Source organism: Gemmiger formicilis, assembly GCF_016900095.1.
Lineage (GTDB): Bacteria > Bacillota > Clostridia > Oscillospirales > Ruminococcaceae > Gemmiger > Gemmiger formicilis_A.
This window is the reverse complement of record NZ_JACJJP010000009.1, coordinates 1-57671: the sequence shown is the minus strand read 5'-3', so window position 1 is coordinate 57671 and position 57671 is coordinate 1. Positions and strand designations below refer to the sequence as shown.

Below are 57671 nucleotides of genomic sequence, written 5' to 3'. Positions count from 1 at the left end.
TTGTGAATACACCCCGGACACTCCTTGCCTGGGTCGGTGCAGCCGTACACAAAGTGGGCACGTTCAGCCTCCATCACTTTGTGCTTCTTTTTGCTCATAGCACGGCGGACGTTATCCGCCTGGCCAAAGCTGAACCCGGCCAGTTCCCGGCAGATCTGCATGACCTGTTCCTGGTACACGATGCATCCGTTGGTGACGTCCAGAATGTGGGCAAGCTGGGGCGTGCGATAGCTGATCTTGTCCGGCTCGCGGCGGTTGCGCAGATAGGTGGGGATGGAATCCATGGGGCCGGGACGATACAAAGAAATCAAAGCAATGATATCTTCCAGGTCTTTTGGCTTCAGGCCGGTGAGCACCTGTTTCATGCCGGTGGATTCCAGCTGGAACACCCCTTCGGTCTCACCGTTGGTGAGCATGGCGTAGGTGGCTTGGTCATCGTAATCGATAGATTCGTGGGTGAAAGAAGGATTCCGCCGTTGGACAGCCACCTCCGTATCATGAATCACGGTCAGGGTACGCAGTCCCAGAAAGTCCATTTTCAGCAGGCCTAGACGTTCAATCTCGGTCATGTTGAACTGGGTTACAGGCAGACCGTCATTGGTGGATAGCGGAACATATTCGGTGGCGGCTTCCCGGGTAATGACAACACCGGCAGCGTGGGTGGAGGCGTGGCGGGGCATGCCTTCCACTTTCAGGGAAGTGTCGATCAGCTCATGCACCTGGGAATCGGCTTCATACAGATTCTTCAGGTCCGGCGAGACTTCCAGTGCATGCTGCAAGGTCATCTTCAGTTCCATGGGAATAAGCTTGGCCACCCGGTCCACATCCTGGTAGGACATGCCCATGACCCGGCCCACATCCCGCACGGCAGCCCGGGCCGCCATGGTGCCGAAGGTGACAATCTGGGCCACATGATCCCGGCCGTACTTTTCATTGACGTAATCAATGACTTCCTGCCGGCGTTCGTAGCAGAAGTCCACGTCAAAATCCGGCATGGAAACGCGCTCCGGGTTCAGGAAGCGCTCGAAAATGAGATTGTAACGAATGGGGTCAATGTCGGTGATTCCCACGCAGTACGCGGCCAGGCTGCCAGCACCGGAGCCACGGCCGGGCCCCACCGGAATGCCTTTGTTTTTGGCATAGTTGATGAAATCGAAAACGATGAGGTAGTAGTTGGTATACCCCATCTTGGAAATGACGCCGATTTCGTAGGAAAGACGATCCCGCAGTTCCTGGGTGACATGGCCGGGATACCGTCGTTCCAGTCCGTCCCAACACAGCTTTTCAAAGTAGTCCTGGTTTTCCATGCCGTCCGGAGCCTTGAAATAGGGCAGCTTGGTTTCACCGTAGTGAAAATCAAAATGACACTGTTCCGCAATCCGGTTCGTGTTTTCACAGGCTTCCGGTACCATGGCGAACAGATCATACATCTCGTCGGTGCTCTTGACATAGAATTCGTCGGTCTGGAATTCCATGCGGTCGGCGTCGGCAATGGTTTTGCCTGTCTGGATGCACAGCAGAATACTCTGCATCTTGGAGTCTTCCCTCGTCAGATAGTGAGCGTCGTTGGTAGCTACCAGAGGAATGCCGGTTTCCCGGGACAAGCGGATCAGCTGCGGAAGAACGATGTTGTCTTCCTCCAGTCCGTGGTCCTGCAGCTCAATATAATAGTTGCCTTCTCCGAACAGATCCCGGTAATACAGCGCCACTTGTTTGGCCCGCTCATAATCCCCGGCCAGAATGGCCTGGGGCACCTCCCCTGCCAGGCAGGCCGACAGGCAGATCAAACCTTCGTGATGCTGTTCCAGAAGATCCTTGTCCACGCGAGGCTTGGAATAAAAGCCTTCCAGAAATCCGGCGCTGACCAACTTAATCAGATTCTTATAACCGGTTTCGTCCTTGCACAGCAGAACCAGGTGGTTGTTGCCGTCAATGCGGTTTACCTTGTCAAAACGGGTGCGGGTTGCCACATAGACTTCGCAGCCGATGATGGGGCGGATACCGGCAGCGATGGCGGCATCATAAAATTGTACGCATCCATACATAACGCCGTGGTCGGTGATGGCCACGGCGGTCTGGCCCAGCTCTTTCACGCGGTCGAACAGTTTGTCAATCCGACATGCGCCGTCAAGCAGGCTGTATTCGGTATGAAGATGCAGGTGGGTAAACTGACGTTTTGGTTGCTCAGGCATGTTGTTCCTTTCCTTCGGATGCAGGCGCCCCGCTCAGGCGTTGGGCAGCCTGCTGGATCCGCTTGAAGCGGTGGGACAATCCGGCCTTGCTGACCGGGGGATCAAATTTTTCCGCCAGCCGTGCCAGCGGCAAATCCGGGTACTGCATCCGCAGCTTGGCGGTTGTGCGCAGGGGTTCCGGCAACGTTTCCAAAGCGCCGGCATCCTCCAGTGTCCGGATGGCCATCTGGACCTGCACCGCAGCCTGGACACTTTTTCCAAGGTTTGCTGTTTCGCAGTTGGACAGGCGGTTGGTTTTGTTGCGCATTTCATTGTACATGCGCTGTTCCATGATCCGCATGGCCGCATTACCGGCCCCCATAAAAGTCAACAGGTCTTCGATATGATCGCCGGCCTTGATGTATACCGTGTTAGCACCCTTGCGCAAGGCACGATGGGGATGAAATTCATGCTCCGCCAGAATGGCTTCCAGTTGTTGAGAGAGCTGGTATCTGGTGGACAGAAACTCGATATTGTATCCTTTTTCAGGGTCTGTTGCGGTACCGCAGCACAGAAAGGCCGTTGCCACAAAGTGGGATACGCACTGCTGACATTTGAAACATCCGGGCTTGATGCGCAGGGCCGTTTCGCGGCCGGTATGGCCGAACAGGGTCAGCATTTTCCGGACCTCATCCGGGTCTTTGACGCTGAATTCATACACAACCGATCCGGCGGTGCGTTCCTTGCGCAGAATCTGTCCGCTGATGCCACAGCGGGCATACATTTTCTGGGCAAAGGTGGCCACACCTTCCGTTTCGGTCTGGAGAACGATGCCACGGTCGTCAAAATACTTGCCAAAGCAGGCGACCGCATACGCTGCAGCCGTACAGCAACAAGGCCGAGTGACCTTGCGGCGCAGAATCTCCGCCTTGACATCCTGAGAAAAGCTCATCTTGCAGATGCCTCTTTCTGGTTACATAGTACGTTTTGCATCCCGATGCAAAACAGTCGGCGTATAGCCGATGGAGGTGCAATACTCAGCCAGCTTGCGTGCAAAGGTAATCGACCGATGTTTGCCGCCCGTGCACCCCACGGCCACCACCAGCTGGCTCTTTCCTTCCTTGACATACAGCGGAAGGGAGTACTCCAGCATGCTTTCATAGCGGCGCAGCAGCTCCTGAGATTCGGGCGCCGCCATCACATAATCGACCACAGCCTGGTCCAGGCCGGTCAGCTCCTTGAGCTCCGGTACATAAAAGGGGTTGGGCAGGCAACGCACATCCAGCACAATGTCCGCTTCCTGGGGCAAGCCGTATTTGAACCCGAATGACATGATGCTCAAAGACATGGAGCACTGCCCACGGTTCAGGAACAGTCCACAGATGCGCTCTTTGGTCTGTGCGGCGGAATACTGGGTGGTATCGATCACATATTTGGCACGGTCACGAAGGGGCTGCAGAATGGCACGTTCCCGACGGATAGCTTCGTCAATGGTCATCTGTCCGTTGGCGGTCATAGGATGGGCACGCCGGGTTTCCTTGTACCGGCGGCGGATGACGGCATCGGCGGCATCCAGAAAAAGAATGTCGTAGGCCATCTGTTTATCATCCAGCGCCGCCAGCGCTGTCTTGACTTCCTTCACCGTGCGCAACCCGCGAATATCCATGACAACGGCCACACGATTCAGCTGGTTTTCCCCCTGCAAAGCAAAGTCCACGATGCGGGGCAAAAGCCCGGCCGGAATATTGTCAATGCAAAAGTATCCAATGTCTTCCAACGCATTGGCCGCCATGGACTTGCCGGCACCGGAAAGTCCGGTTACAACCAGAAAATTCATCCAGTCCCTCACTTTCGCGCTGCCTAGCCGATGTCAGCGCACAACCCGGATTTCACGTTCCAGAACGTGCCCGGTCTTTTCCTTTACAATTTCACGGATTTTATCCGTCAGTTCCACAACATCGGCGCAGGTGGCACCGCCTGTGTTGACAACAAAGCCGCAATGCTTGCAGCTGACGGCGGCGCCGCCCACCGAAAAGCCCCGCAGACCGCATTGCTCAATCAACTGCCCGGCAAAGCATCCCGCCGGACGTTTGAAGGTGCTGCCGGCGGAAGGCATGTCAAGAGGCTGCTTTTCCCGCCGTCTGGCCATGAAATCCTGCATGTGTGCCTGAATCTCTTCCCGGTTGCCGGGTTCCAGAACGAACTCCGCTTCCAGAATACACCAATTTCGTTGTTCAAAGATACTGGTGCGATAACCAAGAGCCAATTCCTTCACAGGCAGTGTCTGCAATTTCAGGTTTTCGTCCAGAAAAGTCACTTTGGAAAGAACGTCCTTCATCTCGCCGCCGTAAGCGCCGGCGTTCATATAGACGGCCCCGCCCACTGTACCGGGAATTCCGAATGCAAATTCCAGCCCGGTGAGACCCAGTTCCAAAGCGCGGTTACAGACCGAAACCAGCAGAGTTCCGGCCCCCGCAGTGAGCCTGGTTTTACCATCCGGCAACGTCTGCGCTGTGCTGCGGGTCTTCAGGTCAGTCAGACAGATGACGGCGCCGTCATAGCCTTCATCGGCAAATAATGTGTTGGAACCGTTGCCCAGCAGATAGGTGCGAACGCCGAAAGAATGGCAGAGTTCCAAGGTCCGGGCCAGCTCCACCACGGTGCGCGGCTTGCAGAACACGCAGGCCGGTCCGCCGATGCGGAAGGTGGTATGGCGATCCAACGGTTCGTTATGAATACAGGGCAACGCCTCAGCGCCCATCGCGTCCAGCAGATTGGCAATCGGCTCTTGTATCATGCTTGCCCCTCCCCTATGATACGTTTTGTGTATGTAAGATTCAGATGGAATCCGCCAAGGCGGCGGCACCGATCACACCGGCGTCATTGCGCAGCACGCAGGCATTGATCACCGGGTTGCGCCCGGTGGTAATGTTGTGGGTTTCCCGTTCCACGTACTCCCGGACAGGAGCCAGCAGAACTTCACCCTGGTTGGACACGCCGCCGCCGATGCAGATCACTTCCGGCTGGAACGTGTTGACCACGTTGGCTACGCCGCAGGCGACATATTCCAGCCAGGTCTCCACCACACGCTTGCCGCAGGCATCGCCCGCAGCCATGGCGTCAAAGGAGGTCTTGGCGTTTACGTGGTCCAGATCTCCGGCAATCTTCCACATCAGAGTATCCGGATCCTTCTTCATGGCCTCCTTGGTGTCCTCGCTCAGCGCCCGGGCAGAGGCGTACCGCTCCCAGCAGCCGCGGCGGCCGCAATTGCAGGGACGACCGTCCTTGACAATGACAGTATGGCCCATCTCACCGGCGGCAAAATTGAACCCACGCAGGATTTTTCCGCCCAGGATGATGCCGCTGCCGATGCCGGTACCCAAGGTTACAATTACAGCGTCCCGGTATCCCTTGGCGCCGCCGGCCAGGTATTCGCCGAAAGCGGCGGCGTTTGCATCATTTTCCACGTAGACTTTGCAGCCCAGCAGCTTTTCCATGTCCGGGCCCAGGTTCCAGTCGTAGTAGCCGAAGTTGGTATTGTACCCTACAAAACCGGTGGTAAAATTCACGCTGCCGGGGGTACCGATTCCCACATAAGCCACCTGATCAAAGCCTACCTTTGCCTGCTTGGCAACCGCGCGGCACAAATCTGCCAGCGCGTGCTCCAGATCGTCGGCCGGACGCGGAAGACTGGTCGCCCAGGTCAGCTTGGAAACAATCTCGTATTTCTCATTGACGAGACCGGCGGTCATGGTTGTGCCGCCCAGGTCAATTCCGATGGTATACTGGCTCATAGTAAAATGCCTCCTATTTCTTGTGCACACCCACGGTGGTGTCGCACCAATTCCGCAACCAGATTTTCCGCAGAAGCGTTTACGATCAGTTCCTGCGGGAAGCGAAGTTCCTCTACCAGAGCAAACAGACCAGCCATGTTTTCCCGTAACTGCCGGATGCTGTGCGCATCGGTGTCCAGGGAAACCCGGCAGCCATTCTTCAGACATGCCTTCAGCAGTTCCCGCATATTGGGAATGCCGTCCTTACGCACCTGGAACGAGTTTCCGTTCAGTTCCACCACCTTGTTGTTCCGGGCAAATGCCTTGGTTACAAGATCATAATCGTAGCGGTAATGCTGCTGCTCCGAATGTCCGATGCAGTCCACATAGGGATTTTCCGCCACCGCAAGCCAAAGCCGGTTGGCCTCTTTCTCGGTCAGAAGTCCCGGAATGCAGGGGCTGTGGATGGAGGCGACCACCCAGTCCAGGCCCGACAAAATCCGGTCCGGTAAATCCAGATTTCCTTTGGTATCCATGACATTGGCTTCCGCCCCATACAGCATGACCACATTCCCGATGGTGCGCGGCATGGTGTTCCAGTTGCCAAAGTGCCAGATATGCGGTGCGTCCGGCATAGCCGGTGCGTGGTCGGTCAAAGCCAGGGCGCGGTAACCGAGGTCTTGTGCGGCATCGGCCATCTCCAGTGCGGTATGAAAAGCGTGGGATGCACACAGGGTATGGGTATGCAGATCAGCAATTACTTGCATGCGGACAGGTTCCTCACTTCGTTATCGTTGTAAATCAAAATCCGGTAATATCGTTTTGCAGGCCCAGGCTGTTCAGCAGATCCTGCGCAGCGTTGTAGCCCATCTCTTTCTGACGATTGTTGATGGCAGCCGTTTCCAGAATGACGGCCAGATTTCGACCGGGCATCACCGGAATCAACATGCTGGGCACATTGACACCCAGGATGTCGTAACTGTCATGTTCCAGACCGGTACGGTCGTAGTTCTTGGTCCGTTCCCAGGGTTCCAGCTCCACCACCATTTCTACTTCCACGCTGTTTTTGACGGCACCGGCGCCAAACAGGCGAGCCACATTGATGATACCAATGCCGCGCAGCTCAATGAAGTGGCGGATGTTTTCGGGAGCCATGCCCATGATTTTGCGGCTGGATACCTTGCGCAGTTCCACAGCGTCGTCCGCAATCAGACGATGACCGCGTTTGACAAGTTCAATGGCGGTTTCGCTTTTGCCCACACCGGAATCACCCAGAATCAGGATGCCTTCGCCGTACACTTCCACCAACACACCGTGGCGGGTGATGCGCGGCGCCAGTTCGGTATTCAAGGTGGTGATCAGGGTAATCATCAGTACCGAGGTCATCTCTTCCGAGAGAAGCAGCGGCACCCCGTATTGCTTGGCAAACTCAAACATTTCGGGCGGTGGTGTCATGCCGCGGGATACAATGACCGCCGGCGGCACAAAGGAGAAAAGTTTTTCCAGGTGGGTACGGCGGATGGCGGGATCCAGCTCTTCCAGATAGGACAGCTCCGTCAGACCAATGATCTGGATGCGTGTGTTGTCAAAATACTGATAATACCCGGCAAGCATAATACCGGGGCGGTAGACCTCTGCGGAATAGACCTTGATTTCCTTCAGGTCTTTGGGGGTGTAGGCGATTGCCAGGTTGGACTCTTCCGCCAGTTTGGCCAGAGTTACAGAAAATTGCGCCACAGGTGTTCTCCCCTTTCAAAACGATATGCGGCAACGCCGGAGGCTTTGCCATATTTACTAAATATTATACCGTACACGCCGGCCTTTGTACAGAGACACGGCGAGCAAAACCAGCAAATTTTCAGCCATGTACAAGATGGGAAAATCCGGTGCGTACCTTGCCATCCAGCCAATGCAAGACGGAAGCTGCCATCGCCGTGAACACCAGATAGGCGAAAAACAACAGAGCCGTGTCACGGCGGGTCAAAGCGCCCAGATCAAAGCCTTCCACAAGGCGCAGTATAATGACATGGTGCACCAAAAAAACGGCGTAGGAATATTTGCCCAGCAGCGCGCACAGCCGCCGCACAGGGCCGAACCCGATGCAATCGGCCACAAAAATGAGCACCACAAAAACCACAGCCCCAAAAAGAGCGCATACGATTTTTGTGTCCCATCCCCCCAAAAGTGTCTGGCTGCCCAGCAAAACGGTCGCCGCCGCTGCCAGCAGAATCTGCCGTTTCCGTGTCATGGTCACCAACAACATGCCAAAGAAGAATTCCGGCAGGTGGATGGCCACCAGCCTTGCATCCCACCCCATAAGATGGACGGAAACACCGAAGGCACAGGTCAGCAGAAAGGTCACCCACGGATGCTTGCGGCACCCCCACAAAAGCAGCGGGAAAAGTAGATACAGAAACAGGATACTGCCCAGGAACCATTCGCCCACACAGGCGAAATCCTGACCGACCCAACCGGCGGCCACAGCAAAGTTGTCCAAACCGAGAATGGTGAGAATCAGAGTGACGGTTCGGGCGCCGGCGTAGTATCCGGGCCGGGAAACAAAGCGGATGGAAAAGCAGATGGCCCAGGCCAGCCAGAACATGGGGTAAACAGCCCGGCATCGTTTTTTGTAAAACCCAATCGGGTCAAAGCGTTCCGGAGCCGTGTAGCACAAAGAAGCGCCGGAAACGATGAAAAACAAGGTGGAGCCGAAATCTCCCAGATAAATTCCAAAAGGCAAGGTGCTGGTAAACAGCTTGTGCGGCAAGGTGAAATATCCGGTGACCGAGGCATTGAAATGAATGATCAGGATGCTGATCAACGCCACCGTACGAATCAGATCCAGATAAAAAAGCCGCGGTTTTTTCATTCGTCACCCTCCTTGCGGCATGTCAATCGGTGTTTGATTCGCCGGGCAAGCAGTTTACCTGCTCCGGCCACCGTCTGTACCGGCCAAAAGCCGGCCTCGTATACATCTTTGCGAGCGATTGCCTGTTCCGGACTTTCCGCTGTGGCGGAAAAGTAGCCGTTCTTTTGGGCCAGCAATGGCAAAAGCCAGAAGTCGGCCTTGCGGGAAATCGGCGGTATGCCGTCGGGAAAAGCAGCCCCGCGCAGCAGGAGCCAACCACCGTTCGGTAACGGCAGGGGCAGGTCTTCCGCCAGAGGTATGCCAAGCTGCAATGTTTGTAGTTTTTCTTTCAGGTATGGCAGATTCCGCTGCCATTGCTTGCGCTTTGCTCTTGCCATATCCGGATACAGCGGCAAGGCAGGGCCCAGGACACCCAGTCCGGCATGTTCTTCAAACAATGCCAACGCTGCAGCTGCTGTTCCCGGGTCCCAAGCAAGATTCCTTTCGTACCAAGCCGCTGCTCCCTCTGCGGTCACAGGGAGAGAAATGCTGTAAAGCGTATCGGACCGAAGCTGAACACCCTGGGCCAATTCCGGTGTTGTCAAGGGAGTGATCGGAGTGGAAGTCACACCGTTTGCCGGGGCAAACAGATAATGCCAATGCAGGTTCTGCGCCATGTATGCCAAAGGCTGCACAGGCAGCAAGTCAGCAATCAGTGCATCTACCGGAAAATCGCTTTCCTGCTGCAGATAGGCATAAAGCTCCGCAGCGGCACGCCCGTCCGTCCGGCGCAGCTCATCCGCATAGGGGGTAAAGAAACTGCGCCGCTTGAAGAAAGGACAGTTTTCCCGCACAATCAATTCCCGCGGGCATGCCATGATGGGATTGACAAAAATACCGCGCCAGGCATCTCCGTCCACGAAAGTATCCCAGCGGTAGCCAAGCTTGGCAAAGTGCGCGGTGAAGCGGCTTTCGTGAAAGCGGATGGAGTCCTCGTAGCTGCCCGGCAGAGGGATTTTCTGCCAGTACGCCCAGAAGTCGGCGTACATCCGCCGACGTACGGCAATAAAGTGTGACTGAATGTGTTCCGGAACCTCACCGCGTTTGCCGAAACGTCGGCTGCGCATGGCGTAGTGACGGCTCAATCCCCAGAAATCCAGATCCTTGCGGGCGTCCATCCGTTCAAACATCTGTGCCAGCGGCCGGACAGGACCGGCCAGTGTATAATTCATCAGAATGACTTCGTCAAAGTCGTCCATTGCCTGGCGTCCGACATGCTGCAGGGCAGCCTTGTAGGCGCCCACGTCCAGACCGGTGTTTTCCCGCTCCAGATAGCGAATCTGATTTTCTTCCAGCCATTGCCGACTTTGGGCCTGGAGAGTTCCGTTTGTCACAAACAAAAAGGCTCGCGCCTGTTTCCGCATGGCACGTACCGCAAAACGGCAGGCCGAGTCGGCCTGCCCGTTCGGGTCATAGTGGAAATAGATCACGAGTCGGTTGTTCATAGTCAAAATGAATTACTCTTCGTAAGGAGCCCCATGAGGACCAAACACGGCACGTTTGGCGTGCATCATGCCCCAATAGACATTATTCGGAAGCCGGTCCCGCAGCCAGTTGCGGGTACGGCGCCGGCGGCTGTTGGAATAAGGACCATAGAAACGGAACATGCCAAAATGCCGCTTGTGCGAAAAAGCGATGGCAGATTGCGCCGCGCTGCCGAAGGTGGTGCAGTTGAAAACACGCGCCAGCGGCCGGATCAGACCGGAGGCATATGCCTGCATGGCATCGCAGCGGGAAACGGCAAATTCCGTGCTCATCACCTCGGCGGGATAGTATCCAGCTCCCTGGGCAACAAAGGGATACACACGCTCAATGGCATGGCTGATGGTGCCGTCCTGCGGCAACGGTTCCGGCGGAAAATCGTCATGCTTCCAGCCATGATCGAACAGAGGGGCCAGCGCAGCCGGGCGGAACCAGAATACGCTGCCGAAAGGCGCCAGAGGTGCTTTCTCCCCCGAGATGGGCACATTCAGTCCCAATGTCTTGAGCAGCTGCTTGGTGTTGTCAAAGTTCGGGCCCCAGCCGTTGGAACACATGTTCATGAAATACAGACCATGGGTCGGGAAAGGAGGGCACAGAATGCCAAGGCGGGGATCCTTCTCGAACTCGCACAGAATGTTCAGCACATGATCGGCATTTTTACAGATATTCTCGTTGCAGACATACCCAAAGCTGGCACCCACGCTGCCCGGTTTGGTCTGGATGGCTTTTTTGTCATGCATAAAGCAGGCATAGTCGTACCCCTTCAGATGAGGGGCCAGATCGCACAGGAAGGCAGCAACGTCGCGGCCGCGATTCTCCACAACCAGAACCGTTACACTGTTCAGCGGCAATCCGGAGAATGCCTGCTCGATCTGCCGCTTCTTTTCTTCGCTGTCCGTGGAAATATAAACATCGGTCTCCGGCGGCATATTTCTGGCAAAATCCATACTTTGCGGCAACATGTCCATAAAGTACAGATGCATAGCCAGCGCAATCCGGCGGCTTTTGCGGACCTTCTCGGCGCAGGATGCATCCTGCGCCGTCGGCATGATCAAACGGGTCAGGCCCAAATTCCGGGTGAAGTCGAAGGGATGCATGGTGCGGATCATGTTGGACCAGATCAGTTCCAAAGGATAGGAGGTGTGGTCCCGCAGATAGGCATACAATTCCCGCACGGGCTCCCCTGCCGTATCGTTCAGATACGCTTCATAATCATGCATAAAGCTGCGTCGTTTGAACAGCGGGCATTTTTTGTCTCGCAGCAGCCTGGCCGGACATACCAGCAGGGGGTAATCGGTAAAGGTTTTCAGGTCATCGGTGTTGACATACACGTCCCACTCGTACCCTTTATCCGCAAACATTTTGGTAAAGACCGATTCGTACCGCTGCACTGAGTCAGTATAGCCGGTGATCATGGGCATTTCGTCCCAATATTTCTGCAAATCGACAGACTGGATGAACTTTTTGCGGTAGACAATAAAATGGGACTGGATGTGTACAGGCAGATAATCGTAGATATGCTTGCCTTTGAAAGGATTGCCTTCCGCACCATGATGGATGGTCAGACCCCAGAAATCCAGCTCCGGCTTTTCCGCCATAGCGTCAAACATTTCCTGAAGCGGACGGACAGGCCCCATTAAGGTAGAGTTGGTCATGACAACCTCGTCAAACTCACTCAGGCGCTGCCAGCCATACTGATCCAGGGCGGTTTTATAGGCCCACACATCCAGCCCTTTATTCTCCCGGACGATGATGTTGTCGGTAAAACGTTCGAACGCCTTGCGCCCCTGTTCGCTGAGTTTGCCGTTACAGACGACGACCAGTTCGCTTAGATTTTTGACAAGATCATTCAGGTAGTACACGATAAAATCGTCCACATACCCTTGCTTCTCAAAGAAAAAGAAGATTCCCAGTCGTTTCATGGAGTATCCTTTCGATTTTGGTTTAACCGTTCAGGCCGGCATCCCGCATAATCTGTTCAATTTCGGTGGGATCGCCCCACACGCCGGGGCTGTCGTACGGGCGGTCCGGGAAGGCACCATAGTCCAGTTTGATTTTATAGTTCTTGTCCTTCAGGAATTGCTCAACCCGTTGTGCCAGAGAAACAGGCTTGCCGGTGCAGACATTGATGATCCCGTCAAAAGTTTCCTGAACGCTGGCAGCCACAATCATGCGGGCCAGTTCATCCACATCGATAAAATCGTACAGGTTCTTGCCGCTGGTGAAGGGGAAGGTCTTTTTTCCATCCAGTTCCGCCTGGGAGATCTTGGCAAAAATGGAACTGCCGTGGGCCTCGTCACCGGTAATATAGTAGGCCCGCAGCCAATGCAGGCGGCAGGGGCAGTTGGCCAGAGAGAGCATCAGACTCTGGCGAAGCGCATTTTTGGCAATGCCATACTGGCTTTGCGGGTTACAGGGGGTGTCCGCTTTGATGGGGCCTTCCCAGTAACCGACTTCGTGCATGGTGCCCATCACCGAAAGAGACGGAAGCCCTCCGGCGGCCATGTTGTTCAGAAATACCACATGGTTGGACAGGTCCTCCATGTGGCTGGGCGCGTTATGACGGAACCCATCGCGCCACGCCATATGGATGCAGACATCGGGACTGCCCATGGCACGGTAAATATTTTTATCTCCGCTGAAAAGGGGAACATCGCAGAATTCCGCACGCTCGTCTATTCCCTTGAAGGAAAAGTCGGCGGCAATCACCTCATATCCCATATCAAGAGCCGTTTTGACAACATGGCGGCCGATGTATCCGGCAGCGCCGGTCACAAGAATCTTTTTCATTTTAACAGTTTTTCCTCCTTGTTCGGAAGATGGGCATAGAGAGCCTGCAGATGAGTGGTATACAGGAATAACGCTATTGCTTGCTTTTTATTGTGCCTTGCAGCACGCAAAAAGTCAAGACCACCGTTACAACCGGTTGTGTTCCGGTAAGCCTGGCGCAAACGATCCCATGCCGAGCGGCAAATGTCCTGTCCGGCATGACTGTCCCGCAGCTGGTGCATCAGGAAGGTGACGAACTCCGCTTTCCGCACAGCCCACACATCCCGAAAATCGCAAGACGTACAGCGGGCCTGCGCTGCGGTATATTCCGCCTGTACCCAGATGGAAACCGTCTGAATGCGCCCCTGAACGGCCTTTGCGGTAGCAGCTGAGGTACTGTCCCCTCGCTCATAATGCCGATAAAAGGGAAAGGGCGTATAGACAGCCGCGGAATCTTTGGCGTAAACGCAAGCGTTGAACAAAAAGTCTTCCAGACCGAACCGGCACCGTTCATCAAACCGGATATCCACCAGCAGGTCCCGTTTGTAAAAAGCATTCCACACAAACTGTGGGCCCGCATTGGTCAAAAAGGTCAGATACGCCTTTCCATCTTTTCCGGCGGGCAGCCGGCAAGCGGTGCCGGGGGCGTGGGGCAGCTGTACCATCTGACCGGAATCTGTCTCCCGCAGAAGTTCGTACCCGCCGCGCACGAAGTCCGCGCCGGTGTCCTTCACCAGCTGTTTGGCCGTCTGCAAAGCGTCCGGCAGGTACAGGTCGTCATCGTCGCAAAAGCCGATGTATTCGCCACAGGCTTCCGCCAGGCCACGATTGCGCGCGGCACAAATCCCGCCGTTTTCCTGAGAGAAGACACGGATACGGGTATCCCTTGCGGCCAGCTGACGGCACAAATCGGCGCTTGTGTCTTGCGAACCGTCATCCACCAGAAGCAATTCAAAATCCGGCTCCGATTGGTTCAGAATGCTTTCCACCGCGGATGTGAGGGTTTCGGCGGCATTGTATACCGGGATAATGATGCTGAACAATGGCCGCTGCATCAAAGTCCCCCTTCACGTTTTCTTTTCAGCATCTCATACAGCCATGCATAGGGCAGCGGTATACGAAATGCCCGTTTCAAAAAGGCGTTCTTCCATCTGGATTTACCGAAATCCCGCACAAAAGCCCGCGGATTCTTTATATAGATTCCCCATGGCTGCGGAGCTGCCAAAGACCAGGTTCCGCCGTCCTCCACCGTCAGATCTCCCAGCAGCTGAATATCACGCAGCTGTGGGGTGCGGACCAGGGACAGATATGCCTGAAGCGGCATATCCGGCCCGGGGGCAAGCGTGCCCCAGGAACCGTTCTTCCAGTCGTGGGCAAATTCCAGCGCGGCCTGTTGCAATTCCAGTATTCCTTGCTGGGGCAAGGCGTCTTCCAAAGAAGGGATCACCGTATTCGCCGGACGTTCATAGCCGACGGTTGCCCCGCACGGTTCGGAGATCAGCCGTTCCAACAGCGGCTGCCCTACCCAATACCACAAAGGAGCCGGATTGCCGTCGAACAAAAAAGCCCTAGCCCGGGTCTGCGGCAGCGACTGATTCAGACGCTCGTCGCATGCTAGATAAGCCCCCTGCATTTCGGCACCGCACAGGCTTTCCAAAATCCGTTGGGTCGTTCCGCCGCTGCCAATATCCACCAGAACAGGCGGCTTTTCTTTCAGCTGATTCTGCCGCAGGTACCGCCGCACCAGATCAGCCTGGTGGCGCACACCGGCACCGGCGGTGGCTTTTCCCAGCGCTGCCAGTTCCAGCAGATGCTCTTTCGTCTCCGCCGAAAGGGGCCGTGACCGAAGATCAATCCGTTGGTTGAGATCGGCACCGTGCAGACTGGCAGAGGTATCAAATCCACAGTAAACAAGAATCTGGCCCACCGTCAGTTCCTGGCGCGGCAGAGCATCTGCCAGAAGGGCCAGTCCCCCTTCGTTCATGGGGCGCTGCAATAATGCAGGACACAGACTGCGGCGGGAAACGCGCAGGTACTCCGCCTCACAGCCGTACAGTTCCCGATAAATGCGCCGCACAAGATACATGTCCCGTGCCAGGAACATCAGGCGATCGCCGCCGTACGTTTCACGCAGCCATATCGCAAAGGAAGTCAGCAAAGGACCGATCGCCGAATAGCCCAGAGATTGCCATGGATTTCCCTCAGGATGGCGGTTGCGGATAAATGCCTGAAGAGCCCCCTGCACGGGTGTTTCAGGCCGTGCAAAGTAGAGCAGAGGCTTCGGCTCGGGAATCAGATAACCGCGAATTCCGGCCAGCGCCGCGCCGACGATGTCCACACGACGATCATTGCCCACAAACAGGACCTGGGAAGCTTCCAGACCTGTTTCCTGCAAAAACACCCGGAACAGTTTCCCGCTCCGTTTTTGTACCCCATAGGAAGAGGAGACAAAGACCCCATCCAGAAAATCAAAGCCGCAGCGCCGCAGCATGGCCTCCACTTGCGGCTGTGACAGATACATATCGGAAACGGCATAGATCGCTTTTCCCTGGGCATGCAGCTTTTGGGCGGCGGAAAGAAGTGCACGGTTGGGCATGACCACCTTCTGTTCAGCATCGATCTCGGGCTGCGGGTCCAGGCCGGACAGAGGCTCCTGCGCATAAATCTCCGGCAAGGTCACTTCTCGTCCGGGTGTTCGTGCCAGTTTTTCGGCTTCCAGCCGCTTTTCGGCAAAACCGGCCGGAACACGGCCGGTTTTTTCCATCAGGACAAACAAATCGGACGGAGCCGCAACATCACGGAACAAAAGTGTGTCAAACACATCAAAAGCCACCGCCCGGTAAGAACCGGCAACTTTGATTAATTTTTGCTCCAACTGCTGCATGATACTCCGTCCCGTATGTGCATGTTTAATTATCAATCCCTTGTACCGGCGGATTGAATCGGATACCGGCAAAAAATCCTTTCCAGATGATTGACAGGCGTTGCAGCCGTTTGCCGGAAGGGCTGACAAGAACCTGCGCACTGTGCCAGGCAAATTTGGTGAGAAGCCACAGCCAGCCGATTATCCCCTCCCTGCGATACAGGTATACATCGTTGCGGTAAAAATAACGATAACGCTCCCACCGGGCAGGCACATCCGCGGCAATGTTGACCACGGTGGAATTTTTCATGGCGTGAACGACACGACTGGAGGAAACTGTGTAGCAAGGCATCTGCCGGGAAATCCGTCTGGTATACTCCCAGTCATCCGACCAGATAAAGAATTCTGCAATGGGCAGGCCCACCTTCCGCACGGTTTCGGCCGGCATAAACAGGGAGACGAAGCTGGCCATGACGCTGGGCACCAAGTCCTGTTCGTACCCGTCAATATCCCGGTAAGGCGTTTTCCGTTGCCGGTTCATGGGCTGGTCTTCCCCTGCCGGAGTCAGTGCCCGGGAGGAAAGCCAGCCGTAAATTCCCTTTAGGTCTTTGTCCACACGCAGAAAAGCCTGCAAGGCATCCGGTTCCGGCAATGTGTCGTCATCCATCAGCCACAGATATTCATACCCGGCCGCCATTGCAGCACGGACACCGAACGCAAAACCGCCGGCACCGCCCAGATTGCGGCCAGTGTTGCAGTAATGCAGTCCCGGCAATTCCAAGGCTTGTACTGCCTGTCCTGTCCCGTCGGTACTGGCATTGTCAATGACCAGAATATCCGGTTTTGCGGTGTTCTGCGCCTGCAGCGCCATCAGGCACCGGCACAAAAGTTCCTTGCGGTTGTAGGTCACCACAACCGCAGCAATCTTCCCCTGCCCCATGGCTCAGTCCTTTTTCGGGAAGAGTTTGCGCATCAGGAACGCCGTACCTTTGCGCAGCCAACGCTGGCTTTCCATGTGCAGGACTTCCAGTTCTTCGTAAGAGATGTTGTTGGTGATCAGCCAGGCATCCAGCAAGCGTTCACTGACAAAACCGAACACACGCTTGTCGTTGGTGGAGTAGTTGGAAATATCCAGCTCCTTCTCCAGTTCAAACAAAATGTCGAACAACCAGGAACAGTAATGCCCCAGCAATTCCCTCTTCATAATAAACATATTGAAGTGGTGACCGTGGGTTTTGGACATGTACATGTCGTAAGCCGGCAGGTATTCGGGGCATTTGCGCTCAATGATAGACCGTGTGACTTCCAGGTCTTTCTTATGATGTGCATGGATATATTGGGTGTAGTTGGTCTCGATGTAATAATGTCGTTCCCGCGGCAGAATGACATTGGTAGTGGCCAGGATGGTGTTCAGTTCGTCATGGCCGATGACACGACGCTTTTTGGAGGCAAACCGGTTGTGACGGCTGGAAAAATACCGGCGATAATGGACAATGCCGATATAATCGGCGTCCAGATTCTTCCAAGCCCAGTACAGGCCGGTCAATTCGCAGAAATTCCAGTTTTTGTCCGAAATATTTTCGCCGGTATCGTCGCCGATATAGCCGATATCCGGATGAATGGCATGCCCCATCTGTACCGGCAGATACATGGGATCGTCCGGTATCCAGTACGGCTTATGCGTCGCAATGATAATTTTCGTTTCCAAAGTGTTCCCCGCTTACGGTACGCGCCGGCGGGTACACCGCGGCGTTGTTTTATTCTGCACGCGCCCGACGGGCGCACTAAGGTTATTTTTAATAAGTATACCGCGTTTTTGGCAGAAAGCAAGTTACAGATATGTAAAACCCCCGGCAACCGGAAGCGTGCATCAGGCTTCGGAAGCTTCTTCGGCTTCCAGCTTTTCCTGTTCCTCCGCCAACTTTTCCCACTCGTCAAAGAGCTCCTGCTGATGAAAACGGGTATCATCGAGTTCATCGCATTTGTCACGAAGAAGCAGATGATCCTTCAACACTTCCGGGTCGTTGATCTCATTTTCCAACTCAACGATGCGGGCACCCAGATCCTCGATCTTGTTTTCCAACTCTTTGATCCGGTTCCGCAGCTCGGCACGGCGGCGACGCTGTTCCTTTCCGTAACCGGCACGCGACGGACGTTCATCCTTGCCGGGATTCTTGACCGGTTCCGTGCTGGTGGACGCCGCATGCAACGCAGCAAAATCACGGTAAAAGACGGCTTTTCCATTCTGGAGATACAGGATGGGGCAACCCAAAGTCTGCATCAGATAGCGGTCATGGGTGACCAGAAGCAGCGTGCCCGTATAAGCTGCCAGCGCGTTGGTCAGACTCTCCCGCATATAGATATCCAGATGGTTGGTGGGTTCGTCCAGGAACATCAGGTTCGGCCGTTCCAGCGAAAGTTCGGCAAAACGCAGCCTGGCAAGTTCGCCGCCGGACAAGGTGGCGCAATCCTTGAAGACTTCCTCCCCGCGATACCCGAAACGGGCCAGGTGACTGCGGACTTCCAGCTCGGTGAAACGCGGATACTGATTCCAGATGGCATCGATCACCCGGCCGGCACGGCGCGCCTGCTGCTGGGTAAAGATGCCCGCCTTGGCGCCGGACCCGAGGCGGACCATACCGCCGGAAGGTCGCCGTTTGCCGTCAAGAACCTGCAGAAGCGTGGACTTGCCGGCACCGTTGGGACCGGCAATCACCAGCTTGTCCCCGCGATGGACGGTGTAGTCGAGAGGTTCCAGGAGGGTGCGGTCACCGATGCGGACGGTAAGACCTTTCATGATCACCAGTTCATCATACGGCTCGATATCATATTCGAACCGGAAGTTCAGTTCCCGGCCCTGACGCTGCGGGGCATCCACAATTTCCAGCTTTTCCAATTGCTTGCGCCGGCTTTGCGCCATTTTGGTGGTGGAGGCGCGCACCAGGTTGCGGTCAATGTAGTCCTGCAATTTGGCAGCCTTTTCCACAGCGGCGTCGTGCATTTTCTGCTGCCGTTCGTCCGCCGCTTCCCGCTGGGGCAGATAGGCGGAATAGTTGCCCTTGTACGTCAGAATGGTTTTGCCCGCAAGCTCCCAGATCCGTGTGCATACGGCATCCAGAAAATACCGGTCATGGCTGACCACTAGAACCGCCCCACGATAGGTTTTGAGATAGCTTTCCAGCCATTCCATGGTTTCCAGATCCAGATGGTTGGTAGGTTCGTCCAGAATCAGGATGTCGGGCCGTTCCAGAAGCAGGCGGGCCAGACGCAGGCGAGTCTGCTCTCCGCCCGAAAGTACGCCGGCCTTCTTCGTCCATGTATCAGCGGGAAAGCCCATGCCGTTGAGCACCTTTTTGATCTGCGTATCCATGTTATACGCATCCATGGCATCAATCACGGCTGTACAGTGGGAAATCTGCGCTTCCAATTCCGGGCCGTGATCCTGGGACAACTGCTTTTGCAGATATTCCAGCTGCTCCATGGCTTCCAGCGCCGGTGTAAATGCCAGCTTCATGGTTTCGTAAATGTCTTTTTCCGGGGCAAGATGGCCGGACTGTTCCAGATAGCCGCAGGTAACGCCGCTGGCAAAAACGGCCTCCCCCGTGTCAGGCTGGCTTTCCTGGCACAAAATGCGGAAAAGCGTTGTTTTTCCTGTCCCGTTCGCGCCGATGATTCCGATGCGGTCACCTTTTTCGACGCCTGCGGTAATTCCGGCCAGAACCTCATGTTCCCCAAAGCTCTTTCCAAGGTTCTGCAATTCGATCAGCATAATGCTTTCAACCTTTCATCCTTCGTTATTCCCGCCTTGACGCAAGGGGGCGGCGGTACCGAAAGATGCCGCTGCCCCACAGAGCAGCGGCATCAGTATCCCGTTACTGGTCATTCATGTGTCGGCGATTGCGCACACCAATATTATCCAGCTCTTCCGGTTCCATCACAATTTGGTACAATGCCTCATACGAACCGATGGTGTATTTCGGTTCAATTCCGGTTGTGTTCTCGGCGCCGGTAAAATTGACCCAACAGGTATCCAGTCCGGCGTTTTTACCGCCCCGGATGTCAGCCAGCAGATCATCCCCCACCACCAAAACGCGGGAACGGTTCGTGATGCCCAAGTCCCGCAGGGCGGCTTCGTAGATTTTGGGGTTCGGCTTGGTGGCGCCGATCTTTTCCGAGATATACACCCCGTCTATGAAAGTCTCCAGTCCGGAAGCCCCGATCCGGGATTTCTGTACCTTATACGCACCGTTGGAAACGATGGCAAGGGTTGCTACCTCTGCCAGCTCGTGCAGGGCAGACAGTGCACCGGGCAGCAGATCGGCGTGATTGGACAACTGATCTTCGTAATAGTCGTTCATCTCCCGGCCTTTTCCGTTGTCCGGAAGCCCCATAGCTTTGAGATACTGACCGAATCGAATGGAGAAGAGCTTATTTTTGGACAGCTCCCCCTTGGCAAGGCGATCCCACAGCTGGCGGTTCACTGAATGATACGTGTCCAGGGCTGCTTCGTCATAAGGCAGCTCATAATGCATGAGGGTATCTGTCATCGCCTGCCGCTCGGCGGCGTCAAAATCCAGCAATGTATTGTCGGCATCCAACAGCAAACAAGTATAATAAGCCATAAAATTGCTCCTGTAAATATTCCTGTGTCAGGACGGGAAGATCAGCATAAGGGAAAAATCCCGTTTTCATCTTCCTCAAAAGGAAAAATCAATCGTCGTCATCCTGATCGACGGAAGGTGTGGCGGTGGGGGCGGGCGTCTGCTTTGCCTCGGTCACGGTCAGTTTGAACTCGGCCGTTTTGCCGTTGTTGGTGGCGCAAATGGTATACTCACCCACACCGGTGGCGGTAAACTGTACCGAATTGCCGGTAGCGGACCAATCGGGCTTTTGCGGGCAGGACCAGGTGATGTCCCCCACCTGATTTTCAACGGTGGCGGTCAGCGTTGTGGAGCTGCCTGCCGGCATGCTGGAAACACCGGTGACCGAGACCCTTGTAGGCGCCTCCTCCACCGTAACGGTAATTTCCTGAGAGGCATAAACCCCATCTACCTCAATGCCGGCTTTGATGGTGTAAGTGCCTGTGGCCGTGGGGCTGAACGCATAACTGTATCCATTGCGCACCAAATCCCCGTTGACAGCCCACTGTACATTATCCGCGCTGGCGGCTGCATCATTCACGATCAGGGTGGCGTGGAAGGTGATGCTGTCCCCCACGTGCATGGTCTGGTTGCCCTCGTCAATGGTCAAGGTGGCGGTGGTCTTTTTATTGAACATGGCGGTGACCGAGATATCCTGGGTGACCTTTTTGACCCACTTGGTGTTCTTGATGCCGTCACTCCAGCCAAAGAAGGTATACCCGTCGGCGGGAACAGCTTCCACAGTAATGGTTTCGCCGTCTTCCACCTCGAATTCCAGCTTGGTCACACCGGTCTGGTTGTTGCCGTTGAGGGTGCCTTTTCCGTCTTCAATTTCAAAGACGACCTTGTGGACGGAAGGCGTTGCCGTCGGGGTGGCAGTAGCGGTGCTTCCGGCGCTCTGGGAGGCGGATTCGGCGCGGTTGGGAATATCGCTGGCATCAGGGCGACGGTCTTCCGCGTCATAGGCATGGGAGACCACATAGTTGACCAGTTCCTTGGCACCGTTGGTGGTGAAGGATTCCCCACTGATGAAATTGCTGTCGGCAAAACCGGTGTCATCTTTCAGCACTTCGGCACTGTTCAGGAACTTATAGCCGGCTTCGTTGCACATATTGGCCAGCGCCTGGTTGTACTGGTCAATCAGCAGCTGGTTGGCCGCGGCATTCTGCGAATCCTGCGCAACCGGCGGAATGGAATTCACAATAATATCGCAGTAGGAATAGGCGGTGGAAAAGCCTTCCAGCATATGCTGGTAATCCTGGACGAAAGCATCAACCGACAACCCGGACCCCAGATCATTGTTGCCCAGTGTGACCACAATGCGGCGGGGCTTCATCTTGGCAAGGGCCTGCGGGATGGTGTAGGAGTTGGAATCGTTTTCAAAGTAAATGCAGTATTCCTGAAGTGCTTTGCTCACCGCAAGCCCATCTTTGCCCAGATACTGGTTCAGGGTGATCTGGCCGGAATCCTTCAGGGATTTGGTATATTCGTCGCCCACGTAGGCGATGGTGGAAGCGTAGGAAGCGTCAGAAGACGTCGATTCTTTCAGTACGGCATCCAGAGAGGTATCCACCGGATACAGGCTGCTGTCGTAATTTGCGCTTTCTTTGTTGCCCTTTCCGGCACCCAGCATGCCGGGAACAATCCATGCACACACAAAAGTGAGAATAACAGCCAGAACGCACAGCACCAGCACAAGGCAGGCGCGACGCTGTGTGGGGCTGAAAGAAGCCCCGCGGAAACCATTGCGGCTCATATTGAAAGATACCTCCGTTTCTATGTTGCGGTGAAATCTTTTTATGTGTTATGTGCGGAGAATAAAATCTGTCAGCGCGGCACAATCCAGGGCCAGTGTGACCGGGTTCCAGGCAGCCAGTTCTTCCCGGCTTCCGTACCCGTACAAGACCCCTGCTGCATCAATTCCGCAAGAGGATGCGCCTTCCATGTCATCACGGCGATCCCCCACCATCAGGACCCGCTTGCCCTGAAGCCGGGGGTCTTGAAGAACAGAATGGATGACCGCTGTTTTGGTGTCGATGCTTTTATCCAGGCTTGCGCCGCCGATGCGGAAAAAGTAACTGCCCAGATTCTGCTCCTGCAGAATCGGCGTAACCACGGCTGTGGGTTTGGAGGTAGCCGTTGCCATCAAGATGCCGGCAGCCTGCAGGGTGTTCAGCATCTCCACAACGCCGGGAAACGGCGTGCACATGTGCATGCCCCGCTGCGCATAGCGTGTTCTGTACAGTGTAACGGCCTTTTCCACGTCTGCTTCACTCCGGAAATGCTCGGCAAAACTTTGGCGAAGGGGCGGCCCCAGATACCGGCTCAGATCGATCTTGTCCGGATCGATGCCCATCGCCCGAAAAGCGTAGGCAAAGGTATCACAGATGCCGGGCCGGGAATGAAGAAGCGTGCCGTCCACATCAAACAACACGGCATCGTACATAAGCATCTTCGTTCCTCCCGACATCTGGTTTTCACCGGGCATAAACCGGCACAGTAACAGTGATGTATATTATAACACAGAAAGCCGCTTTTGAAAATCACTTCTTCAAAATTTGATATTCTTTTGAGAAATATGCCGCCAAAAGAAAAAAGACGTCAGACAGGACAGCTGACGTCTTTAGGGTATGTACAGAAATCAGGAAAGCAACATACGATCATTGGCGCCGTCCCCGCTGAGCTGCTCGAAGCGAGCCAACAGGTCAGACACCTGCAAAGCCTTTTTCTCTTCTCCGCGCACATCATAGATGATGCGGCCTTCATGCATCATGATCAGGCGGTTGCCGTATTTGATGGCGTCCCGCATATTGTGCGTGATCATCAGGGTGGTCAGGTGATTCTGCTGTACGATTTTTTCCGACAGTTCCAACACCTTGGCCGCCGTTTTGGGGTCCAGAGCAGCGGTATGTTCATCCAGCAGGAGCAGGCGGGGATTTTTCAGAGTTGCCATAAGCAAGGTGATGGCCTGCCGCTGACCGCCGGACAGAAGCCCCACCTTGCTGGTCATGCGGTCTTCCAGACCAAGTCCCAGAATCTTCAGTCGCTCCCGATACATTTCCCTCTCCTGCTTGGTGATACCGGCCTTGAGGGTACGGGCGTCGCCGCGCCGAGCCGCTAGAGCAAGGTTCTCCTCAATCTCCATGGTTCCGGCGGTGCCCATCATAGGATCCTGAAAAACGCGTCCGATATACTTGGCGCGTTTGTGTTCGGGCAGGCGGGTAATGTCCTTGCCGTCGATCAGAATTTTGCCCATATCGATGGGCCACACACCGGCCACCGCATTTAGCATGGTGGACTTACCGGCGCCGTTGCCCCCGATTACTGTCACAAAATCGCCGTCTTCCAGGGTGAGAGACAGTCCGTTCAGTGCCACCTTTTCGTTGACGGTACCGACATTGAAAGTCTTATAGATATTTTTCAGCTCAAGCACGGTCGGCGCCTCCTTTGTGAACGTTCACGCGGGTGAAATACTTGGCCTTCCAGTAAGGCACAGCCAGGAAAACCGCCACCACGATGGCGCTGAGCATTTTGAGCAGGTCGGTGTCGATACGGAACCAGATGCATACCTGCATCACCAGATAATAGACAATGCTGCCGATGGCCACGCTGAGCAGTTTGAGGGCAAAGTTGCGGAAAATCTTGCTGAACAGCGTTTCCCCGATCACGACGGCTGCCAGACCGATAACGATGGCGCCACGTCCCATGGAAACGTCGGCAAATCCCTGGTATTGGCAGAGCAGCGCACCGGAAAATGCCACAAGCCCGTTGGAGAGCATCAGGCCCAAAACAGTGGTGAAGCTGGTGTTGATGCCCTGGGCCCGGGCCATATTGCCGTTGCAGCCGGTGGCACGCACGGAACAACCCAGTTCCGTGCCGAAGAACCAGTACAGGATGGCAATGAGCAGTACCACAATCAGGGCAACAATCACGATGGTATTCTGCCAGATCGGCACACCTTTGACAAAGCGAAGAGAGATCAGAAGGTCATACTTATCCACATTGATGGCCTGGTTGGCCTTTCCCATGACCTTCAGGTTGACGGTATACAGAGAAAGCTGGGTGAGAATACCGGCCAGGATGGCGGGAATTCCCATCAGGGTATGGAACAGACCGGTGACCAGCCCGGCAAGGATCCCGGCCGCAAAGGCCAGTGCCATGGCGGCCCAGACATTCATGCCTGCCAGCATACACATAATGCAGACAGCGCCGCCCAGACCGAGAGTACCGTCGACCGTCAGGTCGGCAACATCCAGAATCCGGAAGGTGATGTATACGCCAATAGCCATGATGGCCCAGATCAGCCCTTGCGAAAAGGCGCCGGGCATGGCATTGAACAGTGTTGAGATTTCCACAGAAACAATCCTCTCTACAAATAAAATTGATGAACCGCATTCACGGCAAAAAGCCACGAAAACAGGTTTCCCCTTCCGTGGCTTTCTGCCGCTTCTCAGTGCAGAACGCTGAATTCGTTATTTCTCGATTGCGACATAATCGTCAGGAATCGTGATGCCAAGAGCCTCGGCATTGGCCGGGTTGTACTTCTTGGTGAACTGCGGCGCATATTCAATGGGCATTTCTTCCACTTTGCTCTCGCCGGTCAGAATCTTGACCGCCATCTTGCCGGTGGCTACGCCCAGGTCATAGTAGCTGATGGACAGGGTTGCCACACCGCAACCGGCGCAGATGCCCTCTTCACCGGCCACAACAGGAACCTTGCCGTAGCAGATATTGTTGATCAACTCGGTGTTGTTGGCGGCGGTGTTGTCGGTGGGCACGTAGATTACATCGCTGGCATCGGCCGCACTCTGGCAAACAGTGGACAGGTCATTGGAATCACTGAAGGCGTAGTATTCGCAGGTATAGCCCATGGCTTCCAGATCCGCCTTGACGGTATCCACCTGATACTGGCTGTTGGCTTCGGCGCTGCAGTACAGCAGACCTACGGTCTTTGCATCCGGGAACAGTTCCTGGATCATAGCCGCCTGCTCATCCAGAGGAGCAAGGTCGCTGGTGCCGGAAATGTTGGTTCCCACCAGACCGTCAAAGTCATCAATGCCCAAGGCTACGCCGTACTCGGTGACAGAAGTACCCAACACGGGAATCGTGTCGGTACCGGCCTGGGCCGCCTGCAAGGCGGGCGTGGCGTTGGCCAGGATCAGGTCCACGTCAGAGGCCACAAAGCCTGTGATGATGGTAGCACATGTATTGGTATCGTTCTGGGCGTTCTGCTCATCGAAGGTGACGGCATCTTCCCCGAGAGCCTCCACAATGGCATCTTTGAAGCCCTGAGTGGCGGCATCCAAGGCATCATGCTGGACAAGCTGGCAGATACCGATGGTGTACTTGGCACCTTCCGCCGCGGTTTCACTGCTCTGGGATTCTGTCGTACCGGATGCAGACGCAGCCGAAGAACTTTCCTGGGTGCCGCCGGAAGTACAACCGGCCAGAGCCAGCACCATGCACCCTGCCGTAATGAGGGAAACAATACGCTTTTTCATCTTTCTTCCTCCTGATAACCTCGCTGTCGCAAAAGATTCACGCACAGCTCTTTTGCGATTTAATGTTTTAAAGTATAGCACAGCTTTTAAGCTCTGGCAAGATGCAAATTCACAAACAGACCGCTTTTCAGAAAGAAAAAATAGTCAAAATGCACATATTTTAGCCGTCAGGAAGAAGAAAATGGTGTTGCAACCCCTTTATTCCGTATCCTGGGCGGGGGCGTGCGTCAGTAAAATCCGGTAGGTTGCATCCATTCCCAACGCTCCCAGGGGTGCTGTGATCAGAATGGCAACGACGGCCACCGTCAATACGATTTGTCCGCAGGGCAACCCCAAAGACAAGGGAACCGAGCCGATGGCTGCCTGCACGGTGGCTTTGGGCAGATAGGCAATCATGCAGAACAGTCGTTCTTTGCCGGACAACCGGGTTCCAAACATGCACAGAAAAACGCCCAGGGAGCGAAACACGAGGGCCAGAGCAATCATGGCTACAGCGGCAAGACCCGCCTGCAGGGTATACCGGATGTCCACAGCCGCCCCCACCAGCACAAAGAGAATCACTTCCGCAGCCAGCCACAATTTGCCGAATTTTTCGGACAAGCGTCTGGAAACGGAAGGTGTGGATTTTAATTTGAGTGTGCAGGCCATTGCCACCACAGCGATCAGGCCGGACAGCGGGACAATCCCCTTCAGCCAGTTCTCCACGGCTACCAACAGGAAGGACAACCCCAGCACAATAATCACTTTCATACTGTTGCGCACATACTGGCGACGGGCGTAGGCGGTTTCAAAAAACAGGCTCAGCCCCCATCCGACAACCGCGCCAAGAAGCACGCCCAGGACGATGGATATGGGAATCTGGGCGAAGTCCTGCCAGTGGGCGCTGCCGCCCTGGGCCATGCCCACAAAAGTGGAAAACAGCACGATCACATAAATATCATCGCAGGAGGCCCCCGCCATGATCATCTGCGGAATGCCTTTTTCCGTGCCCCAACGCTGTTCCATCAGATTCACCATGCGGGGCACCACCACGGCCGGCGACACCGCAGCCAGCACAGCTCCCATGACGGCTGCTTCGATCCGGTTGATGCCCAGCAAAGTAGGGGCAAACAGTACAAAAGCCAGGAGTTCACAAGTGGCAGGAACGCAGGACATCATGACTGCCGGACGCCCTACCTTTTTCAAGTCGGACAGGTTGAGAGACAGTCCGGCCTTGAGCAGAATGATGATGAGAGCCATCTGGCGCAGATCGGACGAAGCCTGCAAAATAATGGGATCCAACAGGTTCAGCACATAAGGTCCCAGCAAAACGCCGGTGAGCAACATACCAATAATGCGGGGTAGATGGAGAATGCGGCATAGGGCTGCCGCCGACAGACCCACCAGAAAAATGAAAGCCAGTGATGTAAGCATGGTTTTCCTCCTAAATAAACGAAAATAAAAAAGCCGATGACTTCTGCGACAAAAGAAATCACAGAAGTCATCAGCCACTAAAGCGGTTTGGGTTTCCCCGGGGAGAACTTCATTCCCCTATGATCCGGCATCGCCGGTTGTCAGGCAAAGCGAGAGGCCTCTGCCCGTGCCATGCGCATGATAAAATCTTCCCGGGAGACGCTGGCACGCAATTCCTTGACCAGATTCGCGTCGGACAAAAGATTGACCAGACGAGCCAGGATCAAAAGATGCTCTGCCTGTGCCTGCGGCGGAACGGCGATCATGAAGATCAGGTCCACGGGACGGTTGTCCGGCGCCCCCCAATCCACGCCGTGGCGCAGGGTCAGCGCCGCAACGCCAGGAGCTGCCACGCCGGTAGTGCAGGCGTGGGGTAAAGCCATACCGTCCCCGATGGCAGTGCTGCCGCCGGCGGCTTCCCGCTCACAGATGGCGTTGTAGTAGGCGGTTCCGTTGGTAATGACACCGTTGGATTCCTGCAATTCCACAAGAACACCCAAGGCATCCGCGGCATCTTCCATATCGGCATGCAGGAGCACACTGTCCCGGTTCAATAGATCACTCACACGCACGGCAAACACCCTCCCTCCGGAATCAGGTGGACTGTTCGATCAGCTTGTACAGGAATTCGCCCACAGCGCCTTCCACGCAGGTACAGGTGGTTACTTCGTTGGCTGCGGCTTTTACCTCCGCCGGTGCATTGGCAACCGCCACCGAATATCCGGCCTGCTGCATCATTTCCAGGTCATTGTAATAATCGCCGATCACCAAAGTATTCTGAATCGGTTCTCCCAACAAGGTACACATATCCCGCAGGCCGGAAGCTTTGCCGATTCCTGCCGGCATAATTTCAAGGTAGATGCTGTTGGTGGCCAAGAAATAGTTTTCGCGGCCGTAATACCGGGTTTTGGCATATTGGCCCACTTTGCGGATGGTTTCCGGGTCTGCGGCAAACACAACCTTGACCCAGCCGTCGGGAACGCTGTCCACCGGGCAAGCCACGCCGGACAGCTTTTCATCCACCTGGTGGGCATGGGTGTATGTATTGGCCCGGATCACATACATCTCCCCTGCTCCGGCCATAACCTCCACACCGATCTGGGGGAATTTCTGTGCGATATCCAAAATGGCTGTGGTGGCCTGCGCCCGTTCCAGGGTTGCATGGCGAAGAACCCGATTGGCATTGAAATCGTACAGCAGCGCACCGTTGCAGGCGATGGCCGGAAGCGAAAGATGGATATCGCCCAATGCGGCGCGGATGGATTCGGGCGGCCGGCCGGATGCAACCGTAAAGCGTCCGCCCATCTGGATAAACAGACGGATCACGGTACGATTGCACTCCGGAATGCCCTCTTTGGCCGTCAGAAGTGTATTGTCCATATCGCAAAAAACCAGATAATCATGCAGGTTCCGTTTCATCTGCGATGTTCCTTTCTCAGACGCGTAAGGTAGTCTTGGAAGTAGGGCGGAAGTTCGCTGTCAAACCGAAGGGCCTCCCCGGTAATGGGATGTACAAAGCCCAATTCTTTGGCATGCAGGCATTGCCCGTTCAGAAAACGGATGACATTCCGCGGCCCATACACGGAGTCGCCGGCCAAGGGATGACCGATGGATGCCATATGCACACGGATTTGGTGGGTGCGGCCGGTTTCCAGCTGGCAAGCAATGTAGGTGAAGTTGCCGAACCGTTCCAATACGCGCCAATGGGTGCGTGCCGGTTTGGAGTTAGTAAGAGTGACCGTCATTTTCTTGCGGTCCTTGGGATCGCGGCCGATGGGAGCATCCACCGTGCCGCAGTCTTCCTTCAGATTGCCGTAAACCACTGCATGGTACACACGGTGAATATCGTGGACCGCCATCTGCTCACTCAATCCCTGATGGGTGGCGTCGTCCTTTGCCACAACCAAAAGGCCGCTGGTGTCCTTGTCAATGCGATGGACGATACCCGGGCGGATGGCGCCGCCGATTCCGGAAAGACCGCCGGCGCAATGATACAACAGTGCGTTGACCAGAGTGCCATCCGGGTTGCCCGGGGCGGGATGGACCACCATACCTTTCGGCTTGTTAACTACCAGCAGATGTTCGTCCTCATACACAATGTCCAAGGGGATGGGCTGCGGGATTGCCTCAATGGGCTGTGGATCCGGCAGCGTAATCTGTACGGTATCCCCTGCGGCAACCTTTTCTTTCTTGTTTACGGGTCCGCCTTGCCGCAGGACCATTCCCTGTTCCATCAAGGCTTGCAAAGCGCTGCGGGAAAGCTCCGAGCAGCAGTCAGACAGCCAGCGGTCCATTCGCTGACCGGCATCCTGCGGAGTGGCGGTAAATTCAAGCGTCTGCATCGGTGGTATCACCCTTGCCGGGCGCCTTTTCCGAGGCGTTGCGGCGTTCATGCACAAGATCCAGAACCAGCGAAAGGATCAAAAGTCCCACGCCGGTACACACACAGATATCCGCAAAATTGAAAACCGGAAATTCCATAAACTGAAAATTCAGGTAATCCACCACCACGCCGGTTCTGACGCGATCAATCAGATTGCCAAGACCGCCTCCCAGGATCAGCATCCAAACAATCCGTTCCAGGCGGGGCATCTTACGGAAAAGCAGCACCAGGGCCACCACAAGCAACACCGCACCGGTCACCGCAATCAGAAGCCAGCGGCGGCCGCTGAGCATGGAAAAGGCCATGCCGTCATTCAGCACATACCGCAGTTCCACAAAGCCAGGAACCAACGGGGCGCTGCCAATGGGCATCAGGTAGGTGGTTGCCCATATCTTGATGAGCTGATCCAGTGCGGCCAGAGCAAGCCCGCCGATCAGAAAACATACGCCATACAGCATAGGAAAAACTACCTTTCGCGGAATCCAAATTCCTGATAAGCCACAAAAGGCGGTGCTTTCCATCAGATGTAAAGCACCGCCCACAGGGCTTCTTTTTTGCCTGGATGGCCGTTACGGAAACGCTCAGCCGCGGTTCAGAACAGCAGCGCAGCGCGGGCACAGGCCCTCTTCGTTCACGGCATCGTCAAACTTCCAGCAACGCAGGCACTTGTTGCCGGTGGCATGGGCGGCGCTGACGCCAAGGCCTTCCACGGTGCCCTTGGCACCGCCTTCGCCCTTTTCCAGCTTGACCTGAGAAACGATCATCAGATCGGCCAGCTCGTCCATGGGAATGGCATTGAGGAAATCGTACAGATCGTCGTTGCAATACAAAGTCAGAGCCGCTTCCAAAGAAGAACCGATGACCTTATCGGCACGGGCCTGCTCCAGAACCTTCTTGACATCGTCGCGGACCGCCATGATGCGCTCCCACTTGGCAGTAAACGCTTCGTCGGCAGCGGGCTTCGGCTCAGGCATACGCTCGAACACAACATAGTCCTTCATGTCCGGCAGCTTCGGGATGTAGCTCCAGATTTCCTGGCTGGTGAAGCACAGGATGGGAGCCAACAGCTTGGTGAAGTCCACCAGAATGCGGTACAGAGCGGTCTGTGCGCAGCGGCGCGCACGATCGTCTGCACAGTACAGACGATCCTTGATCACGTCCATATAGAAGTTGGACATGTCGATGACGCAGAAATTGTAGATGGCATGATAGGCGCGGGAGAAATCATACTCATCATAGGCGGCGCGCATGGTGCGGGTCAGTTCCGCCACGGCCTCCAGAGCCCAGCGATCGATCTCGAACAGCTGGTCATCGGCCACCATATCCTTGGCGGGATTGAAATCGCCCAGGTTGCCCAGCATGAATCGGGCGGTGTTGCGCATCTTGCGGTAGGCCTCGGACAGCTGCTTGAAAATCTCCTTGCCGGCACGCACATCCACGGTGTAGTCGCTGGAAGCGACCCACAGACGGATGATATCAGCGCCGTAGTCGCGGATGATCTCGGACGGCTCCATGCCGTTGCCGGCAGACTTGTGCATCTGCTTGCCCTGGGCATCCACAACCCAGCCATGGCACAGAACGCCCTTGTAGGGAGCAATGCCTTCGGTAGCCACGCTGGTCAGCAGGCTGGATTGGAACCAGCCGCGGAACTGGTCGGCACCTTCCATATACAGATCAACGGGCCAGCGCAGCTCCGGACGCTCGCGGCAGACAGCGCTCCAGGTGGAGCCGGAATCGAACCAGACATCCATGATGTCGTTGTCCTTTTCCCAGTCGGAAGCACCGCATTCACAGGTTTCGCCCTTCGGCATGATGTCGTTGGCGTCATACTTGTACCAGGCGTCGCTACCTTCCTTGCGGAACAGATCGGACACGGCCTTGATGGAAGTTTCGGTGATGTGATACTTGCCGCACTTCTTGCAGTAGAAAGCGGGGATCGGCACGCCCCAGACGCGCTGACGGGAGATGCACCAGTCGCTGCGATCACGGACCATACCGGTCATACGGTCATGGCCCCAGGCCGGCTGCCACTTGACATTGTCGACGGCCTTGTACACGTCTTCCTTGAAGGCGTCGATGGAGCAGAACCACTGCTCGGTGGCACGGTAGATAATGGGATGGTGGCAGCGCCAGCAATGGGGATACTGGTGCACAATGTGCTCCACGCCCATCAGATGCCCGCTTTCCCGGATGTGTTCCAGGATGACCTTGTTGGCGGTCCAGACCTTCAGGCCGGCAAATTCCTTGCCAGCCTCTTCGGTCAGGCAGCCGGCAGCGTCCACCGGCATCACAATGGGCAGCTGGGGGTAATGGCCCACGCAGGCATCAAAGTCCTCGGCGCCGTGGCCGGGAGCGGTATGAACGCAGCCGGTACCGCTGTCCAGCGTGACGTGGTTGCCCAGAATCACCAGACCGGTGCGGTCCAGGAAGGGATGCTTGTACTCCATCATTTCCAGGTCGCGGCCGGGAATACGCACATCCAGAACGGTGTAATCCTCAATGCCGCAGGCCTTCATGGTCGCTTCCACACGCTCGGCAGCCATGATGTGGTAATCATCGCCGATCTTGACAAAGGTATAGTCGAAATCGGGATGCAGGCAGGTAGCCACGTTGGCAGGCAGGGTCCAGGTGGTGGTGGTCCAGATCACAATCCAGGCCTTGTCCAGCGGCACACCGGCCTTGGCCAGCACGCCGTTGGGATCACCGGTGAGCTTGAAACGAACGTACAGAGAATCGCATTCGTCCTCGCCGTACTCGATCTCAGCTTCCGCCAGAGCGGTCTGGTCTTCCGGGCACCAGTACACAACACGCTTACCCTTGTAAATGTAGCCTTTCTGGGCCATCTTGCCGAAGATTTCCACCTGGCGGGCTTCAAACTCCGGACGCAGGGTCAGATAAGGGTTATCGAAATCGCCCTGTACGCCCAGGCGCTTGAACTGGCTGTTCATCACGTCGATGTGTTCGGTGGCGAATTCACGGCAGATATGGCGCAGTTCCAGTTTGGAAATACCGGCCTTCTTATCCCCCAGAGAACCCAGAGCTTTCAACTCAATGGGCAGACCATGGGTATCATAGCCGGGAATGTAAGGCGCACGGAAACCGGCCATGTTCTTGTAACGGATAATGATATCCTTGATGATCTTGTTCAGGGCAGTGCCCATATGAATGCTGCCGTTGGCATACGGGGGGCCGTCATGCAGGATAAAATCCGGGCAGCCCTCATTGTTCTTGATCATCTGCTCATAGACATGGTTTTTCTCCCAGTCTTCCAGCATTTTGGGTTCCTTTTTCGGCAGGCCGGCCCGCATCTCAAACGGGGTAGCCATCTTGTGGATGGTATCGTTGTAATTTTGCGCCAAGGTCTCCAACTCCCTCTATAATTGATATAATCACCGCGGCACGGCGGCAAAACTCACCGCCAAAACTGCGGGGTTAGTCGTTATAATCCACACCCTGGAACGAATCAAAGGCGGACGGCAGACTTTCTTCCTTAGGCTTGGCCGTTTTCGTCTTGCGGGTGGTGGTTTTTTTGGTGGTACTGCGGCTGCGGGTCGTCTTCTTGGGCGGCTCCGGGGTCACATCGGCATACAGTCCCGATGCATCGGGAAGTTCGTCCGCGGGCTGCGGCTCAGGTTCGGGCGGATAATATTCCGGGTCCGGCTCCTCCGGTTTGGGAGCAATGGCAAATTCCACCGTATCGATTTTGCCTTCCTGAGACGGGTCTGCGGCGGTGGGGGCATAATATTCCGGCTGATCATAGGCAGGTTCCTGGTAAACGGGCTCCTCCTGCTGAACCGGCTGAGGTTCCGAGGCCGGGGCCGGTTCAGGCTGGACCGGCGCAGGCTCGGGTTCGGGTTCTTCCGGCTCCTGGTGGTAGGAAGCGGATGCCTGGGCTTTCTGCTCTGCGGCGGCCTCCTGGGCCAGCTCTCCCGGATATTCCGGTATCTTGCTGAGCACTTCGATATGCTCGCGGTACATTCCCATCAGGGTCTTTTTGAAATTGTCCGCTTCCTTTTTCAGGGTGATCAGTTCCTGCTTGGCCAGTTCCACCTCGTCACGGGCATGCTGTTCCCGGTCTTCGGACTTGATATTGGCCGCACGGATGATTTCGGCCGCCTTCTGCTTGGCTTCACGGATCACATTTTCGCCCAGCCGCTGGGCGTTGATCATGGTCGTGCGAAGGGTATCTTCCTCCGCACGGTACTGGTCAATCCGCTGTGCCAGAACAACCAGCTTTTTCTGCAGGTCTTCGTTTTCGGCGCTCAGCGCATCAATGCTGTCCGCAACCTGCTTGAGATAATCGTCCACATCCTCGCAGCGGTACCCGCGCATCGCGCGCTCAAAGGTCACGCGGCGGACATCCTCCGAAGCAATCATCCGTTACTCCTCCTGTTCGGGCAAAAGCCGTATCGTTTACGATCCTGCTCAATTTCAATACTGAAAATAAGTGATGAATAGGCGACCTTTCCGGCTGGTTCCGCCAATTTCCTTGACACGCCAGCGTCCGGCCCCGCGCACGGTGAACAAATCTCCCGCATAAACGGGTTCCGCAGCACTGTGCAGCGGCAGATGGTTGATCTCCACCTTGCCTCCGGAAATGGCCTGGGCCGCCAATGTGCGCGAGGTATGCATCATGGCAGCCAGGACTGCATCCGCCCGCAGACTGGACACCGTGGTATCATGCAACTCACGGTCAGGTTCCGCCAGCACACGCTCCGGAACCGTCTCACATGGCTCTGCCCGCACGGAAAAACTCCCCGCCTGGTGCAGCTCCTGGGCCAAGAAATCCAGTTTGTCTTCCAGAACAAAGGCATACATCACACAGGGGTCCTCGGGGTCAGACAAGATATCGCCCAGACAGGCCCTGTCCAGACCAAGGCCGAGGATAGCCCCCAGATATTCCCGGTGTCCGGGAACACGGGGCGGTTGTGCATGGAGCGCGGTAAGCCGAAGGGCGGCAACGGGTTCAAGCTGCCATGTGTCTGGCGGCTCCAGGCACAGAACCTTGCGTTCCGCCTGAGACCAGCCACCCCAAAAACGCCCGTATGTACAGTCTTCCCTGTTCATGGCTGCCGATGCAAGAATCTGTTCCCTGTCAGACAGAAAACCGGTGCTGCGTGGAATCCCACGCCGGTGTGCAAGCTCGCACAATTCCTGCACACGGTGCATCAAAAAACGTTCCGCCTCATTTTGGGGCGGAACAAATCCGCGAACACCGGTATCAGAAGAAGACGCCATTGTTCTCCAGTTCGTCGATCAAATCGCCCATAATATCGACGTTGTACGGGGTGATGATAAAGGTACTGGTAGCCACACGCTTGATCTGGCCGTTGTTGGCGTAGGCCACACCAGACAGAAAATCAATCAGACGACGGGACACTTCTTTGTTGGTGGATTCCAGGTTCAGCACAACCGTGCGCTTGGCGTTCAGCTGGTCGGCAATGGTGGAAGCATCGTCAAAACGCTCCGGCTTGACCAGAACAACCTGCAGCTGGGTGGTGGCGTTGATGTTTACAACCTTGTTGCGCTGCTGTGCCGGCTCGCGCTGCGCATAGGTATCGGGCGCAGCCGAACCGCCCTGTCCCCCTGCGAAGATTTCGTCCTCGGTATCATCCACATAGGCGTCCCCGTCGGGGTCCTGGTTGATACCCAGAACGTTTTTCAGGCCGTCAAACATTGACATGATGAATTCTCCTTCGCTTCTCTTAAGATAATCAAATCAAGATAGTATACCATATCAGGTGGTTGTACACGACTGGACGGACAATAGTTCCAGCGATACACATAAATTATTATCGTCTTTTTTTGTCCAATTGTCAATACAATGGCGATAATTCCACCTGTTACGACACTAAATCAGTCCACCGTCCTGCAGATTGCTGCCTTCCACAATAATTTCATCATACAAACGCACTTCGCTGTCCGAGCCGATGGCCCCATCGGCGGGGACCAACATGTAATGGTCATCCTCATACAGGATGGTGATTTTACGGAATCGTTGCAGGTCGCCGTATTTGACGTAAACGCCTTTCTGCCCGTCCACAATATGCAGGGCCGCTTTGTCAATACGCAGCCCCTGGTATGTCTGCAGATCGATCTGCGCCATTTCCTGTCCCAGGCGCAGCACATCGGCGTTGATGGTGTGGCATTCGATCACCACTTTCGCCAGTTCCGCCTCTTCATCCACATCCACCGAAGAAACCACGGCATCCAAAGGGGTGTCCTCCTTGCCGGGAATACTGATGCGAACATTCGTTACGCCATCGAAGCGTTCGGCGGTGTCCAGGCCACACACGGTGTAAAAGCGCCAGGAAAAACCTTCCACGATGCGCCCCGCCAGACTTTCGGTACTGTCGGCCACCCCTACGTTCAGCAGATCCCGCAGCTGCGACGGCGTGGCGTCCTTCAAAGTCTGCTCGTCCAGATCCAAAGGCATGGCGGACGCACCAGAGATAAAATATCCGTTCTTTTCCGCCGTGATGGTTTCAAGACCGCTCAGCTGGGCGGCCACCCGATCCCGCTCGGCTTCCAGTTCCGCAATGGTGGACTGAAAACCGCTGCTTTGGCCGGTGGACACCTGCAGCCGGTTCTGGGCCAGCAGAAACTCGGATTCCGCATCCAGCATTCCGCTGTAGGAAGCGGTGTCCAGCTGATCCAACAGATTATACAGAGCGGTTTTGGTCTGGGTGGTCAGAAGGGACAGATCATTGCCGGCAGAGTTCTGGGACTTGGTCAGCAAATCAATGCTGTTATTCAGCCGGATCAGCTGTTCTCTGGCCGCGCTCTGGGAATCATCCGTATATTTCTCAGCGATAACGGCCCCTTCCGTCACTCGTTCTCCATCTTCGGCAAGATACCCAAGGTTACCATCACCCGGCACATTGACCGCGTCAAACATAACAAAACCGGACAAATTGACGCTGTCGGCCATGGTATAGACAAGAGCGGTTTCGGTTTTGTATTCCCGGCCCAGAATGGCATACAACTGTACGATGATATACGCAGCCGCAAGCAGAAACAGCAGGGTGCCCATGGCAAAGGCAGCCTTCATGGCTGCGTGACGGCTTTTTTCTCTTTCCGGCATGGGCAATTCCTCCCCTGCTCTTTATTCTTGTAAAAAGTGACGAATCAGTGTTTCGGCACGCTGTGCCAAAGAATCTCCATCCTCGTCTACATACAGCCAGACGGCATCCTGCTGGCGGCGAAACCAGGTCAGCTGCCGTTTGGCGTAATTGCGGGAAGCCTGCTTCAGTTTGTCCGTACAGGCTTCCAGTGATTGCGTGCCCTCAAAATAGGGAAAGAATTCTTTGTACCCGATGGCCTGCGCCGCTGTTCGGTAGATATCCCGATGAACGTATACCCGTTTGGCTTCCTCCAGAATCCCCTTTTCCAGCATACGGTCAACCCGCTGGTCAATGCGCTGGTATAGAAGCCCGCGGTCATGATACCCCAGACAGATACAAAGGGACCGGTACGGGGGTCTTGTATTTCTGGCCTCCCGGCGATGCTCGCTCATCCGTCGTCCGGTGTTCCGGTACAATTCCAGAGCCCGGATGACCCTGGGCAGATTGTTGGGATGGACCGTGGCGGCATATTCGGGGTCAATTTCCTGCAGCTCCCGATAGAGAGATTCTTTCCCTTCGGCGATGGCACGCTGTTCCAGATTGGCGCGGACGGACGGGTCACCCTTTTCCGGGGCAAACCCGAGTCCGTTCAGCAAACTGGTGATGTACAATCCCGTCCCGCCGACTACCAGGGGCAGATGCCCGGCTGCGGTGATGGATTGGATGCACTGATCGGCGGCACTTACAAAATCCGCCACGCTGAACGGTGTTTCCGGGTCCAGTATATCCACCAGATGATGAAGTATGCCACAACACTCTTCCGGTGTGACCTTGGCGGTACCCACATCCAGACCACGGTATATCTGCATGGAGTCCGCACTGATTACTTCCCCTTGAAACCGTTGCGCCAGCGCCACCGACAAAGCGGTTTTGCCTGTGGCTGTAGGCCCGCCGATGGCCACCACACGGGGAAGATCCTTATCAGACAAGGCGTCCAAATTGCTTTTCCAGCTCCTTCCGGGTGATTTTCAGCACACAAGGGCGTCCGTGGGGGCAAAACGGCGGAACGGTACCGTCCATGATCTTTTGTGCCAACGCCATCATCTCTTCGGCATTGGTCTTATCCCCGGCCTTGATGGCCGCACGACATGCGATGGAGTGCAGCACCCATTCGGTTTTTTCCCGCAGCGCGTCATGGGCGCCGTTCATCAGATGTCCGGCCAGTTCCAGCAGCATGTCCGCCACATCGTCCACCGGCACGTCGGCAGGTACCGCACGCACCACCACGGTGGGGCCGCCGTAATCTTCGGCTTCAATGCCCGCGTTCTGCAAAAGTTCCTGATTCTGCAGAATTGCCAGCTTTTCCGGGGCGCTCATATTGACCTGCACCGGCATCAGAAGCATCTGTGCCGGTACATTGCCGTAATCCCGGGACAGGCTTTCGAACAGAATCCGTTCATGGGCGGCGTGCTTGTCAATCAGGCACATCTCTCCGTCCCGCTCTGTAATAATGTATGTCTTGAACACTTCCCCCACCAGGCGCAGCGGCTTGGAGGCCGGCTCCGGGTCAAAGGTGGTCTGCTCCGGGGTCTCGGTGGGCAGGGCGCTCAGCGCGTGGGGAGATTCCGTCTGTTCCGGTGCACCGGCCGGCGCCTGTGAGATCACGGGCGCATCGGTATCGGAAGGTTCCGGCTTGGAAATGGCGTCTTCCGGTTTTCTCGGTGCCGGAACGGCAGGCGTTTCCGGTGCGGCGGGTTCCTGTTCCGGCAAATCCGGCAGAATATCCAGAACTGCCTCGGACTGAGGAGAAACAGGCACCGATTCCAGAGGCACTTCATCCGGTACCGGCGGCTTTTGCAGCCCCGGCACCGGCCGCGGCGTCACGCCTGCGGTCATCTGGTTCAGAGCCCGGTATTCCGCCGCAGAGAGGGTGGCAAAATGTTTTTGCGGCTGCGGAGCAGAAGGCTGATGGGCGGTAGTTGCCGGTCTCGGGGCGGGAGCGGCAGTGGGCGTCCGGGAAGGTTCTTGCGCTTCCTCCGGAGCCTTGTGTCCCAGCTCAAACCTGCATTCCCCACTGCCCGGGGTGCTGAGAGCCGAGCGGACAGCGCGATATACTGTATCAAACACATCGCTTTCCCGGGCAAACCGGATTTCGGTTTTGGCCGGATGGACATTCACATCCACCAGTTCGGCCGGCATCTCCAGCATCAGAATCGCGCCGGGAAAGCGCCCTTGCATGAGGGTACCTTTATACGCATTTTCCAGCCCGGCCATCATGGTCCGGTTTTTGACGTACCGACCGTTGACATAAAAATGCTGGGCACTGCGGGAAGCCCGGCAGGCACGGGGCGGCGTGATCAGGCCCTTGATCTTATAGACGCCGTTCTCCCCTTCCAATTCCAGCAGATCCCGGGAAAACTCCCGTCCCAGAACCGCATAGGCGGCACTGCGCAGCGAACCGTCTCCGGGGGTGACAAACTGCTGCTTGCCGTCGCGCACAAAACGGAAGGAAATTTCCGGATGGGAAAGGGCCACATGCAACACGGCATCGGCCACAAAGGTTCCCTCGCTCACATCCTTTTTCAGGAACTTCATGCGGGCAGGGGTGTTGTAAAAGAGATCGTTGACCGTGATGGTGGTGCCGCGGCCACGGGCACCGGGTTCCAGTCCCAGGGCTTCGCCGCCTTCGATGCGATAGCAGTAGGCAAATTCGTCGGCGTCGGTTTTTGTCAGCAGTTCCACCCGGGCCACGCTGGCAATGGACGCCAGCGCCTCGCCGCGGAAGCCCAGCGTATGGATGTGGGTCAGGTCATCGGCGGTGGCAATCTTGCTGGTGGCATGGCGTACAAACGCATTTTCAATGGATTCCGCTTCAATGCCGCTGCCGTTATCCGAGATTTGCAGCTGTTGGATCCCGCCCCGTACAATGGAAAGAGATATCTGGGTAGCACCGGCGTCAATGGCATTTTCCAGCAGTTCTTTGGCCACCGAGGCGGGGCGTTCCACCACCTCACCGGCAGCAATCAGCTCCGCGGTGTGTTTATCCAGCACATGAATCTGTGCCATATTGCGTTTCACCTGCCTTATTCATAAAAACGCGCCTTTATTTCAGCGCCTGCTTAAGTTCGTACAAGAAATTCAGCGCTTCCAGCGGGGTCAGGGTCTCCACATCAATCTGATGCAGCTTGTCCACCACTTCGCTGGGCACCGTGGGATTGTTGTAGGCTTCCACCGTCTCAAAATCCAGCTGCATGGCGGTATTGGCACCGGGGGCCGTGGCTTCCAGCTGGCGCAGCACAGCGTGAGCCCGCTTGATGACGGCGTCCGGCAGTCCGGCCAGCTTGGCCACCTCGATACCGTAGCTGTCATCTGCCGGACCAGCCACAATACGCCGCAGGAAGGTGATGTCATCCCCGCGCTTCTTGACGGCAATGTTGTAATTCTTGACGCCGAACACATCCTGATCCATGGCGGTCAGCTCATGGTAATGGGTGGCGAACAGCGTCTTGCAGCCGATGTTGTCGCAGATGTATTCTACCACCGCGCGGGCGATGCTCATGCCGTCAAAGGTCGAAGTGCCCCGGCCGATTTCATCCAGAATCACAAGACTGGACTTGGTGGCGTTGCTAAGAATCTCTGCCACTTCGGTCATCTCCACCATGAAGGTGGACTGACCGGCTGCCAGGTCATCCGAAGCGCCCACGCGGGTGAAAATGGCATCCACCACGCCCACATGGCATTGGGTTGCCGGCACAAAGCTGCCGATCTGGGCCATCAGGGCGATCAGGGCGTTCTGCCGCATGTAGGTGGATTTACCGGCCATGTTCGGGCCGGTGATGATCAGCATGCGGTTTTCACTTTCATCCAGGGTGGTATCGTTGGGAACAAACAGACTGCTTTTGAGCATCTGTTCAATGACAGGATGGCGGCCTTCCGCGATGTCCAGTACATCACTGTCATCCACCGTGGGTTTGACGTAGTTATTCTGGACGGCTGCCTCGGCAAAGGAGGCCAGCACATCCAGCTGGGCCACCGCCGTGGCGGTGCGCTGGATGCGCAGCAGCTGGGCCGAAATATCGTTGAGAAGTTCGGAGAAGAGCTGATGTTCCAAGGCCAGCAGCCGTTCGTTGGCACCCAGAATCTTGTTTTCCAGCTCCTTGAGTTCGGGAGTAATGTACCGTTCGCCGGTGGTCAGGGTCTGCTTGCGGGTGAAGGTATCGGGCACGCTGCCCACATAGCTGCGGCTGACCTCAATGTAATACCCAAACACCTTGTTGAAGCCGATTTTCAGCTTGGGGATGCCGGTCTGCTGGCGCAGGTCCGCTTCCAGCTGGGAAAGGACCCCCTTGCCGCCGTGCATAATATCCCGCAGCTCGTCCACTTCCGAATTGTAGCCTTCCCGGATGGCACCGCCATCCTTGAGGTTGGCCGGGGGATCGTCCACCAGGGCGCGGCTGACCTTGTCCAGAATATCGGACAGCGGATCGATGGCGTCCGCCAGGTTATCCAGCAGCTTGGCTCCCGCCGCGGCGGCCTGTTCCTTGACCTGAGGCAGGCGCTGGCAGGTATCTCCCAGGGCTTTTACCTCCCGGGGCGTGGCCGACCCGTACAGGATGCGGGTGGTCAGGCGCTCGATGTCAAACACGTGGGAAAGAGCCTCCTTGAGCTCGGCCCGCCCCACATTGGCGTTGTACAGGGCTTCCACCGCGTCCAGCCGTTCATTGATGACCTCGCTGTCCACCAGCGGCTGCTCAATCCAGGAGCGAAGCATCCGCTTGCCCATGGACGTTTCGGTTTTGTCCAGCACCCACAGCAGGGTGCCGCGCTTTTCACGACCGCGCATGGTCTCGGTCAATTCCAGGTTGGCCCGGGTTACCGCCGAAAGGCGCATGTACTGGGCATCGGCGTAGTTCTGCACCGCCTTGATGCGCTCGGTGCCGTGCTTCTGGGTCTCGTACAGATACCCAAGCAATGCACCGAACGCCTGGGGCACAAGCCCGTCGGGTGCAAAGCCGCAGCTCTTGTTCCAGTCCTCACCGAACTGACGGCTGAGCATGCTCTCCACAACCGCCTGTTTGTAACAGGATTCCTCCCGCAGTTCCACCAGGGCATTGGTATGCTGCTTGATGTAGTTGGTCAGGTCCTTCAGATCCAGCACGGCGGGGTTGATCAGGATTTCACTGGGCATATACCGGCACAGTTCGGTAATCAGCGCCCCGCCCATCTTTTCGTTGTGCAGTTCGGTGGCGTAGGCTTCGCCGGTGGAAATATCAGCAAAGCAGATACCGGCTTTCCAGCCGCCACGCACCTTTTTGGCGTAGATGGAACACAGATAGTTATTCTTGTCCTCCGCCAGCATGCTGCTCTCGATGACGGTGCCCGGAGTCACCACCCGGATAATATCCCGCTTGACCAGGCCTTTTGCGGTGGCGGGGTCTTCCATCTGTTCGCAGATGGCAACCTTGTATCCTTTGGCAATCAGCCTGGCCACATAAATTTCATAGGAGTGAAAAGGCACACCACACATGGGCGCACGCTCTTCCTGGCCGCAGGCTTTCCCTGTCAGGGTCAGTTCCAGCTCCCGGGAAGCCGTCAGCGCATCATCATAGAACATCTCATAAAAATCCCCCACACGGTAGAAGAGGATTTCATTGGGATGCTGCTTCTTGATTTCAAAATACTGCTGCATCATGGGCGATACATTTTGTCCGGCCATGCTTCACACTCCTGGTTCTTTACTCTCTGCCGTTTGCAGGCTCAGTGGCAGCCGCCGCAGGTGGCGCAGCTGCCGGTGCAGCCGCCCTGGGGCGGGTTGACGGTCATGGGATCCCCACCGTTCATCGCGGTGTTGATGATGGCGTCAATGTGGCTGACCAGAGCTTCGCACTCCGCCTTGGCGGTGTTGTAGCGCACCATACCTTCGCTGGCCATGATCTGGCTGTACAGGTCATTGACCCGCTTGTTCAGGTCTGCCACCCGCTCATGGTCGGGAGAAGTCTTGGTGGTTTCGTTGTTCAGGTCCAGACGGGCCAGGTTGAATTCGCCGATCAGGTTCTGCAGTTCCTGGTCCATATCGTTTTCACGGCGTGCGGCGTCCAGCTCCAGATAGCGGGGGTCGGTCTGCAGGGCCATAGCAGCTTTCTTGAAGAGATCGATGCAATCCATAATTGTACTCCTTATAATAATTAAAACTTTTGTATTGGTCTAATGGTTGTGTTGCGTGGGAATTCAGTTCTGCGTGTCGGCCAGTTCACCCAGCAAAAGCGCCGCTCTGGATCCGGTCAGCCGCACTTCGGCATATTCGCCGATCAGCGTGTCCGCACCGGCAAATTCCACTACCAGGTTGTTGTCCAGACGGCCGTTCAGCGTTCCTTCCAGACGGCCGGCGCCCTCCACCAGTACCCGGACAGTCTGCCCGACCAGAGACGCGATGGAAGCGAAGGCGATCTTTTCCTGGGTACGCAGCAGACGGTCCATCCGGGCGGTCTTTTCTTCCCGGGTGATGGGATCCTCCATCTTGGCGGCAGGGGTTCCTTCCCGCTTGGAATAGATGAAGGTAAACAGCTGCATATAGCCCACGGATTCCACCAGGTCCAGCGTCTTCTGGAAATCTTCTTCGGTTTCTCCGGGGAACCCGACGATGATATCGCTGGAGAAGGTCACACCCGGAATTTTGCTTCGGGCATACTCAATCAGCTCATGATACTGCTCCACCGTATAGTGGCGGTTCATCTGTTTGAGAATCCGGTCGCTGCCGGACTGTACCGGCAGATGGATATGCTTGCACAGATGCGGCTGGGCCGCGATGGTATCAATCAGCTTGCGGCTGGCGTCCTTGGGATGACTGGTCATGAAACGGATCTGATAATTCCCTGGCACTTCGCACAAACGAACCAGCAGATCAGCAAAATCGATGGGATTTTCCAGGCCCTTGCCGTAGCTGTTGACGTTTTGTCCCAGAAGCGTGATTTCTTTGTATCCCTGCTCGACCAGCTGCCGGAATTCCGCCAGAATGTCCTCCGGTTCACGGCTGCGCTCCCGGCCGCGGACATACGGCACAATACAATAGGTGCAGAAGTTATCGCAACCGTACATGATGGGCAGCCAGGCCCGAAAGCCGGAATCCCGCCGGATGGGCAGATCTTCCACCACGGCATTGCGGGCTTTGGGATTTTCCAGGTACCGCTTTCCGCGGCGGAACCGTTCGGCCAGCATGGCCGGCAGACGATCGATGCCGTCCACCCCGAACACCAGATCCACATACGGGTAGCTCTTGCGCAGTTTGTCCACGATGTGCTGCTGCTGCGCCATACACCCGCAAACCCCGATCACCAGCTTCGGGTTCTTCTCTTTCAGCTTTTTCAGGGCGCCCACATTGCCGAATACCCGCTGTTCCGCGTGCTCACGAACGGCGCAGGTATTGAACAGAATCAAATCCGCCTGTTCCACGTTATCGCACATGCCAAAGCCCACGTCCATCAGTACGCCGCGGATCTTTTCGCCGTCGTTCACATTCTGCTGGCAGCCAAAGCTGTGCACATACGCCAAAGGCGGTGCATCCTGATATACCGACGCAATCACGGCTGCGGCCTGTGCGTCATGTGTGTAGGTCAGTTTTTCCAAAATTGATCTCCTGCCATTTGATGAAAGTCCAAAAGGGCATACGCCCACATATACCATAATAGTATATCGCACAGCCTAAAAAAGTACAAGATGTGTCCAAAAGGATTTTTTGCCGGGCGTCCGGTTGGCGAAACTGCGCGGCAGGTGCTATAATGGGGCCATATTTTGCAAGGAGGCATCCCCCATGAATTTGTATCAGCTGGATTTCAGTCCCACCGGCGGAACCAAAAAGGCCGCCGATGCTCTTTGTGCCGGATTCGGCCTTCCGGTAAGCCGGATCGATCTTTGCAATTCACAAACAAATTTTTCTTCCCTGTCCTTTTCCCGGCAGGATCTTTGCGTCTTTGGAGTGCCCAGTTTCGGCGGACGTGTTCCCGCGCCGGCGGCACAGCGGATGGCCGCGATGCGCGGCAACGGTGCGTTGGCAGTTTTGCTGGTTGCCTACGGCAACCGGGCTTTTGACGACACCCTCATCGAGATGAAGGATCTGGCACAGAAAGCCGGTTTCCGCTGCGTTGCCGCCGTTGCCGCCATTGCTCAACATTCCATTGCCCGTTGCTATGCCGCCGGGCGCCCCGATGCGTCCGATGCAAAGGAGCTGGAAGACTTCGGAAAGAACATTCTTGCACACATCAAAGACGATTCACTTCCGGAAGATCTGGCGGTTCCCGGTAACCGTCCCTACCGCGCATTCGGCGGCGTGGGGATGATACCCATGCCCGATGCATCCTGTACATACTGCGGAACCTGTGCTGCTCTTTGCCCCACCCGGGCCATTTCGATCAGTGACCCTGCACAAGTGGATGCCGCACGCTGCATCAGCTGTATGCGTTGTGTTTCCGTTTGTCCCGAGCACGCCCGCCATGCCGATGCCGCAAAGGTGGCCGCCACCGAAACCAAACTGGCCAAACTTTGTGCCGACCACAAAATCAACGAACTCTTTCTGTGATTTGGCATTTCCCGGAATTTTTTTCGTGTTTTCCTTGACCTTATACCCACTGTATGGCTTATACTGTGCGCGAAAGGACGGTGAACACAGGAATGAACATCAAGGAAGCCGCCAAAGAGAGTGGTGTTTCATCCCAGAACATCCGATTTTATGAGCGTGAAAACCTGTTGCACCCCAAACGCGACCCAAACAATTCATATCGGATTTACTCCCCGGAGGATTTGCGCACCTTGAAGCTGATTCGCATGCTGCGAATGCTGGACATGCCGCTGGAGGAAATCCGCTTGGTTCTGGAACAGAAGACTTCTTTGTCTCAAGCCTTGTCGGAGCAGGAGCAACGGCTGCACGCCAGGGAGAATAAACTGCAATCCGCCATCCGCTTTTGCCGCAATATGCGCAGTTTGTCCTTGTCCGTGGATAAGGTGGATGTGGATGCCTGCCTGCAGAGGATGAAAAAGGAACCGGAACAGACCGGTTTCTTTGCCGATTGGATGCAGGACTACAAGCACGTGGTTGCAGCTCAGCACAGAGAGTTGTTTACATTTGTACCGAACGACGCGGTAACCACACCGCGTGAATTCACGGATGTTCTCCTTGCCTGGGCCGACAGCTGCGACAAGGATATTGTCATTATCAGAGAAAGCATGTATCCTCGTTTTCTTCTGGACGGTGCAGAGTATGAGGCCGAACGTGTATATCGCCGTATAGGGTATCGATATTGCAGCGTGCCCCAGGCTATCATTCGCTGCCGGTTGCGTGATCACAACAGTGAGGACGAATGCGTACCGCCTGTTCGCCGGCGGATCCTGCGCATTCTGCGCTGCGCCTTTCCAGGCACGCTCTTGTTTGTCCTGATCATGGTTCCCAACGCCGGGTGGATTCTGGCAGGTGGTCAGACATGGATGGATTTTATGGGAACTTTGGTATTTGTCCTGGGAATTGCGGCTTTGTGCGGCCTGGGAGCCTGGTATAATTATTATTATCATTTCAACGACCGCACCCGATGAAACAGAAGAACGCCCCGCACTTGGATTGTGAGGGGCGTTCTCTTATTTTCCTTCAAAATACTGACGAATGGTCTGCATACGGTCTTTTTGCGTCACATGGAAAGGGCAGCGCTTGTCGCAGTGTCCGCAGCCGATGCAGGCGTTTGCTTTGACGGACAATTTTCGGTAGTGATCCGCGGCCATCTGGTCGCCGGCACAGGCAAGATCGTAATACTTGTTGACAAGTCCGATGTCGATTCCCGCCGGGCAGGGCTGGCAATGATTGCAGTACACACAACTGCCGGTCACCTCTTTCGGGGTGAAGCGAGCAATCAGGGAATAATCTTTTTCTTCGGGGTCGGCCTGCAGAAATCCTAGCAGATCCCGCAAGTCCTGCATACCACGAACACCGGGAACAACCGACAGCACCCCGGGACGGTCCATGGCATATTGCAGGCATTGAAAGGGCGTCATGGCAACGCCAAAAGGAGAGGCAGAGGCGTCCAAAAGTTTGCCGCCGTGGAAGGGCTTCATCACCGAGACGCCCACTCCCAATGCCTGACACCGCTGCAGAAGCTGTGCGCGTTCCGAGACAGTGCCGATGCCCAGTTCGTCCCCCTGCTCCAAGTCATACGCCGGATTGAGGGAGAACATCATCATATCCATAAGACCGGTATCCAGCGCCCGCTGGGCCACCGCCGGTGTGTGGGAAGAAAATCCGATATGCCGGATGCGCCCCTGACCTTTCAATGCCTGCAAATATGCCAGCACACCGGAATCCATCAATTCTTCCAGGTCCTGCATCTCATCCACGCAGTGCAAAAAACCAAAGTCAGCGTATTCGGTACCCAGCATTTCCATTTCCCATTGGAAAGTCCGGCGGATTTCTTCCGGATCTCTTGACCAGCCGTACTCCCCTGCCTCATTATATACGGCGCCAAAATGCAGCTGAAAGAAAACCTGCTCCCGACGTCCCCGAATAGCCTTGCCAAACGGCTCATACACACCGGCCCCGCCGGCGCAAAGATCAAAAAAGTTAATGCCGTTGTCAACGGCAAGCCGGACCGCCGATTCGATTTCCTCGGCCGGTGCCTGCTGGATGCCTCCCAGGCCAAGCCCCAAAGTGCTGAAACGCTCTTTCTTCTCCCCATGCGGAAGTCTGCGATATTGCATTGTACTGCCTCCCCCGACTGGCCGCCAGGCGGCCTTTTGCTTTTATTGTAGCGAAGAAGCACTGCAATCGGAAGAATATTTTTGGCTGCACTGTATCAACCGCAGGTTGACAGTTTAGCAGGAGCTTGCCGTCATCATACGGATGATGGTTTTGTCTGTTTCCCGCATTCCTTCCCGGGCAAGAGCTCCAATGTTGCGGATGTTGTTTTCCACGCCCTTGGTCACAATCCCATCGCCGCTGTAAAACTGTGTTCCATGCGCCTGCATCTGCATACCCAACAGGCCCGCTTCCACCGCCGATGCGATCTTGGCCGCGCAGCTGGCCTTGGCGCCGTCGCAGATGATGCCGGAATCCATGGCAATTGCATTCACAATGGTGTGGGAAATCTCATTATACCTCCCGCCGTGCAGATAACATACACCCGCACCGGCCCCCACGCCAGCTGCCACCGCGCCGCAGAAGGCACTGAGCTTGCCGATTCCGGTTTTGATGTGGATAGTCACCAGGTTGGAAACTGCCAGGGCCCGGTACAATTGCGCCCGGTCCGCCTGCAGCTGCTTTGCATATACAATGACGGGCAAGGACGCCGTCAATCCCTGGTTGCCGCTGCCCGAGTTGATGACGACGGGAAGTTCGCAACCGTTCATGCGGGCGTCCGAACCGGCGGCAGCCAGGGCTTTGGCGCGGTTGTGCACATCATCGCCGTATGCCTGCAACAGGATGCGGCCGATATTGGCACCATAGTTTCCACGCAGGCCTTCCTCGGCAATGGCCGTGTTGTAGTCTATCTGACGCTGCAGCACGTCCTGCACGTCTTCCGGGTTCAGCTCGTCGGCAAACGTGATAATCCGTTCCACGCTCAGCAGACTGCGGTCGGTGCCTTTGGCCGGCTGTTCTTCATTGCAGGGCCGGTCCAGCTTGGTCTGTCCGTCCCGCTCCACCCGCACCACGTTGGTGTGACCGCCTACCAGGCGGACCCGGGCGGTGTGTCCCCCTCCTGCCACGGTGACATCGATATCCAGCAAGAAGGGACTGTCTGCCTGGGTGACCGTGATAGGGGTATGCTCGCGCCAATCGGCAAGTTCGGATTGCCGTTCCGGGGTAACGTCGGCCAGCACTTCCAGTTGTCGCCCGGCATCACCGGCAACCGCACCGGCCGCCACCGCCGCTTCGATGCCGCGCATACCTCCGGTGTGGGGAACCACCACACTCTTGACGTTCTTGATGATGTTGGCGCTGACCGCAACCGTGACCATCTGGGGCAGGCGCCCCAATTCCTGCCTGGCCAGCGCCGCTGCATAGGCCAACGCAATGGGCTCGGTGCATCCCATGGCGGGAACCAGCTCTTCCCGCAAAATATCAATGTATGCCTGGTAGATTTCCGGCGTCATTTCTTCTTGCATATCCTTCCTCCGCCTTTGTCCATATTTCGCCGCTATTATACTATAGATAACCATAAAAATCAAAACCGGCCTTGCAGCCTTGGGGCATGGTTGTATAATAAAAAGTAAGAAACCATCACACCCGTCCGGGAGGGATACCTGTGCAGCAGACCACCTTATTTGAACAAAACACCCCGCAGCCTCTGGCAGCCCGGCTTCGGCCGCGCACGTTGGAGGAATATGTGGGGCAAACCCACCTGTTGGGGCCGGGGAAAGTTCTGCGGCGGCTGATTGAGAGCGACCAGATTTCTTCCATGATTTTTTGGGGCCCGCCGGGGGTGGGCAAAACCACCCTGGCCCGCATCATTGCCAACCGCACCAAGGCCGCTTTCATCGATTTTTCGGCCGTGACCAGCGGGATCAAGGAAATCCGGACGGTAATGCAGCAGGCAGAAGAAAACCGTCGTTTCGGTGAAAAGACCATCCTGTTCGTAGACGAGATCCATCGTTTCAACAAGGCGCAGCAAGATGCCTTCCTGCCCTTTGTGGAGAAGGGCAGCATCATCCTGATCGGTGCCACCACCGAAAACCCGTCCTTTGAGATCAACGGCGCTCTTTTGTCACGATGCAAGGTGTTTGTACTGCAGGCTCTGAAAACCGAGGACCTCGTCACCCTTTTGCAGCGGGCTTTACGAGATGAGCGCGGATTCGGAAATCAGGTGGTCCATATCGATCCGGATCTGCTGGAGGCATTGGCTGTCTTCGCCAACGGAGACGCCCGTACAGCTCTTTCTACCCTGGAGATGGTCGTGCTGAACGGCGAGGTCAATGCCGACGGCAGCATCACCGTCAGCAAGGAAACGCTGGAACAATGCACGGAGAAAAAGTCCCTGCTGTATGACAAGAACGGTGAGGAACACTACAATCTGATTTCCGCACTACACAAGTCCATGCGAAATTCTGATCCGGATGCCGCTGTATATTGGCTTGCCAGAATGCTGGAAGCGGGCGAAGACCCCTTGTATGTGGCGCGGCGGGTCATCCGTTTTGCCAGCGAGGATGTGGGCCTGGCCGACCCCCGGGCATTGGAACAGGCCGTGGCGGCCTATCAGGCCTGTCATTTTCTGGGAATGCCGGAATGTACGGTGCACCTGACCCAGGCCGTGGTGTACATGTCCATGGCCCCCAAATCCAACTCGCTATACAAGGCATATGAACATGCCAAAAGTGATGCGGTCCGTCAGCTGGCGGAACCGGTTCCCCTTGTGATCCGAAACGCCCCCACAAGACTGATGAAGGATCTTTCCTATGGCAAGGGATACCGGTACGCCCATGATGAGCCGGACAAGCTTTCTGCCATGCAGTGCCTGCCGGACAGCCTGCAAGGCCGGGAATACTACGAGCCCACCGAGGAAGGGTTGGAATCCCGGTATAAAACCCGGCTGCAACAGATCAAAAGCTGGAAAAAGGAACATCAGCTATAATTCTGGTTTTGTCCCAAAACAAAAACGCATCCCCTGTGCCGGTCCGATGAGTCGGCACAGAAGGCGCGTTTTTTATTGGGCTGTTCTGACGGATTTACGATGCAGAGTTAGCGTAATCGTCCTCGCCACCCACAGGATTTTCGGCAATGATATCCGAACTGTCGCTGTCGGAATCGGCCGTTTCTTCGGTGGCGGCTTTCAGGGTGTCCTTGGTGTAGGCAAAGGCAGAGCGATGATCAGCATCCACCTCATACACCACTCCGCCTGCATGGCTGGAGCGCATATAGCAAAGATCGCTGTCATCCGCGCACAAATCGCCGAAACTGCAGGTGATGGTGGTTCCGTCGGTGCCCACCAGGGTCACCACGGCCTGGGGCTCATCCAGGCCATAGGTACTATTGTCCTCGGGCTGAGTGATGGACATTTCGGTGGTCATATCACAGATGGTCGAAGCCATTTTCTTGACGATATCCTGATCCACCGCATAGTCCGGGTCGTCCTGCAGTGTCCAGGTTCCGTCGTTCTGGGCAAAGGTCAGAATTTCTCCAGAAGTTTCCACGGTCATGGTGGCGACATCATCCGTTTCCAGGTCCACCACGTCCTGTTCCGCATACAGATCCTTCGCGGTCTTTACCAGACCGGACAGATCTGTGGCGTCAATGGTATAGATGTGATCATTCCAGCTGACCTTGGCATAATACGCTTCGGTGATGGAATTTTCCGCGCCGATGGTGACCGTATAGACACCGGAAGCTGTCTCTGCGGTGGCGGTTTCGGAAGAAGCGGTTTCCGCCGAGGCAATGTCGGCCCCATCCGTTCCCAAGGTGAAGACCAGCGTGGGATTGTCCAGGCCCATGTCCTCGTTTCCGGTTCCGGCGCCCAAATCACGGAGAGCCTGCAGACCGGTATACTTTTCCAACAAGGAAGAAACCGTGTCCTGATCCAGCGGCAAGGTCGGGTCCTGTTCCAGATACCATGCCTCATCCTCATCCTGAAGCAAGGTGGCATCCGTCTCGTCGTTGCGGTAAGCCAAAGCGGTTACCGTGCTGGTATCGAAGTCAAACAGGGGCACACCGGTTTCCTCTTCCTCGCCCAGGTTGCTCAGGATGATGAGTGCCACACCGAGAATCACAACCACCGCGGCGAGAATGGCCAGGGGCAGATATTTCTTTGCTTTCATTGGCAGATCCCTCCTTAACTACGGCGGCGCACGATGGTGACAAACACACCGGCCAGCAGGAAGCCCAGCGGAATAATGAACACAAACAGCAGGCCCAAGGGGGTGACCAGTCCGCTGGGAACAGACAGCGTTTCGGCGCTCATGCTCTTGGCGTCAATCACCACGCTGTTTTCTTCCCCGTTCATCCAGTTTGCAATGCTGCCCAGCAGCTGCGCGTTGCCGCCGGACACAGCGGAATTGATCTCGTCCAGGAAGACATTGCCGCAGTTGATCCACACGATCTTGGCGCCGGAATCGGAATCCTCGGCAGCAACCGCCAGATCAAAACTGCCTTCGGGGTCGTTGTCACCCTTCTGCAGGGTCGTTGCGGTCTCATAATCCAGCATGGAATAGGCGCTGTCAGAGGTGGAGAGCAGCTTGGTATAGGTGATATTGGATGTGGTCTCGGCGGTTTCATCCGTCTGGGTATCGTCGGTATCGTCCGCCGTCACAATGCCCTGGGCGGTGGGCGCAAACACATACATGCCGTCTGTCATGCCAGACGTGATGGTATTGGTTTTGATCTGCGGCAGCAGATAGGTGCCGGCATACCGGTATGCATAATAGTTGGGGTCGGTTTCTACCAGCAAACCGGACTGGCGTTCCATGCCGTATTCCGCCAGAACCGCGTCCAGGTTGGGCGTGTCGTACAGAAGGCTGGTGGTCACGATCACCTTGCCGCCATCGGCCAGGTAACCCCGCAGTGCATCCGCATCCAGCTCACTGAAATCCGCCTGGGGCACATTGATGAGCAAAGCGTCGGCATCCTCGGGAATTTCTCCGGTGATCAGGTTCAGTTCGGACACGGTAACACCGGCATTGCTGAGAGTGTCGGTAAAGTCACTGCCCAAAGAGCTCTCGCCGTGCCCGGTCAGCGCATACATCGTGTAGGTGTTTTCCCGGGTTACCTGGGCAATGGCCGTGGTCAGCGCATTTTCGGCGTCAAAATCCATGGTGGAGGAGTAGTAATCGGTGTAGCTGTAGGAATACATGTCATTGTAATCCACCACCGTATGGTTGTCACCGCATACAATGATCACACTGTTGCTGCTGGCGTCTCCGGCATCATACTGATCCGCAAAGGTGGGATACAGTGCCGGGTCACGCTGCTGCCAGGTAAAGTGGGAACTCTCGCCGGCGTACCGGTCCAGAATCCGGCTGATATTGGTATCCTCGTTGCCCGTTTCCGCCAGGAAATAGGCGGTCACGTCCTTGTCCAGAGACTTCATCATGCTGACGGTGGTCTCACTCAGGGTGAACATCTGGCCGGTGGAAATGTCGAACTCGGTGTACTTGGTGGGAATGGCGTTCACAACCAGGTTCAACAGGATCACGACCACCAGAACAATGGCCGCCAGTACGCTGGCGTAAGCACCGGAATGGAGCATGCGACGCCGGCTGACGCGCTGTGCTTCGGTAGGCTGTGCAGCCGGAGTGTGGCCGGAGGGCTTTTTGCCAAATTTGAATTTCATGCTGAATCCCCCTCCCCTCTCAGTTCCAGCGGCGCCGTTCCAGCGCCTGACCGGTTAAAAACAAAAACAATCCAATGACGGACAGATAATACACAATGGTGGAAAGGCTGAACATACCGCCCACAAAGGTTTCAAAGGGGGTGAACAGAGCCAGCGCATCCAGAATGCTGTTGAAAGCGCTGAGCAGCCAGGCCGGACGCAACTGGAACAGCAGGATCAGCGCGACGGCGCCGCCGCAGAAGATCCCGCAGCCCACCGTGAGACTTTTGCACAGAAGCCCGATCAGGACAGAGGCCAGCGCCAGAACAATGCAGAACACGATAAACGCCAGCGTATTGCCGGAGGTGAACAGCGACTGCACACTTTCCATCAGATAGGCAATCAGCAGCACGCCGAAGGTGGCCAGATACGCAATGATCTGATTTTCGGTCAGGACCGAAATGAAGGTCCCCACCGCAATGCAGGAAGCTCCCAGCAGGAAATACGCCAACAAGGTGGAGTAAGCGTTGACCAGCGAAACGGTACCGAAAGCCGTAAGGATCAACGGCATGATGCAGGCCACCGCCATGGGCACCGCAAAGACCACCAGCTGTGCCAGGTATTTGCCCATCACAATCTGGGGAATGGTGACGGGGCTGGTCAGCAACAGCTGATCCGTCTTGTTGCGTCGTTCATCTGCAAAGCTGCGCATGGACAACGCCGGCAGAACAAACAGCATAACCAGCGTGGTGGAATACAGAATGATGGAAAAATCCGATGTACCGTAAATCAGGCAGTTGGCGCTGTAATAGAGGCCGATAAAGGCCAGAATGACGCCGATCACAACATACCCGATCATGCTGGTAAAATAGCTTCTGGTTTCACGCTTGAAAATTGCCAGCATACCTCAGTCCCCCTCCTTCTCATCCGGCTGCTCCACCTGCGGTTGGGCGGGTGCTTCTTCCGGTTCCGCCGTCTGCTCGGTTTCCCCGGCAGGCAGTGCCTTTTCTTCGGGTTCGGTGCCGGCCTCGTCAGGATGATCGGTTTCAGTCAGCTGCAGGAACACGTCCTCCAGGCTCAGGTTCTGACTGCTCAAGCTCAGCACCGGGCATCCGGCTGCCGCCAAAGCGGCCGACAATGCGGCACGCAGGTCGGTGCCGTCGGTGCTGGTGGCGGTAAAGCTGACCTCGTCCGCCTTCTCCGCCGTCACCCGCAGATCTGTCAGGCCGGGCACGCTCTGGGCCGCCTGCAGAACCGCTTCCTTGCTGCCCTGTGCCGTGGCCGAAATCACACCCTTTGCCGCCAGTCGGGCCGCCAGCTCTTCCGGCGTGCCCTGGGCTGCCAGCTTGCCGTTGGAAATAATCAGGACACGGTCACAGACGGTCTGGACCTCGCTCAGAATGTGGCTGGACAGAATGACCGTATGGGTTTTGCCCAGATCATGGATCAGAGAACGAATCTCAATCATCTGGGCGGGGTCCAGACCGACGGTGGGTTCGTCCAGAATGATGATGTCCGGGCTGCCCAGCAGAGCCGCCGCCACGCCCACACGCTGACGGTAGCCCTTGGAAAGATTGCGAATCAGTCGGGTCTGCATTTCCTGCAGTCCCGCACGCTCCGACGCGCGGGCCACATCGGCGGCGCGATCGGCTTTTTTCTTCACGCCTTTCAGTTCCGCCACAAAGTTGAGATATTCTCCCACCGTCATATCCGTATACAGCGGCGGCAATTCCGGCAGATACCCGATGCAGGCCTTGGCGGCCTGGGGGTCTTCCTGGATATCATGGCCGTTGATGGTCACCGTGCCGCTGGTGGGCGACAGATAGCCGGTAATGACATTCATGGTGGTGGACTTGCCTGCACCGTTGGGGCCAAGCAAGCCGTAAATGCAGCCGTCATCAACCGTGAAGCTGATGTCATCGACCGCCACATGCGAACCGTACCGCTTGGTCAGATGGCTGACTTCGATCAAGATGCACACTCCCCTTTTGTATTTTTCGGGCATGAATGCCCGTCTGGATGTCCGTATGTGATTATAGGCCCCTTTTGTGAAAATTGTGGGATAGAGTTTTGAATATCTGTGAAAATCGCCGGAACCAGCCAAAACAAAAATCGGGCAGGAGCCCTGCAATCTATGCAAGGTCCTGCCCGACCGGGCTTTTGAAACGCTTGTAACGGATTGGTTCAGTGGGCGGCGATGGCATCCGCAATGCGCATGGCCACCTCATCTTTGCTCATCAGAGGCAGCTGTTCGGCCCCGTCTTTTGTAATCAGTGTAACCACGTTGGTGTCCACGCCGAAACCGGCCCCGGGAGTTTTCAGATTGTTGGCGACGATCATATCCATGTTCTTCTTGTGAAGTTTGACCGAAGAGTTCTCCAGCAGATGCTCAGTTTCCATCGAGAATCCGCAGACAAACAGCCCTGTCGGTTTATGAGCCCCGATCCACCCCAGAATATCCTGGGTGCGTTCCAGCTGCAGGGTCAGCTCCCCGTCGGATTTCTTGATCTTGTGATCAGCCACCTGCGCCGGGCGATAGTCCGCCACAGCGGCGGCCATCACCAGCGCGTCTGCCTGCGCAGAATATTTCTGGACCTTCTCAAAAAGATCCTGGGCGGTGGTGAAAGGAACCATATCCACAAAGGGAACCGGCCGCAGGGCAGTCTGAGCGCTTAGGAGGGTCACCTGTGCGCCGCGCAGCATACAGGCACGGGCGATGGCATAGCCCATCTTTCCGGTGGAATGGTTGGTGATATACCGCACAGGATCCATGGGCTCGCTGGTCGCGCCGGCCGTCACCACAATTTTCTTTCCTGCCAGGTCCTTTTTGCAAGCCAGTTCCCGGTCCACATAATCCAGCAGGACCTGTTCTTCCGGCAAGCGCCCGCTGCCCACATCGCCGCAAGCCAGCATACCGGAACCGGAAGGAATCACCGTGAATCCGTAATGGCGCAGCGTGGCGATGTTATCCTGGGTGATGGGGTTTTCCAGCATGTGGGTGTTCATGGCCGGCGCCACCAGCTTGGGACAGGTGGCTGCCAGCGTGACGGTGGTCAGCATATCGTCGGCCAGACCGTGGGCCAGTTTGGCAATCACATTGGCGGTGGCCGGTGCAATCAGCATCAGATCCGCCGCATTGGCCAGGGACACATGGGCCACATCGTATTGAAAATTGCGGTCAAAGGTATCCACAATGCAGCGGCGGTTGGTCAAAGTCTCGAAGACCAGCGGCGCAATGAATTCGGTGGCATGCTTGGTCATCAGTACATGCACCGCAGCGCCGCGCTTGGCCAGCGCATGGGCTACGTTGGCCATTTTATAGGCGGCAATACCGCCGGTAATGCCCAGCACAATCGTCTTGCCCTGCAGGTCTTTTTCCATGGTTGGGTCCTCCCGTTTGTTCTGCGTTTCTTCGCAGGTGTTATCGGTATTTATTATAGGTTGGTTTGACTTCATTGTAAAGGCTGGTATAATCAGATTATATCACACAGAAACGGGGCAGACACATGATTCTGGCAGTCGACATCGGCAATACCAACATCTGTATCGGAGGGCTGGACGGGCACAAGCAGCTCTTCAGTTTCCGCATGGTGACCAGGCCTCGCTGCACACCGGACGAATATACGGCTGAAGTTCGATTTCTGCTGCGCCGTGTGGGCTTTTCCTCTGAACAGTGTACCGGCGCCATTTTATGCAGCGTGGTGCCCGCCTTGAGCGAGCCCCTGGCCCAGGCCATACGCCGGGTGACCGGTCACGAACCCATGCGGGTCAGCTACATGCTGGATACCGGCCTGCAGTTTGCGGTGGACAGCCCCGAGCGGATAGGCCAGGACCGCATTGCCGATGCCGCTGCTGCGGCGGCGCTGTATCCCCTGCCCTGTATGACGGTGGACCTGGGCACTGCCACCACCTACAACGTCATTGATGACCGGCGGTGTTTTCTGGGCGGTTTCATCGTTCCCGGCGTACAGACCAGTCTGCGGGCCATCAGCGCCGGCACCGCCCAGCTCCCGCCCATCGCCCCCGAAGCCGCCGATCATCTGATTGGCCGCAACACGGTGGAATGCCTGAACAGCGGTGCCGTGTTCGGAACCGCCGCCATGATGGAAGGGCTGGCTGACCGTGTGGAAACGGAATTGGGGCAGCCGCTCACGGTGGTGGCCACCGGCGGACTGGCCCGTGGAATCATTCCCTGCTGCCGCCGGAAGGTCTTGTACGATGCCGATCTGCTCTTCAAAGGGCTTTCGGTACTGCATCGCCGCGCAAATTCCTGAAGTCAAAATAAAAACCGATGCTCCTCATTGAAGAAGTGAACTGCCCCAGAATTAGTAGACATGAATAAAAAGACCCTCGTGTAGTGGGGACCTTAACAGGACTGGCGAAGCGTAAGCGGAGCC

General features: G+C 56.1%; 48 protein-coding genes and 1 riboswitch (1 of these 49 running past the window's edge). Of the genes, 4 read left to right on the top strand and 44 right to left on the bottom strand.

Annotated features, from left to right (window positions below; translation table 11 throughout):
* The 37 genes from H6B15_RS06100 to miaB form a co-directional block, all read right to left on the bottom strand.
* Nucleotides 1-2192: the 5' portion of a DNA polymerase III subunit alpha gene (locus tag H6B15_RS06100; RefSeq protein ID WP_204647108.1), read on the bottom strand. The gene continues 1342 nt to the left of window position 1, outside the view; only the first 2192 of its 3534 coding nucleotides appear in the window; it begins with the start codon at nt 2190-2192; the stop codon falls past the left edge of the window.
* A complete protein-coding gene (gene whiA / locus H6B15_RS06095; protein WP_204647107.1) occupies nt 2185-3123 on the bottom strand; it encodes a DNA-binding protein WhiA in 939 nt (312 codons plus the stop codon). The genes H6B15_RS06100 and whiA overlap by 8 nt, the downstream gene beginning before the upstream one ends.
* Before the next feature lie 21 nt (nt 3124-3144).
* On the bottom strand, nt 3145-4008 hold the full coding sequence (gene rapZ / locus H6B15_RS06090; protein WP_204647106.1) for an RNase adapter RapZ: 864 nt from the start codon (nt 4006-4008) through the stop codon (nt 3145-3147).
* Nucleotides 4009-4041: 33 nt separating this feature from the next.
* Nucleotides 4042-4968, bottom strand: a complete 927-nt coding sequence (murB, locus tag H6B15_RS06085; RefSeq protein ID WP_345941945.1) for a UDP-N-acetylmuramate dehydrogenase — start codon at nt 4966-4968, stop codon at nt 4042-4044.
* 40 nt (nt 4969-5008) lie between these two features.
* Entirely contained in the window at nt 5009-5965 is a 957-nt protein-coding gene (locus tag H6B15_RS06080) for an ROK family protein (protein WP_204647105.1), read from the bottom strand.
* Nucleotides 5962-6711, bottom strand: a complete 750-nt coding sequence (locus H6B15_RS06075; protein ID WP_204647104.1) for a phosphatase — start codon at nt 6709-6711, stop codon at nt 5962-5964. Before H6B15_RS06075 ends, H6B15_RS06080 begins: the two co-directional genes overlap by 4 nt.
* A 34-nt stretch (nt 6712-6745) precedes the next feature.
* Nucleotides 6746-7681: an HPr(Ser) kinase/phosphatase gene (gene hprK, locus H6B15_RS06070; protein WP_204647103.1), complete on the bottom strand. Its 936-nt coding sequence runs from the start codon at nt 7679-7681 to the stop codon at nt 6746-6748.
* 121 nt (nt 7682-7802) lie between these two features.
* Nucleotides 7803-8813 carry an acyltransferase family protein gene (locus H6B15_RS06065; protein WP_204647102.1) on the bottom strand — a complete coding sequence of 337 codons (1011 nt, stop codon included), beginning with the start codon at nt 8811-8813 and terminating at the stop codon, nt 7803-7805.
* The gene (locus H6B15_RS06060; RefSeq protein WP_204647101.1) at nt 8810-10297 is read right to left on the bottom strand and encodes a rhamnan synthesis F family protein; all 1488 of its coding nucleotides are present in this window, start codon (nt 10295-10297) and stop codon (nt 8810-8812) included. Before H6B15_RS06060 ends, H6B15_RS06065 begins: the two co-directional genes overlap by 4 nt.
* A 12-nt stretch (nt 10298-10309) precedes the next feature.
* A complete protein-coding gene (locus H6B15_RS06055; protein ID WP_204647100.1) occupies nt 10310-12256 on the bottom strand; it encodes a rhamnan synthesis F family protein in 1947 nt (648 codons plus the stop codon).
* Nucleotides 12257-12278: 22 nt separating this feature from the next.
* A complete protein-coding gene (locus H6B15_RS06050) occupies nt 12279-13124 on the bottom strand; it encodes an NAD-dependent epimerase/dehydratase family protein (protein ID WP_204647099.1) in 846 nt (281 codons plus the stop codon).
* Nucleotides 13121-14158 carry a glycosyltransferase family 2 protein gene (locus H6B15_RS06045; protein WP_204647098.1) on the bottom strand — a complete coding sequence of 346 codons (1038 nt, stop codon included), beginning with the start codon at nt 14156-14158 and terminating at the stop codon, nt 13121-13123. Before H6B15_RS06045 ends, H6B15_RS06050 begins: the two co-directional genes overlap by 4 nt.
* Nucleotides 14158-15987, bottom strand: coding sequence for an HAD family hydrolase (locus H6B15_RS06040; RefSeq protein ID WP_204647097.1), 1830 nt, complete (start codon nt 15985-15987; stop codon nt 14158-14160). Before H6B15_RS06040 ends, H6B15_RS06045 begins: the two co-directional genes overlap by 1 nt.
* A gap of 25 nt (nt 15988-16012) precedes the next feature.
* Nucleotides 16013-16906 (bottom strand): glycosyltransferase, encoded by an 894-nt coding sequence (locus H6B15_RS06035; RefSeq protein ID WP_204647096.1) that lies wholly within the window; start codon nt 16904-16906, stop codon nt 16013-16015.
* A gap of 3 nt (nt 16907-16909) precedes the next feature.
* Nucleotides 16910-17674, bottom strand: coding sequence for a DUF4422 domain-containing protein (locus H6B15_RS06030; RefSeq protein ID WP_204647095.1), 765 nt, complete (start codon nt 17672-17674; stop codon nt 16910-16912).
* Between the two features lie 162 nt (nt 17675-17836).
* Nucleotides 17837-19735, bottom strand: a complete 1899-nt coding sequence (locus tag H6B15_RS06025; protein ID WP_204647094.1) for an ABC-F family ATP-binding cassette domain-containing protein — start codon at nt 19733-19735, stop codon at nt 17837-17839.
* A 103-nt stretch (nt 19736-19838) separates the two neighbouring features.
* On the bottom strand, nt 19839-20588 hold the full coding sequence (locus H6B15_RS06020) for a YjjG family noncanonical pyrimidine nucleotidase (RefSeq protein WP_204647092.1): 750 nt from the start codon (nt 20586-20588) through the stop codon (nt 19839-19841).
* A gap of 88 nt (nt 20589-20676) precedes the next feature.
* Nucleotides 20677-22362 (bottom strand): GDSL-type esterase/lipase family protein, encoded by a 1686-nt coding sequence (locus tag H6B15_RS06015; protein WP_204647090.1) that lies wholly within the window; start codon nt 22360-22362, stop codon nt 20677-20679.
* Nucleotides 22363-22410: 48 nt separating this feature from the next.
* A complete protein-coding gene (locus tag H6B15_RS06010) occupies nt 22411-23058 on the bottom strand; it encodes an HAD hydrolase-like protein (RefSeq protein WP_243424310.1) in 648 nt (215 codons plus the stop codon).
* A gap of 189 nt (nt 23059-23247) precedes the next feature.
* The gene (locus tag H6B15_RS06005; protein ID WP_204647088.1) at nt 23248-24039 is read right to left on the bottom strand and encodes an ATP-binding cassette domain-containing protein; all 792 of its coding nucleotides are present in this window, start codon (nt 24037-24039) and stop codon (nt 23248-23250) included.
* Nucleotides 24032-24934, bottom strand: coding sequence for an ABC transporter permease (locus H6B15_RS06000; protein ID WP_207751503.1), 903 nt, complete (start codon nt 24932-24934; stop codon nt 24032-24034). The genes H6B15_RS06005 and H6B15_RS06000 overlap by 8 nt, the downstream gene beginning before the upstream one ends.
* A 144-nt stretch (nt 24935-25078) precedes the next feature.
* Nucleotides 25079-26107 carry an ABC transporter substrate-binding protein gene (locus H6B15_RS05995; protein ID WP_204647084.1) on the bottom strand — a complete coding sequence of 343 codons (1029 nt, stop codon included), beginning with the start codon at nt 26105-26107 and terminating at the stop codon, nt 25079-25081.
* Nucleotides 26108-26305: 198 nt separating this feature from the next.
* On the bottom strand, nt 26306-27520 hold the full coding sequence (locus tag H6B15_RS05990; protein WP_204647083.1) for a cation:proton antiporter: 1215 nt from the start codon (nt 27518-27520) through the stop codon (nt 26306-26308).
* A 54-nt stretch (nt 27521-27574) separates the two neighbouring features.
* Nucleotides 27575-27646: riboswitch (Fluoride riboswitch) on the bottom strand.
* A 14-nt stretch (nt 27647-27660) separates the two neighbouring features.
* Entirely contained in the window at nt 27661-28131 is a 471-nt protein-coding gene (locus H6B15_RS05985) for a PTS sugar transporter subunit IIA (RefSeq protein WP_204647082.1), read from the bottom strand.
* A gap of 22 nt (nt 28132-28153) precedes the next feature.
* Nucleotides 28154-28978, bottom strand: coding sequence for an HAD family hydrolase (locus H6B15_RS05980; protein ID WP_204647081.1), 825 nt, complete (start codon nt 28976-28978; stop codon nt 28154-28156).
* Complete coding sequence (locus H6B15_RS05975) at nt 28975-29901, bottom strand: RluA family pseudouridine synthase (RefSeq protein WP_204647080.1); 927 nt, start codon at nt 29899-29901, stop codon at nt 28975-28977. Before H6B15_RS05975 ends, H6B15_RS05980 begins: the two co-directional genes overlap by 4 nt.
* Nucleotides 29888-30400 (bottom strand): signal peptidase II, encoded by a 513-nt coding sequence (gene lspA, locus H6B15_RS05970; protein ID WP_204647079.1) that lies wholly within the window; start codon nt 30398-30400, stop codon nt 29888-29890. The genes H6B15_RS05975 and lspA overlap by 14 nt, the downstream gene beginning before the upstream one ends.
* A gap of 123 nt (nt 30401-30523) precedes the next feature.
* Complete coding sequence (gene ileS, locus H6B15_RS05965) at nt 30524-33301, bottom strand: isoleucine--tRNA ligase (RefSeq protein WP_204647078.1); 2778 nt, start codon at nt 33299-33301, stop codon at nt 30524-30526.
* Nucleotides 33302-33374: 73 nt separating this feature from the next.
* Nucleotides 33375-34319 carry a DivIVA domain-containing protein gene (locus H6B15_RS05960; RefSeq protein ID WP_204647077.1) on the bottom strand — a complete coding sequence of 315 codons (945 nt, stop codon included), beginning with the start codon at nt 34317-34319 and terminating at the stop codon, nt 33375-33377.
* A gap of 54 nt (nt 34320-34373) precedes the next feature.
* Nucleotides 34374-35009, bottom strand: a complete 636-nt coding sequence (locus H6B15_RS05955) for a YlmH/Sll1252 family protein (protein ID WP_243424309.1) — start codon at nt 35007-35009, stop codon at nt 34374-34376.
* 154 nt (nt 35010-35163) lie between these two features.
* Nucleotides 35164-35625: a cell division protein SepF gene (locus H6B15_RS05950; RefSeq protein WP_204647073.1), complete on the bottom strand. Its 462-nt coding sequence runs from the start codon at nt 35623-35625 to the stop codon at nt 35164-35166.
* A 168-nt stretch (nt 35626-35793) separates the two neighbouring features.
* Nucleotides 35794-37026, bottom strand: a complete 1233-nt coding sequence (locus H6B15_RS05945; RefSeq protein WP_204647071.1) for an HlyD family efflux transporter periplasmic adaptor subunit — start codon at nt 37024-37026, stop codon at nt 35794-35796.
* 21 nt (nt 37027-37047) lie between these two features.
* A complete protein-coding gene (gene miaA / locus H6B15_RS05940) occupies nt 37048-37995 on the bottom strand; it encodes a tRNA (adenosine(37)-N6)-dimethylallyltransferase MiaA (RefSeq protein WP_243424308.1) in 948 nt (315 codons plus the stop codon).
* A complete protein-coding gene (mutL, locus tag H6B15_RS05935; protein WP_204647069.1) occupies nt 37988-40072 on the bottom strand; it encodes a DNA mismatch repair endonuclease MutL in 2085 nt (694 codons plus the stop codon). Before mutL ends, miaA begins: the two co-directional genes overlap by 8 nt.
* Before the next feature lie 37 nt (nt 40073-40109).
* Nucleotides 40110-42722 carry a DNA mismatch repair protein MutS gene (gene mutS, locus H6B15_RS05930; protein ID WP_204647067.1) on the bottom strand — a complete coding sequence of 871 codons (2613 nt, stop codon included), beginning with the start codon at nt 42720-42722 and terminating at the stop codon, nt 40110-40112.
* 41 nt (nt 42723-42763) lie between these two features.
* On the bottom strand, nt 42764-43171 hold the full coding sequence (locus H6B15_RS05925; RefSeq protein ID WP_204647065.1) for a YlbF family regulator: 408 nt from the start codon (nt 43169-43171) through the stop codon (nt 42764-42766).
* A 63-nt stretch (nt 43172-43234) separates the two neighbouring features.
* Nucleotides 43235-44629 carry a tRNA (N6-isopentenyl adenosine(37)-C2)-methylthiotransferase MiaB gene (gene miaB, locus H6B15_RS05920; RefSeq protein ID WP_243424307.1) on the bottom strand — a complete coding sequence of 465 codons (1395 nt, stop codon included), beginning with the start codon at nt 44627-44629 and terminating at the stop codon, nt 43235-43237.
* Between the two features lie 184 nt (nt 44630-44813).
* Here miaB and H6B15_RS05915 point away from each other — a divergent pair, with 184 nt between their 5' ends.
* Both H6B15_RS05915 and H6B15_RS05910 read left to right on the top strand, forming a co-directional pair.
* Nucleotides 44814-45578 (top strand): 4Fe-4S binding protein, encoded by a 765-nt coding sequence (locus H6B15_RS05915; protein WP_204647063.1) that lies wholly within the window; start codon nt 44814-44816, stop codon nt 45576-45578.
* A gap of 92 nt (nt 45579-45670) precedes the next feature.
* Nucleotides 45671-46585: a MerR family transcriptional regulator gene (locus H6B15_RS05910; RefSeq protein ID WP_204647061.1), complete on the top strand. Its 915-nt coding sequence runs from the start codon at nt 45671-45673 to the stop codon at nt 46583-46585.
* A gap of 42 nt (nt 46586-46627) precedes the next feature.
* Here the strand turns inward: H6B15_RS05910 and H6B15_RS05905 are convergent, their stop codons facing one another.
* Both H6B15_RS05905 and H6B15_RS05900 read right to left on the bottom strand, forming a co-directional pair.
* Nucleotides 46628-47737 (bottom strand): aldo/keto reductase, encoded by a 1110-nt coding sequence (locus H6B15_RS05905; RefSeq protein WP_204647059.1) that lies wholly within the window; start codon nt 47735-47737, stop codon nt 46628-46630.
* Nucleotides 47738-47851: 114 nt separating this feature from the next.
* Nucleotides 47852-49141, bottom strand: a complete 1290-nt coding sequence (locus H6B15_RS05900; protein WP_243424306.1) for a serine dehydratase subunit alpha family protein — start codon at nt 49139-49141, stop codon at nt 47852-47854.
* Nucleotides 49142-49281: 140 nt separating this feature from the next.
* On the opposite strand from H6B15_RS05900, the gene H6B15_RS05895 reads away from it, so the two are divergent.
* Nucleotides 49282-50604 (top strand): AAA family ATPase, encoded by a 1323-nt coding sequence (locus tag H6B15_RS05895; RefSeq protein ID WP_204647057.1) that lies wholly within the window; start codon nt 49282-49284, stop codon nt 50602-50604.
* Nucleotides 50605-50698: 94 nt separating this feature from the next.
* Here H6B15_RS05895 and H6B15_RS05890 read toward each other — a convergent pair whose 3' ends face one another.
* The 5 genes from H6B15_RS05890 to coaBC form a co-directional block, all read right to left on the bottom strand.
* On the bottom strand, nt 50699-51784 hold the full coding sequence (locus H6B15_RS05890; protein ID WP_204647055.1) for a DUF4340 domain-containing protein: 1086 nt from the start codon (nt 51782-51784) through the stop codon (nt 50699-50701).
* Nucleotides 51785-51798: 14 nt separating this feature from the next.
* A complete protein-coding gene (locus H6B15_RS05885) occupies nt 51799-53295 on the bottom strand; it encodes a Gldg family protein (protein ID WP_204647054.1) in 1497 nt (498 codons plus the stop codon).
* 19 nt (nt 53296-53314) lie between these two features.
* Nucleotides 53315-54178 carry an ABC transporter permease gene (locus H6B15_RS05880; RefSeq protein ID WP_204647052.1) on the bottom strand — a complete coding sequence of 288 codons (864 nt, stop codon included), beginning with the start codon at nt 54176-54178 and terminating at the stop codon, nt 53315-53317.
* 3 nt (nt 54179-54181) lie between these two features.
* Entirely contained in the window at nt 54182-55246 is a 1065-nt protein-coding gene (locus H6B15_RS05875) for an ABC transporter ATP-binding protein (RefSeq protein ID WP_204647049.1), read from the bottom strand.
* Nucleotides 55247-55458: 212 nt separating this feature from the next.
* On the bottom strand, nt 55459-56655 hold the full coding sequence (gene coaBC, locus H6B15_RS05870; protein WP_204647048.1) for a bifunctional phosphopantothenoylcysteine decarboxylase/phosphopantothenate--cysteine ligase CoaBC: 1197 nt from the start codon (nt 56653-56655) through the stop codon (nt 55459-55461).
* Between the two features lie 125 nt (nt 56656-56780).
* On the opposite strand from coaBC, the gene H6B15_RS05865 reads away from it, so the two are divergent.
* Nucleotides 56781-57548: a type III pantothenate kinase gene (locus H6B15_RS05865; RefSeq protein WP_204647046.1), complete on the top strand. Its 768-nt coding sequence runs from the start codon at nt 56781-56783 to the stop codon at nt 57546-57548.
* Nucleotides 57549-57671 lie beyond the last annotated feature (123 nt).

What these genes read in the sequence shown, in the direction of transcription:
- rapZ (WP_204647106.1), bottom strand. Translation starts at nt 4,008, where the DNA reads ATGAATTTTCTGGTTGTAACCGGACTTTCCGGTGCCGGCAAGTCCATG.
- H6B15_RS05910 (WP_204647061.1), top strand. Translation starts at nt 45,671, where the DNA reads ATGAACATCAAGGAAGCCGCCAAAGAGAGTGGTGTTTCATCCCAGAAC.
- H6B15_RS05925 (WP_204647065.1), bottom strand. Translation starts at nt 43,171, where the DNA reads ATGGATTGCATCGATCTCTTCAAGAAAGCTGCTATGGCCCTGCAGACC.
- murB (WP_345941945.1), bottom strand. Translation starts at nt 4,968, where the DNA reads ATGATACAAGAGCCGATTGCCAATCTGCTGGACGCGATGGGCGCTGAG.
- H6B15_RS06060 (WP_204647101.1), bottom strand. Translation starts at nt 10,297, where the DNA reads ATGAACAACCGACTCGTGATCTATTTCCACTATGACCCGAACGGGCAG.
- H6B15_RS05945 (WP_204647071.1), bottom strand. Translation starts at nt 37,026, where the DNA reads ATGCCGGAAAGAGAAAAAAGCCGTCACGCAGCCATGAAGGCTGCCTTT.
- H6B15_RS05995 (WP_204647084.1), bottom strand. Translation starts at nt 26,107, where the DNA reads ATGAAAAAGCGTATTGTTTCCCTCATTACGGCAGGGTGCATGGTGCTG.
- mutS (WP_204647067.1), bottom strand. Translation starts at nt 42,722, where the DNA reads ATGGCCGGACAAAATGTATCGCCCATGATGCAGCAGTATTTTGAAATC.
- H6B15_RS06040 (WP_204647097.1), bottom strand. Translation starts at nt 15,987, where the DNA reads ATGCAGCAGTTGGAGCAAAAATTAATCAAAGTTGCCGGTTCTTACCGG.
- H6B15_RS05915 (WP_204647063.1), top strand. Translation starts at nt 44,814, where the DNA reads ATGAATTTGTATCAGCTGGATTTCAGTCCCACCGGCGGAACCAAAAAG.
- lspA (WP_204647079.1), bottom strand. Translation starts at nt 30,400, where the DNA reads ATGCTGTATGGCGTATGTTTTCTGATCGGCGGGCTTGCTCTGGCCGCA.
- H6B15_RS06045 (WP_204647098.1), bottom strand. Translation starts at nt 14,158, where the DNA reads ATGCAGCGGCCATTGTTCAGCATCATTATCCCGGTATACAATGCCGCC.
- H6B15_RS05960 (WP_204647077.1), bottom strand. Translation starts at nt 34,319, where the DNA reads ATGATTGCTTCGGAGGATGTCCGCCGCGTGACCTTTGAGCGCGCGATG.
- H6B15_RS05955 (WP_243424309.1), bottom strand. Translation starts at nt 35,009, where the DNA reads ATGAACAGGGAAGACTGTACATACGGGCGTTTTTGGGGTGGCTGGTCT.
- H6B15_RS06050 (WP_204647099.1), bottom strand. Translation starts at nt 13,124, where the DNA reads ATGAAAAAGATTCTTGTGACCGGCGCTGCCGGATACATCGGCCGCCAT.
- H6B15_RS05885 (WP_204647054.1), bottom strand. Translation starts at nt 53,295, where the DNA reads ATGAAATTCAAATTTGGCAAAAAGCCCTCCGGCCACACTCCGGCTGCA.
- H6B15_RS06025 (WP_204647094.1), bottom strand. Translation starts at nt 19,735, where the DNA reads ATGCTGATCGAATTGCAGAACCTTGGAAAGAGCTTTGGGGAACATGAG.
- H6B15_RS05980 (WP_204647081.1), bottom strand. Translation starts at nt 28,978, where the DNA reads ATGAAACGGAACCTGCATGATTATCTGGTTTTTTGCGATATGGACAAT.
- mutL (WP_204647069.1), bottom strand. Translation starts at nt 40,072, where the DNA reads ATGGCACAGATTCATGTGCTGGATAAACACACCGCGGAGCTGATTGCT.
- H6B15_RS05975 (WP_204647080.1), bottom strand. Translation starts at nt 29,901, where the DNA reads ATGCAGACGCTTGAATTTACCGCCACTCCGCAGGATGCCGGTCAGCGA.
- H6B15_RS06015 (WP_204647090.1), bottom strand. Translation starts at nt 22,362, where the DNA reads ATGAGCCGCAATGGTTTCCGCGGGGCTTCTTTCAGCCCCACACAGCGT.
- H6B15_RS06010 (WP_243424310.1), bottom strand. Translation starts at nt 23,058, where the DNA reads ATGCTTATGTACGATGCCGTGTTGTTTGATGTGGACGGCACGCTTCTT.
- whiA (WP_204647107.1), bottom strand. Translation starts at nt 3,123, where the DNA reads ATGAGCTTTTCTCAGGATGTCAAGGCGGAGATTCTGCGCCGCAAGGTC.
- H6B15_RS05990 (WP_204647083.1), bottom strand. Translation starts at nt 27,520, where the DNA reads ATGCTTACATCACTGGCTTTCATTTTTCTGGTGGGTCTGTCGGCGGCA.
- H6B15_RS05865 (WP_204647046.1), top strand. Translation starts at nt 56,781, where the DNA reads ATGATTCTGGCAGTCGACATCGGCAATACCAACATCTGTATCGGAGGG.
- H6B15_RS06000 (WP_207751503.1), bottom strand. Translation starts at nt 24,934, where the DNA reads ATGCCCGGCGCCTTTTCGCAAGGGCTGATCTGGGCCATCATGGCTATT.
- H6B15_RS05900 (WP_243424306.1), bottom strand. Translation starts at nt 49,141, where the DNA reads ATGCAAGAAGAAATGACGCCGGAAATCTACCAGGCATACATTGATATT.
- H6B15_RS05890 (WP_204647055.1), bottom strand. Translation starts at nt 51,784, where the DNA reads ATGAAAGCAAAGAAATATCTGCCCCTGGCCATTCTCGCCGCGGTGGTT.
- H6B15_RS06020 (WP_204647092.1), bottom strand. Translation starts at nt 20,588, where the DNA reads ATGGCTTATTATACTTGTTTGCTGTTGGATGCCGACAATACATTGCTG.
- H6B15_RS06075 (WP_204647104.1), bottom strand. Translation starts at nt 6,711, where the DNA reads ATGCAAGTAATTGCTGATCTGCATACCCATACCCTGTGTGCATCCCAC.
- H6B15_RS06055 (WP_204647100.1), bottom strand. Translation starts at nt 12,256, where the DNA reads ATGAAACGACTGGGAATCTTCTTTTTCTTTGAGAAGCAAGGGTATGTG.
- H6B15_RS06035 (WP_204647096.1), bottom strand. Translation starts at nt 16,906, where the DNA reads ATGGGGCAGGGGAAGATTGCTGCGGTTGTGGTGACCTACAACCGCAAG.
- H6B15_RS05880 (WP_204647052.1), bottom strand. Translation starts at nt 54,178, where the DNA reads ATGCTGGCAATTTTCAAGCGTGAAACCAGAAGCTATTTTACCAGCATG.
- H6B15_RS06080 (WP_204647105.1), bottom strand. Translation starts at nt 5,965, where the DNA reads ATGAGCCAGTATACCATCGGAATTGACCTGGGCGGCACAACCATGACC.
- coaBC (WP_204647048.1), bottom strand. Translation starts at nt 56,655, where the DNA reads ATGGAAAAAGACCTGCAGGGCAAGACGATTGTGCTGGGCATTACCGGC.
- H6B15_RS06065 (WP_204647102.1), bottom strand. Translation starts at nt 8,813, where the DNA reads ATGAAAAAACCGCGGCTTTTTTATCTGGATCTGATTCGTACGGTGGCG.
- H6B15_RS05905 (WP_204647059.1), bottom strand. Translation starts at nt 47,737, where the DNA reads ATGCAATATCGCAGACTTCCGCATGGGGAGAAGAAAGAGCGTTTCAGC.
- H6B15_RS05950 (WP_204647073.1), bottom strand. Translation starts at nt 35,625, where the DNA reads ATGTCAATGTTTGACGGCCTGAAAAACGTTCTGGGTATCAACCAGGAC.